40 protein-coding genes (1 of these 40 running past the window's edge) are annotated in these 57,671 nt (G+C 58.9%); 16 read left to right on the top strand and 24 right to left on the bottom strand.

What is annotated here, in order from left to right; translation table 11 throughout:
- The 3 genes in view from HNR46_RS14870 to HNR46_RS14860 are tightly spaced (at most 17 nt apart) and all read right to left on the bottom strand, a layout consistent with a single transcriptional unit that may run on beyond the window.
- On the bottom strand, window positions 1-176 hold the 5' portion of the coding sequence (locus HNR46_RS14870) for a MotA/TolQ/ExbB proton channel family protein (protein ID WP_184020182.1). 379 nt of this gene lie to the left of the window's left edge; 176 of the gene's 555 nt are visible here — the first part of the coding sequence; its start codon is at window positions 174-176; the stop codon falls past the left edge of the window.
- Window positions 173-1,507, bottom strand: a complete 1,335-nt coding sequence (locus HNR46_RS14865; protein WP_221285193.1) for a MotA/TolQ/ExbB proton channel family protein — start codon at window positions 1,505-1,507, stop codon at window positions 173-175. The genes HNR46_RS14870 and HNR46_RS14865 overlap by 4 nt, the downstream gene beginning before the upstream one ends.
- 17 nt (window positions 1,508-1,524) lie before the next feature.
- Window positions 1,525-2,262 carry a DUF3450 family protein gene (locus HNR46_RS14860; protein ID WP_184020178.1) on the bottom strand — a complete coding sequence of 246 codons (738 nt, stop codon included), beginning with the start codon at window positions 2,260-2,262 and terminating at the stop codon, window positions 1,525-1,527.
- Between the two features lie 237 nt (window positions 2,263-2,499).
- Between HNR46_RS14860 and HNR46_RS14855 the strand changes: the two genes are divergently transcribed.
- Both HNR46_RS14855 and HNR46_RS14850 read left to right on the top strand, forming a co-directional pair.
- Window positions 2,500-3,732, top strand: a complete 1,233-nt coding sequence (locus HNR46_RS14855) for a thymidine phosphorylase (protein WP_184020176.1) — start codon at window positions 2,500-2,502, stop codon at window positions 3,730-3,732.
- Window positions 3,729-4,511: a hypothetical protein gene (locus HNR46_RS14850; protein WP_184020174.1), complete on the top strand. Its 783-nt coding sequence runs from the start codon at window positions 3,729-3,731 to the stop codon at window positions 4,509-4,511. Before HNR46_RS14855 ends, HNR46_RS14850 begins: the two co-directional genes overlap by 4 nt.
- Window positions 4,512-4,527: 16 nt before the next feature.
- On the opposite strand, the gene HNR46_RS14845 is transcribed toward HNR46_RS14850, so the two are convergent.
- The gene (locus tag HNR46_RS14845; RefSeq protein WP_184020172.1) at window positions 4,528-5,217 is read right to left on the bottom strand and encodes a spermidine synthase family protein; all 690 of its coding nucleotides are present in this window, start codon (window positions 5,215-5,217) and stop codon (window positions 4,528-4,530) included.
- A gap of 234 nt (window positions 5,218-5,451) precedes the next feature.
- On the opposite strand from HNR46_RS14845, the gene HNR46_RS14840 reads away from it, so the two are divergent.
- Window positions 5,452-6,081 (top strand): hypothetical protein, encoded by a 630-nt coding sequence (locus HNR46_RS14840; RefSeq protein WP_184020170.1) that lies wholly within the window; start codon window positions 5,452-5,454, stop codon window positions 6,079-6,081.
- A gap of 106 nt (window positions 6,082-6,187) precedes the next feature.
- Here the strand turns inward: HNR46_RS14840 and HNR46_RS14835 are convergent, their stop codons facing one another.
- On the bottom strand, window positions 6,188-6,436 hold the full coding sequence (locus HNR46_RS14835; RefSeq protein WP_184020168.1) for a hypothetical protein: 249 nt from the start codon (window positions 6,434-6,436) through the stop codon (window positions 6,188-6,190).
- 215 nt (window positions 6,437-6,651) lie between these two features.
- On the opposite strand from HNR46_RS14835, the gene HNR46_RS14830 reads away from it, so the two are divergent.
- Window positions 6,652-7,392: a dienelactone hydrolase family protein gene (locus HNR46_RS14830; protein ID WP_221285192.1), complete on the top strand. Its 741-nt coding sequence runs from the start codon at window positions 6,652-6,654 to the stop codon at window positions 7,390-7,392.
- A gap of 10 nt (window positions 7,393-7,402) precedes the next feature.
- On the opposite strand, the gene HNR46_RS14825 is transcribed toward HNR46_RS14830, so the two are convergent.
- Window positions 7,403-11,557, bottom strand: a complete 4,155-nt coding sequence (locus HNR46_RS14825; RefSeq protein WP_184020166.1) for a PQQ-like beta-propeller repeat protein — start codon at window positions 11,555-11,557, stop codon at window positions 7,403-7,405.
- A gap of 159 nt (window positions 11,558-11,716) precedes the next feature.
- Complete coding sequence (locus HNR46_RS14820) at window positions 11,717-12,592, bottom strand: retropepsin-like aspartic protease (protein ID WP_184020164.1); 876 nt, start codon at window positions 12,590-12,592, stop codon at window positions 11,717-11,719.
- A gap of 208 nt (window positions 12,593-12,800) precedes the next feature.
- Between HNR46_RS14820 and HNR46_RS14815 the strand changes: the two genes are divergently transcribed.
- On the top strand, window positions 12,801-14,753 hold the full coding sequence (locus HNR46_RS14815) for a glycoside hydrolase family 32 protein (RefSeq protein ID WP_184020163.1): 1,953 nt from the start codon (window positions 12,801-12,803) through the stop codon (window positions 14,751-14,753).
- Between the two features lie 196 nt (window positions 14,754-14,949).
- Window positions 14,950-16,944, top strand: coding sequence for a family 43 glycosylhydrolase (locus HNR46_RS20660; protein ID WP_221285191.1), 1,995 nt, complete (start codon window positions 14,950-14,952; stop codon window positions 16,942-16,944).
- A 60-nt stretch (window positions 16,945-17,004) separates the two neighbouring features.
- Here the strand turns inward: HNR46_RS20660 and HNR46_RS14800 are convergent, their stop codons facing one another.
- Both HNR46_RS14800 and HNR46_RS14795 read right to left on the bottom strand, forming a co-directional pair.
- Window positions 17,005-17,769 (bottom strand): PEP-CTERM sorting domain-containing protein, encoded by a 765-nt coding sequence (locus tag HNR46_RS14800; protein WP_184020161.1) that lies wholly within the window; start codon window positions 17,767-17,769, stop codon window positions 17,005-17,007.
- A gap of 100 nt (window positions 17,770-17,869) precedes the next feature.
- Window positions 17,870-21,280 (bottom strand): sulfatase-like hydrolase/transferase, encoded by a 3,411-nt coding sequence (locus HNR46_RS14795; protein WP_184020159.1) that lies wholly within the window; start codon window positions 21,278-21,280, stop codon window positions 17,870-17,872.
- A gap of 208 nt (window positions 21,281-21,488) precedes the next feature.
- Here HNR46_RS14795 and HNR46_RS14790 point away from each other — a divergent pair, with 208 nt between their 5' ends.
- On the top strand, window positions 21,489-23,576 hold the full coding sequence (locus tag HNR46_RS14790) for an autotransporter outer membrane beta-barrel domain-containing protein (RefSeq protein WP_184020156.1): 2,088 nt from the start codon (window positions 21,489-21,491) through the stop codon (window positions 23,574-23,576).
- Window positions 23,577-23,612: 36 nt separating this feature from the next.
- Window positions 23,613-24,695 (top strand): glycoside hydrolase family 43 protein, encoded by a 1,083-nt coding sequence (locus HNR46_RS14785; protein WP_246418118.1) that lies wholly within the window; start codon window positions 23,613-23,615, stop codon window positions 24,693-24,695.
- Between the two features lie 36 nt (window positions 24,696-24,731).
- On the opposite strand, the gene HNR46_RS14780 is transcribed toward HNR46_RS14785, so the two are convergent.
- Window positions 24,732-25,592: an alpha/beta hydrolase gene (locus HNR46_RS14780; protein ID WP_184020154.1), complete on the bottom strand. Its 861-nt coding sequence runs from the start codon at window positions 25,590-25,592 to the stop codon at window positions 24,732-24,734.
- 205 nt (window positions 25,593-25,797) lie between these two features.
- Entirely contained in the window at window positions 25,798-26,637 is an 840-nt protein-coding gene (locus tag HNR46_RS14775; RefSeq protein ID WP_281375590.1) for a PP2C family protein-serine/threonine phosphatase, read from the bottom strand.
- Between HNR46_RS14775 and HNR46_RS14770 the strand changes: the two genes are divergently transcribed.
- Window positions 26,606-27,613 (top strand): LytTR family transcriptional regulator DNA-binding domain-containing protein, encoded by a 1,008-nt coding sequence (locus HNR46_RS14770; protein WP_343076050.1) that lies wholly within the window; start codon window positions 26,606-26,608, stop codon window positions 27,611-27,613. The two genes, HNR46_RS14775 and HNR46_RS14770, sit on opposite strands and share 32 nt — an antisense overlap.
- A 186-nt stretch (window positions 27,614-27,799) precedes the next feature.
- Entirely contained in the window at window positions 27,800-32,752 is a 4,953-nt protein-coding gene (locus tag HNR46_RS14765) for a choice-of-anchor Q domain-containing protein (RefSeq protein ID WP_184020148.1), read from the top strand.
- On the opposite strand, the gene HNR46_RS14760 is transcribed toward HNR46_RS14765, so the two are convergent.
- The 5 genes from HNR46_RS14760 to HNR46_RS14740 form a co-directional block, all read right to left on the bottom strand.
- Window positions 32,746-33,771 (bottom strand): DUF3500 domain-containing protein, encoded by a 1,026-nt coding sequence (locus HNR46_RS14760; RefSeq protein ID WP_184020146.1) that lies wholly within the window; start codon window positions 33,769-33,771, stop codon window positions 32,746-32,748. The genes HNR46_RS14765 and HNR46_RS14760 overlap by 7 nt on opposite strands.
- A 231-nt stretch (window positions 33,772-34,002) precedes the next feature.
- Complete coding sequence (locus tag HNR46_RS14755; protein ID WP_184020144.1) at window positions 34,003-34,845, bottom strand: hypothetical protein; 843 nt, start codon at window positions 34,843-34,845, stop codon at window positions 34,003-34,005.
- Between the two features lie 152 nt (window positions 34,846-34,997).
- Window positions 34,998-36,485, bottom strand: coding sequence for a methyltransferase (locus tag HNR46_RS14750; protein ID WP_184020142.1), 1,488 nt, complete (start codon window positions 36,483-36,485; stop codon window positions 34,998-35,000).
- Between the two features lie 8 nt (window positions 36,486-36,493).
- Complete coding sequence (locus tag HNR46_RS14745; RefSeq protein ID WP_184020140.1) at window positions 36,494-37,336, bottom strand: type VI secretion system tube protein Hcp; 843 nt, start codon at window positions 37,334-37,336, stop codon at window positions 36,494-36,496.
- A 4-nt stretch (window positions 37,337-37,340) separates the two neighbouring features.
- Window positions 37,341-37,904 (bottom strand): Hcp family type VI secretion system effector, encoded by a 564-nt coding sequence (locus tag HNR46_RS14740; RefSeq protein ID WP_184020138.1) that lies wholly within the window; start codon window positions 37,902-37,904, stop codon window positions 37,341-37,343.
- Between the two features lie 280 nt (window positions 37,905-38,184).
- Here HNR46_RS14740 and HNR46_RS14735 point away from each other — a divergent pair, with 280 nt between their 5' ends.
- The gene (locus HNR46_RS14735) at window positions 38,185-38,619 is read left to right on the top strand and encodes a hypothetical protein (protein ID WP_184020136.1); all 435 of its coding nucleotides are present in this window, start codon (window positions 38,185-38,187) and stop codon (window positions 38,617-38,619) included.
- Between the two features lie 78 nt (window positions 38,620-38,697).
- Here the strand turns inward: HNR46_RS14735 and HNR46_RS14730 are convergent, their stop codons facing one another.
- Both HNR46_RS14730 and HNR46_RS14725 read right to left on the bottom strand, forming a co-directional pair.
- Window positions 38,698-40,629, bottom strand: a complete 1,932-nt coding sequence (locus tag HNR46_RS14730) for a TIM44-like domain-containing protein (RefSeq protein WP_184020134.1) — start codon at window positions 40,627-40,629, stop codon at window positions 38,698-38,700.
- 104 nt (window positions 40,630-40,733) lie between these two features.
- Window positions 40,734-43,358, bottom strand: a complete 2,625-nt coding sequence (locus HNR46_RS14725; RefSeq protein WP_184020132.1) for an FG-GAP repeat domain-containing protein — start codon at window positions 43,356-43,358, stop codon at window positions 40,734-40,736.
- A gap of 210 nt (window positions 43,359-43,568) precedes the next feature.
- Between HNR46_RS14725 and HNR46_RS14720 the strand changes: the two genes are divergently transcribed.
- Both HNR46_RS14720 and HNR46_RS14715 read left to right on the top strand, forming a co-directional pair.
- The gene (locus tag HNR46_RS14720) at window positions 43,569-45,266 is read left to right on the top strand and encodes an MFS transporter (RefSeq protein WP_184020130.1); all 1,698 of its coding nucleotides are present in this window, start codon (window positions 43,569-43,571) and stop codon (window positions 45,264-45,266) included.
- Window positions 45,267-45,494: 228 nt separating this feature from the next.
- Entirely contained in the window at window positions 45,495-47,213 is a 1,719-nt protein-coding gene (locus HNR46_RS14715; RefSeq protein WP_184020128.1) for a hypothetical protein, read from the top strand.
- 80 nt (window positions 47,214-47,293) lie between these two features.
- On the opposite strand, the gene HNR46_RS14710 is transcribed toward HNR46_RS14715, so the two are convergent.
- Together HNR46_RS14710 and HNR46_RS14705 are read right to left on the bottom strand one after the other, a co-directional pair.
- Window positions 47,294-48,970 carry a M56 family metallopeptidase gene (locus HNR46_RS14710; RefSeq protein ID WP_184020126.1) on the bottom strand — a complete coding sequence of 559 codons (1,677 nt, stop codon included), beginning with the start codon at window positions 48,968-48,970 and terminating at the stop codon, window positions 47,294-47,296.
- Between the two features lie 9 nt (window positions 48,971-48,979).
- The gene (locus tag HNR46_RS14705; RefSeq protein ID WP_221285190.1) at window positions 48,980-49,384 is read right to left on the bottom strand and encodes a BlaI/MecI/CopY family transcriptional regulator; all 405 of its coding nucleotides are present in this window, start codon (window positions 49,382-49,384) and stop codon (window positions 48,980-48,982) included.
- 401 nt (window positions 49,385-49,785) lie between these two features.
- Here HNR46_RS14705 and HNR46_RS14700 point away from each other — a divergent pair, with 401 nt between their 5' ends.
- The 3 genes from HNR46_RS14700 (at window position 49,786) to HNR46_RS14690 (ending at window position 54,480) form a co-directional block, all read left to right on the top strand.
- Window positions 49,786-50,916, top strand: a complete 1,131-nt coding sequence (locus tag HNR46_RS14700; RefSeq protein WP_221285189.1) for a metallophosphoesterase — start codon at window positions 49,786-49,788, stop codon at window positions 50,914-50,916.
- Window positions 50,917-50,947: 31 nt separating this feature from the next.
- Window positions 50,948-52,507 (top strand): sulfatase family protein, encoded by a 1,560-nt coding sequence (locus HNR46_RS14695; RefSeq protein WP_184020122.1) that lies wholly within the window; start codon window positions 50,948-50,950, stop codon window positions 52,505-52,507.
- A gap of 224 nt (window positions 52,508-52,731) precedes the next feature.
- Entirely contained in the window at window positions 52,732-54,480 is a 1,749-nt protein-coding gene (locus HNR46_RS14690) for a right-handed parallel beta-helix repeat-containing protein (RefSeq protein ID WP_184020120.1), read from the top strand.
- Between the two features lie 108 nt (window positions 54,481-54,588).
- Here HNR46_RS14690 and HNR46_RS14685 read toward each other — a convergent pair whose 3' ends face one another.
- The 4 genes from HNR46_RS14685 to HNR46_RS14670 form a co-directional block, all read right to left on the bottom strand.
- Window positions 54,589-55,512, bottom strand: coding sequence for a PEP-CTERM sorting domain-containing protein (locus tag HNR46_RS14685; protein ID WP_184020118.1), 924 nt, complete (start codon window positions 55,510-55,512; stop codon window positions 54,589-54,591).
- 143 nt (window positions 55,513-55,655) lie between these two features.
- Window positions 55,656-56,555: a dioxygenase family protein gene (locus HNR46_RS14680; RefSeq protein ID WP_184020116.1), complete on the bottom strand. Its 900-nt coding sequence runs from the start codon at window positions 56,553-56,555 to the stop codon at window positions 55,656-55,658.
- Window positions 56,556-56,753: 198 nt separating this feature from the next.
- Window positions 56,754-57,110, bottom strand: coding sequence for a DUF2200 domain-containing protein (locus HNR46_RS14675; protein WP_184020114.1), 357 nt, complete (start codon window positions 57,108-57,110; stop codon window positions 56,754-56,756).
- A gap of 200 nt (window positions 57,111-57,310) precedes the next feature.
- Window positions 57,311-57,610: a hypothetical protein gene (locus tag HNR46_RS14670; RefSeq protein ID WP_184020112.1), complete on the bottom strand. Its 300-nt coding sequence runs from the start codon at window positions 57,608-57,610 to the stop codon at window positions 57,311-57,313.
- Between the last annotated feature and the right edge of the window lie 61 nt (window positions 57,611-57,671).

Below are 57,671 nucleotides of genomic sequence, written 5' to 3'. Positions count from 1 at the left end.
AAATCCCCCGCCACCGCCATCGGCTTCTTCCACGCCCCGGCATCCACTCGAAGCCGTAGCTTCCGACCGTGCCGCCAAACGACGTAGACCAACGAGTAAATCATCACCGCCAATCCGAGCAGCGCCCACAGAGTGAGCCCGCCTTCATTCAGAGTCGTGAGGATTGCGTTCTTCATTTGGCCCGTTGCGCGTTCACAAACGTCAGCCCCAGCCGCTCAGTCGATTGCACGATCCCTTGGCTTCGCCGCGACAGAAAAGCGTGCAAAATCAGCGCTGGAATCGCCACCACCAGCCCGAACAGCGTGGTGATCAACGCCTCAGAAATCCCGCCTGCCAAAGGTTTCGGATCTCCCGAACCAAACACCGTGATCAAATTGAAAGTCCGGATCATCCCGGAAACCGTGCCCAGCAATCCCAGCAAGGGGGCCGTGGCCGCCGTCACGGCGATCACCGGCAACAACGCCGTTGCCTTGCTCTGCACTCCCATCAACTGCTCATAGAGAGTCTCTTCCACGACATCGGCCGTATTCCCGGAAAGCTCCACCAGGCGAGCCATCACCGCAGCTGCAGGATGCTTCGGCTTGCCCGCCAACTCGGCCGCCTTGCCGCGATCTCCCACCCTCAAGGCAGCGAGAATCGCCGTGACCCAAGCCTCCCCGGGCTCTCGGTAGGCCGAAAACTGCACCACCTTCAGAATTCCCAGCACCAGGCTGATCAGCGCCAAAATCAAAATCGGCCACACCCACAATCCCCCCTTGCGCACCAAATCCACCGGCCCACCTCCGACTTCCTCCAAAGCACGGGCTTTGCCACCCGTCACGTCCAGCCCCAACTCGGCCTCGGCGCCACGGAACAACGGACCCACCTCGTCCCTGCCTGAAAGCTTGGGAAGACTTTCTCCACGCTCCCAAAGAACGGGCCCACCCTGGCCGCCCCCTTCAAACCAAGCCAACGGACCTGCAGCGGCAAAAGTGCCTTCCAACACTTCACCCTCCGCAGTCGCCGCACGACCCGCTGCCGTGGAACCTCCCATGAGAGCCTCAAGCCGATCCAACGAGGCATCCAGCACTCCGAGCCGTTCCGTCAATGCCATCGAAACATCCTCCGCATCCCGCGCCAGCAATTCGGCATCGACCGCCAAACTCGGTTCTCCCGGTCCCGACAAAGTCGCCACCTTCAACGCCTGATCCTTCAACAAGCCCGCCAAAAATCCAGCATCCTGCCCGCGCACCGTGCGCTCCCGCTCCAGTTGCCGCATGGCTCGCTCCCGATCCTCGACCGCCGTCCGCGCAATGCGCACCAAGCGACGCTTTTCCGCCAACTCCTGCTCGACCGTTTCGAACTCGCCCGCCAAGGCCGGCTTTTCCTTCGAGATCTCCGAGCGCACCGTTTCCAACTGCTCCAGAGCCGTCGCCAGATCCTTTTTCGCCGTCGCCAGAGCATCGGGCACCGTCACCTGCGCCATCGCCGGCATCACCAGCAGAGCCGCCCAGCTCATCCATTTCATGAAATTCATCGCCATGCTCACGATTCGATTTTCACCGGCAGTTCCACCAACTCCGGCGGCCGCTTGCGGTCCAACTCGTCGAAGGCCTTCAAAACTTCCTTGGCAATCTCCGGCCGGCTCTCCCATTTCCATCCCCCATTTGCCGGAATCCCAATCCCTGCATGACCACTACGGTCCGCGTAGTAAGCCCTCGCCAATCCAAGATAAAGCACCTCGACTTCACGCCCATCGCGCACCTCCTGACCTCGGGTGATGCGGCGATTGAATTGCTCTGCCTTCGTCACCAATCCCAAGATGGCCTGAATCCCATCACGGGGTTCATCCCCGGGTTGCCACTCTTTCAATGCGGCCAACTCCAGCATCGCGTCCTCTGCCAGAGGTTTCGGAAACCGTGCCGCCAAAGCCAATGCGCGCTCCCGATTGCGAGCCACCGCCTCTCCCGCCTCGCGACGAGCCGCCTTCAGGCGGGAAATCCCCTCCTCCGCCTCCGTCTTGAGCTCGTCATCTCCACCGGCCGAGGTCCCCGACTTCTCCAACTCCTCGTTCAGCAGTTCCAATTCCCGGCGATGCAAGCCCAACAGCTCACTCATCTCCGCCTTCTGCGTCTCCCAACCGCTCCGCTCAGCAGATGCCTGGGTCTTCACATCCACCACCTTGGCGATCGTTTCCCGCAGCTCCACCACCTGGGCATCCGGCACTTTCTCCTGCGCCAACAAGGGAAGAACTCCCACCGAAAGGGCGATCCAGCTTCGCATGGCGGCTTGGTAAGCCCTCCCCGCCCTCAGCACAACGCCGGATCCCGGATCACTCTCCTTCCCTCCTCCCCGTCTCCACGGAGATTTCCCTGCGTTTCTGTTGCGAATGCGTCTCATTTAGGGGGCGCCGTCTTGTCCGATCGACCGCCCCGGGTCAACTCTGAACTCCATGGGACTCCCAAGACGGCGGTCCTGGTACTTGTGCCGATCCTCCCGCCACCTCAGAGTTCAAGTCACATGCACATTCCCACCTTGATCTCGCGGAAGCGCGATGGCGGAGAGTTGTCCGCGGATGAAATTCGGCACCTGATCGATGGCTACGTTCGCGGCGAAGTGGCGGACTACCAAATGTCCGCATGGGCGATGGCGGTTTTCTTCCGTGGCATGAATCCTGTGGAGACCGCAGCCCTCACCCAGGCGATGCGGGAAAGTGGAGATCGCTTCGAACACCCCGCCGGATTGCCCGTCGTCGACAAGCACTCGACCGGCGGAATTGGCGACAAAGTTTCCCTCCCCTTGGCTCCCCTCCTCGCTTGTGCCGGCACCCGCGTCCCGATGGTTTCGGGTCGAGGCCTCGGCATCACCGGCGGCACCCTCGACAAATTGGAATCGATGCCCGGCTTCCGCACCGGGCTCACTCTGGACGAAGCCCAGCGCCAACTCGCCACCCTCGGCGTCGTCATGATGGGTCAAACCGATCGCTTTTGTCCCGCCGATCGCAAGCTCTACGCCCTTCGTGATGTCACCGGCACCGTCCCCTCGATCCCTTTGATCACCGCATCCATCATGTCAAAGAAGCTTGCCGAATCGCTCGACCGGCTCGTCCTCGACGTGAAATTTGGCTCGGGAGCCTTCATGAAAACGGAAGCGGACGCCCGCATCCTGGCCGATGCCATGATCGCCGTCGGCGCGGAGATGAATGTCGAAGTGAAGGCCCTCCTCAACCCCATGGCCGAGCCACTGGGCCGAGCCGTCGGAAACGCCCTCGAAGTCATCGAGTCTCTCGCTTGCCTCGAAGGCGGTGGGCCGAGCGATCTGCGCGACCTCGTACTCGATCTTGCCGAAGCCATCGCCCCCATCTCTCGAGAAGAACTGGCCCAACTCCTCGACAACGGCAGCGCCCGCGCCAAATTCGACGACCTCGTCGCCGCCCAAGGAGGCGATCCCGCGACCCTCCCGAGGCTCGCGGAAATCCACCTCGCCCCGATCATTCGGGAGGTTCCTGCGCCGGATACCGGCACCGTCGTCGGACTCGACGCCGGGTTCATCGGCCAAGCCGCCCTACAACTCGGGGCCGGACGCACCCGGGCCGAAGATGGTGTCGATTTCGCCGTCGGCTTCGACCAGCTCGTCAAAACTGGCGAGCGACTTCACCAAGGCGATCCCGTGTGCCGCATTCACGCCCGCCACCCTTCCGACTTCGACATGGCCGAAGCCCTCGTCCTCCAAGCCCTTCGCATCGCTCCATGAAGCCCGGAAAAATCATCGGATTTGCCATCCTCGCCGGCTTTCTCGGAATCTTTGCCTGGAGCTTCACCCGGGAGCCCAAACGACCCGCCACCCAGAGGCTCAAAAAAGTCGATGCCGAAATTGCCAAGATCGAATCCCATTCCCGAGATCGACTCGACGCCGACTTGGTGCGCCAACTGGCCGCAGAACACCTCGGCGATCGCCGCTTCCGCTTCGGAGTCGTGATGGAAGCCGCCTCCGGCAAAAAAGTCCTCCCTCTCCGCCCTGGCAATCCCGTCCACGACCAAGTCTGCGATGCCCTTCGTAAGGCCCTCGATCACGCCTCTGAAGTGCTCAGCCAACCGGACTCGCCGGTCCGCGGTCTCCGCCGAATCAACGAAGCCTCGCGCTACTTCGAAAACCTCCTGCTGGAAACCCTCGATGCCCAACCGGAACTCAGCGTCGGCATCCCTCCCACCACAGAGGGTCGGCACCAACGGAGCGGCTACCCGGATCTCCGCATCGAACACCTGCCGTCGCACACCGTTTTCTACCTCGATCCCAAGCTGGTCGAACAGGGCTCATGGTCCAGCACCCTTCGCACCTTTTACTTCGAGCCCACCGGGGGAACTCTTAAGATCACCGAAGACGCCGTCCATCTCCTCGCCGGGATTCCTCACGACGGCCAAGACGGCTCATGGACCTTTGGGAAAGCCAAGATCATCGACCTCTCCACCATCACCCTGCGACTCAAGCCCGAGTTTCAGGCCTCCAATGCCGATCTGTATTCCGAGGATTAGAGTTTCGCTCCCACCCTCATCGATTGCGGGCCACGTAAATGCAATGTCGCGGCTTCTTGGCCTTTTCGTGAGCCTTCACCGGGATCGCCTCCACCTGAAATCCTGCCCGAACCAGCTTCCGTTCGAACTCCGGCGTCGGATGCGCCATCCAATACGCCGCACACGCGTTCGCTTTCAAAACCTCCCGGACCTTGGCAAAAAAAGAAGGCGAATAGAGTCGGGAATTCCCCTCAGTGATCAACATGTCCGGCCCGTCATCGATATCCACGAGCAGCGCATCCAGAGAACCTTTGCCATACTTCCCAAGGCACTCGAAGAGGTCGCCCTGGTGAATGCGAGTGCGGCCATCCTCAAGGATCGGCCCGTTGTGCTCCGCCAAAAACGTTCGATTCCAAGCAATGATTTCCGGCATCAACTCGGCGACCTCCACCGTCGCGGGGTGACCCACCACCTCCAGGGCCCGCTTCAAGGTGAATCCCATCCCCAGCCCCCCAATCAGCACCTTCGGATGCGCTGGGCGTCTCGGATGCCCCTCCGCCAATCCCTCGCATCCCCAATCGGCTAACAGCTGCTCGGAATACGTCATTCGCGTGCTCATCAACTCCCGACCGTCGTTCTTGAGGTAGTACATGCCATCATGCTGATGCAGGGAAAACACCGTTCCATCGGCAAGCCTTGCCTCAGCGAGATTGATGTAGGGCTTCACGACCGCGACCATCCCCGGATTCCGGCGAGGAGCAAGACCGGACATTGCCGCCAATCCCCCTCATGCCTCGGCGCCCCGGCTCACGGCCCTTCACCGCCCAACCTCTTATGCCCTTGCCAAACAGAGAGTTGCAAACCAGCATCCGTTTCCGTCTGAACGACTTACTTCGCCTTCCCACAGGACCCCCGAACCAGCGGAATCCTCACACATCCTCTCCCCTCTCCCCTCTCCCCCATGGACCTCCCCCCTGGTCGTTGGGCTCGCGATCTGCAGCCTGAAACGCCTCCTTCCCCCGAGCCGAAGCCTTACCGACTGACGGCCCATCTCCCCCATCGACTCAACCCGTCGCAACTCCGCTCTCGCTATGTGACGCCCATCGACGAAGCCCTCTCCCAGCAGCACCTCGGCAAAACGGCCGGAGGCGGCACTTCGCGATCCATCACCGGAGAAATCGAGTCGGTCGATTTGGAGATCGAAATCCACGACCTGACCCACGGGATCCCAGTTCTGATTTCGACCCTCGAAAGGCAAGGCGCACCCAAAGGCTCAATCTTGCATTTTCAGGACAAGACCTCTCTCCAAGAATTCCCCTTCGGCCACATCGAAGGCATCGGACTCTACCTCGACGACCTCAAGCTCAGCGGCAGGGTCTATCAAAAATATCCTCTCTCCGATGTGATCGATCAACTCGCAGAATCCCTCGCAGGTCACGGCGAACTCCAAGGCCATTGGCGGGGGGACACCCAGACCGCACTCTATTTTTACGGCAACCATGCCGAGGCAATGACCTCACGGCTGCAGCAGATCATCCCAACCCATCCGCGCTGCCAAGGTGCCCGGATCGTGCGGATCACGCCTGAGTGACTTTCCCAAGACTTCGCAGAATCCACCGAAAAGTCGGGCGAGCCCTCACAAAGTCATCCTCTCATTCATTCCCGACGGGTTCGGGGCACTTCCACTCTCGAAAGCCTCACCACACCGGCGCCCACTCCACTGCGTCTTCCTTCACCCGCGCGGCGCAAAAGATCGCCTGTCGCGATGAACTTCCCGAGCCATGTTGGGCGTCGTCCGCGAAGCTCCCCCCCCTCCCGAACACTGGGAAGAACCATGCCGTCGCAAACAACCGTGGGTCGCCATCATCGACGATGCCATCGCGGGATTCCTGGAGGTGGACCCAGATCCTCAACGGCAGGCAATCATGGCGGCCTTGGTGAGACATGCCAAAATCCTCGCAGGAGCCTCCGGACTTCCGCGATGGTTCGTGGAGGCTTCAAACAAGCCCCCCCATTCTTCGAAACCCAAGGATCCTTGGTGATCCGTGAACGCGAGCGGGTGATCGGTTCCGAAACACTCCGCAACTTCGAGACGAAGCGATGGCTTCCTCCCCATCCATCGCCGCATTGCAGCCCCGCTGGGGATCGCTAGGCTCCCGGCATGGCCACCGTCCAGCAATCCACTCTCGATCTCCCCACCCTCCGGGGTGACATGCGAGTCCATCGTTTTGCCCCCACCACAGCTGGCCCCTGGCCCGCCATCATCTTCTTTTCGGAGATCTTTCAAATGACCGGGCCGATCCAGCGCATGGCCACCGCCCTCTCCGGAGAAGGCTACCTGGTCGTCGTCCCCGAGGTTTATCACGAATTTGAGAAACCCGGCACCGTGCTCGCCTACGACCAAGCCGGCTCGGACCGCGGCAATGAACTCAAATACACCAAGGAGATCGCCTCCTACGACGAAGACGTCGCCGTCCTCGCCGAACACCTATCCCAGGATCCCGAATGCACGGGAGCCATCGGCAGTTTCGGAGTCTGCCTCGGCGGGCATCTCGCCCTGCGAGCTGGCTACCACCCACAAGTGCAAGCCGTCGCATCGTTCTATCCCACCGATGTGCATACCGCTACCCTCGGAGCGGGAAAGTCCGACGACACCCTCGCTCGCCTCCAGGAATTGAAAGTGCCCCTCCTCTTTGTCTTTGGGCGACAAGACCCCCACATTCCTCTCGCGGGTCGAGATCTGCTCCGTGATCGCTTGAACGAGATGGAGGCCGATTTCGAATGGCATGAGTTCAATGCGGCGCACGCCTTCCTGCGCGACGAAGGTCCGCGCTACAATCCAGCTCTTGCTCGAGTGGCCCAAGCCCTTCTGCTCCGTTTCTTCACCGAAGCCCTTCGCTGAACTGCCTCAACTATTCAGGAAGAGACAACCGATAGAACGCCTTCGGTTCCGGAGCGGGGAGTTCCAACCGCAGGGTTTCCGTTTTGGAATCACGGGGTTCCGTGAAAACCGACACATCGTCCCGGTCCTCCCACGCCTCCAACAGATGGGATGAACCGACCCCGGGAACTTCATCGCCGGACATCAACGATCGAGGCAGCCGATAGCGAACCCATGGATCACCGGTGATATCGTCCAGGAAACGCTCAAAACCGATCACCTCGAAATCCGGCTTCCCAGGGTCCGTCCCAAGAAAGAACTCCGTACCCGCCGGGAACGCGTCGCCATCCCCATTGAAGCTGCCATCCATCTGATACCACTCCATGAATGAAGCCCGATCCGTGATGAGCGAACGGGGTAAGAATTCCAAAGACTTGAATTCGAAGGGTTCGATCGCATTCGGCCACATGCTAAAGTCCTGATGGGTCGCGGCATACGCCCCAGGAGTGATCACGGGCCGCGATGAAGTCGACTCCGTGATATTGAGCAACCCCAAGCCTGCAAAGTGACCTTGATTCGTCGCCATCGTGTACTGGCTGACGGCCCGAATGCGCGGAAACACAAATACCGTTCCTGCGTCGTCTCCCGATGAACCAGCTGACGCCAGATGGAATCGGGTGCGACCCTCCCACGGCAACATCGCAACCATCAAAGCCGTGGGAGTCACCGAATCCTCCCCGCCAGCACCGCTCGGCCAAGGGTGAAACGAACGGCTCGATCCGACCACAAGCAACCCATCGGTTGTGACTTCGATTTCATGAAACCGATCCGTCGAGGGTCCCGCGTGAATCACAAACCGGGACACATCCAGATTCTCGCTCACCATCGCGGTAAAGCCCGATTCACCATCGGCCTCGGCGCCCGAAATTCCGCCACTGTTGTAAAGACCCACGTTTCCACAAATCCACAAGTTCCCATCGATCCACGTCATCCCCCGTACTGTATCGTAGGGAGTCTCCCCGCGGTGGAATAGCTCACCCGACGCCTCATTGCAGCCCACCAGCACCGAATCCACCCACTCTCCGTCCGGTGTCAGCTTGGTAAGAACCAGCGACGGACTCTCCGATCCCACACCGCGCATCGAGTTTCCTCCCACATAAACGCAGCCATCGGGCCCCTCAGAAATCGACGCATAGCCGACACCATATCGGAACCCTTGCAGATTGCCCCAAAGATAATCGCCCGAATCCCCATCAATCTTCATCACCCAACCATTCGAAGTGATATTGGTCAGGAAGTTCGTGGCTCCGAGATCCATGGTCGAAGAGGCGGCCACCAGAACGTCTCCATCCTTCGTCATTCCCATCGCCCCAGCCGTATCTGTCTCAAGCGCATAAGTCCGGCTCCACAGAGGTTCCCCGCTTGCATTCAACTTCACCACCGCCGTCTGAAGGGTCAAATCCGGCGGTCCGTAAACCTGCCCCGCCACAAAGTACTCCGCTCCTTCCGCGCCCTCACGCGTAGCGATCCCTACGGTCCGAAACCACAAAATCCCACTGGGAACCCCCACCTCCTTCTTCCAAATCACTTCCCCCGTGCCATCGAAGTGAACGAGCCTGAAAGCACCGGATGAAGAAGTCACCGCCGTGAATCCGCCGTCCGCATCCGCCACCGCATCATAGGGAAGAAACGTTCCCCCGGCATTCACAGCCCATTTCAATTCTCCTTCGGGCGAGAGGCGCGCCAAAATGCTTTCAACCGGGGAACCTCCCCCCACCAGCCAGTCGTCCGTCCCATGCAAGGGCTGGGCGAAACAGCGACTCAAGGGCACCCCATTGGAATCCGGCAGCAAGCTTCTCATCCACCGCGTCTTCGGGTTCCCCAATGGCCGAAAGCCTGGCTGGGAATTCAGCGACTTTGCCCCCGCATTCGACACCAAAGGGCCTCCTGACCCCACGTCAAACAATGGCCAGCTCGCCAGATCATGCTCCGCATCCACCAAATCCACCCACCCTGCCAAGTTCAGCTCGATCCCGGCAAACGCCGTCAAGTGAGCCTCTGCCGACCACCATGGATCGTCCAACGGCGCCACTCGGAAATCCCCCTGTGCCCGGATGCCCAAGGTAGGGCCTGTCATCACCCCACCTCCACCGGCACCCATCAACCCTGCAATCTCGCAATCGATCCATGCCGAAGCCTCCGCCCCCAGTGCCTCGTAAAGGCCTGGATCCGAAACATGCAGAGGAATCGGCTCAAACTCGTTTTCATAAAAAGCCTCTCCATCCCGGTACCCAGCCGTCAGATCAATATCGAGCCCCGCCGTCAATGGAACCGACAAACTAGTGGGCGCCGAAATCTCTGCCCCCGCCTCCAGAGTCAATCGTGGCTCGAAACGAAAGCCCGCCGGCAGTGTGATCGAGAACAACGGAAGATCCAGTAAGGTCGCCGTCTTGGAAACCCATGGTTCCGACTCGTTGCTCGCACCTTCCTCCGTTTCTAACAAGAGATTGCAATCCGCCTGATAGCGCGTCCGAACAGAAAGCTCATGAACCACCGCATCGCGCATGTCCAAAGTGAGATCGATGCTCTGCGGACGAAATCCAAACGAACCAGAAACCCGAATCCCCTCCCCGAGACGGATATCATTGAAATGAAAGGGCACAGGCGATGGAAATTTACCAAGCGCCCCCTCATGGGCGCCTTGCCTCGTCTCCGGAACCTCGGTCACAGCGATGCCTGCGGGATGTGCCTCAGGCACATTCGGGCACACCATTCGACCATCGATCATCAGATCCAAAAGGGAAAACCGGTAGGGCAGCACCTCTGTGAAAAACTCCACCCGAAATCCAGTCGGCTCGAGTCGGACGTCCTTCACCAACACGGGGAGAATCCGATCCACATTTTGCACCCATTGAATGATATCATCTTCTAATAACTGCTTCTCGATCGACACCTGCAAAGGCGCTTTGAAGAAGGGTTCCCACTCCACCACCGCGGTCCCTGAGCCGAAGAGGGGGGCAAACGATAGGACATCTCCGGAACTCGTGAAGTCCTCAGGCTCCGCCAAAGCATGTTTTGGCAAATCCGCCTCGACGAGTGGTCGCACCGGAAATCGAAACACCGCCGACTCCTCCCCGGAGACCTGCAAACGGGTCCCATCAAGGAGCTGCGAACGAAACGTCTCCAGATCTTCGTCGGCCACGATCACCACCGCTTCGTTCCCCACCTCTGGGCTCCCGGTCTCCCCAGCATCGAGAGCAAAAACACCGAACGAAACCTCCGTCTCCACCTCGGGAGAAGGGGCCTCCACCACCTCCAAGCGGATCTCAGGCCACGACGTGTTTCCCCGATTCTCTACTTCGGCAGAGATCACCAATGCAGTCGAACCATCCCCACGAGAAGTTTCACTGAGCACCTGAATCCCCTTCAGATCGAGAAGTCCTTCGCCAGAGTGGCTCGTATGCATATCAGGATGCGAATATCGACCTTCCACGGGCAACGGGGCCTCCTCCGACTCATTTCCCACCGCCAACTCCACAAACACGTGCTCCCCCACCTCGGATCGCGTTGTGGACTCCCCGAGGTTCAATTCCAACTTGTAGATCCCCGGCACGAGGGTTCCGGTAAAACCAGATCCATGCGGCGACGACTCGGAGTAAATCTCACCTCCGCCACTCAGGCTCCGCAAAGTCATCAAGAAGTCCGCTTCCAAGGTCGCCTCGAACAACAACTGAACCGGCATCGCCTCGTCCATGACCTCAAATTGAAAACTCAATCCCGCCGTCGCCGTCGTGGTCACCGTTCCGGATACTGAGTTCGCCAAGGCTTGGCGCTCGAAATCGATGACAGTCGAAGCCACGTAGCGCAGAAAATCCCCCTCGTCGCGCACTGGAAACTGTCTCGCCTCCGAAGCGCCCGAGATCTTCCACATCTCCAGAGAATCCAGTGAGAGAGCAAGGTCCCGCACGCCAGCCTGCCACTCCCCCATCTCATCTTTCGCATCTTCGACCACCTCTCCGGTGCTCGCCGAAAACACCGCCTCCAGATCGGCATAAGCATGAAAATCCGTTGGAGTCACCTCCCCCCAACTGATCTGCGGAACACTCGCTACGACAGCGCCAACCAGCAAATGGCGCCATCGACCGATACAACCCAATTGAGAGATGAAGCCGGCAATCAAAGACATGACCCTGTGAAACACGCAGGGAAACGCTTGGAGGTTCAATCAAAACCGGCCCTGTCTTCGCGCAACATTCCGATACCGAACCCGAATCATCCCGCACCGCCTCCCTCCTACTCGCCATGAGTCAGGGCCAGCATAACGGACGGATCGATCGACGCACCTTCACTCCTCCTTGACCGGAAGGTAGCGCATCTTCCTCTCGGAGAATGCGAGTTCCCAGTGAAACTTTCTCAACCATGGCAGCCCCACCGATCCCAATTCCCTTCCTACCACCACTTCCGTACCTCGCAAATCCCGGTCCATCAGCCGCCCCTTGAGAAACACTCCGACCTTCAATGACACTTTCCCACCGACGGTGTGAGATTCGATCGCCGTCTCTAAAGGATGGATCACCCCCTCTTTGACCCACTGTTCGAAAACTTCATCGGGGAGCGTGAGACTCAAGTTGCTTCCAGAATCGACGATCATCTCCAACCCCCTCCCCAGAATCACCGTCTGAAACACCGGGGTGTCCCGATCCCTCAACAGTTCCAGCTCCTCCGAGCTGTCAGCGAGCTCCCAATCCCCTGAATGCGCACGCAAACTCTTCTTCTCCGGATCGAACACCAGCTTCGCCTGCGCCAATTGCGCATCCATCCCAAGCAGTCCGATCACATCGTCACCGAGAGCCCCTTGAGGCAAGTCGACGAATGCACACAGAGGCCGAGCGATCGTCAACCGATCGATTTCTATCGTCGGCCCCCGGCCCGTCGCTACCGCGAAGGAGGCTCCTCCAGGGGCCCGACCTCGTCCCTCGACATCACTCTTTTCCCGTTCATAGGCCTTCTCCAAAGCGATCAAACTCGCACCCGTATCGAGGAGCAACTGCCGCGTGGCTCCCTCAACCTTGCAATCGATCAAGATGGGGCTCGGCTCCGGAGAAAGCGCCTGCTCGAAAAGATTCTCTCCCCAACAAAGCGACACCGGCCCATTTCCCACCAGAAAAGCAGCCAATATCGCAACCCACCGAGCTCGGGAGCAATCCACCAACGCAAACATCCATCGAAACTACCCGACCCGATCCAAATGGGTCAAACACGCCTCACCCTGTCGACTCGCTAGACATCTCGATCTCCCCCGCGGGTGCGAGATGGTTTTGAGTACCCCGATCGATCGCGGGCACTGGCATATCCCCGCCTCGCGGCAGCGGTCCGCAGCTCGGAAAGATCCCTGCAACATCCCTAGTCACCCTCACGTAGCCGCCGGGATGCACGCAACTCGGCTCGCCCTCATCTCCGGCTTTCTCGCCGTCCTCTTACCCGTTCAGGGAGAGGATCTCCTCCTCGGAGACTTCGAGCTCCCATCTTACGCTCCCTGGACGCCTCAAGGCGAAGCTTTTTCGGCCGGACCTGCCAACAGCACCGAGTGGTCCCGTTTGGAAATCGTCGGAGCTGTAGGCCATGGAATTGCCTGCAGCGAAAATGCTGGGGCTCCCACGGGCACTGGAACCGATGCCCCCCAAGGTCGATTGACCTCTCCCGAGTTTCTAATCGAACGCTCCTACATTGCCTTTCGGATCGCGGGGGGAGATTATGAACGGCATTGTTGCTTCAATCTGCTCGTGGACGGCAAAGTCGTCAAAAGTGCCACGGGGCGAAACTCCGACGAACTGCGCGCTGAGAGTTGGGATGTCTCCGCCTGGTCGGGCAAGCACGCCCGCCTTGAGATCGTCGACGAAGCCAGTGGGAGTTGGGGACACCTGTTGATCGACCAAGTCGTGCAAACCGATCACCCCGAGGCCGTCCCCGTCGTGACCGTCCCCGTCTATCAGGAATCGCTCCGGCCTTTGTTTCATTTCACAGCGCGGCAATGGACCATGGACCGCCTCGAACCAGGGATGCGGCAGGAAGGTTGGATCAATGACCTGAACGGCATGATCCACTATCAGGGGGAGTATCACCTCTTCGCCCAACGCTGGCACAAATGCTGGCTCCACGCTATCAGCACGGATGGGGTCCACTGGCGTGAGCTCGAACCCGCGTTTGGTGAAAAGATCCTCGATGCGGGCCGTCAATCCGGACATTGCGTCATCGACCAAGCTAATACTTCGGGACTTGGCAAACCCGGAGGAGAACCTCCGATGGTGGCATTCTGGACCCACGCCGACAACCTACGCCACGGAATCAGTTACAGTCTTGATCGTGGAAGAAGCTGGCAAGACTACCCCGGCAATCCGATCCTCGAGTTTCCGGAACGAGATCCAAAGGTCTTCTGGCACGAAGCCTCCGGCCATTGGGTGATGGTGATGTACGGCTCTGGCCAGTATCATCTCTTTACCTCCCCGGATCTCCTTCATTGGAAAAACGAAAACCATCCGATTCCCGATGCCTTTGAGTGTCCCGACTTCTTCCCACTCCAGGTCGATGATCGCGACGAGGAAAAGTGGGTGCTGATCCATGCGGACGGGCGTTATTCGGTCGGCCAATTCGACGGGACACGTTTCATCGAAGAAACTCCCCGCCGCTTGAGTGACCTTGGCGGAGAGTCGTTTTATGCGACTCAGACATTTGAAAACCCCGACTCGAATGACGGACGCCGCATTCAAATGGCGTGGATGCGCTGGGTTCACGAACCCAAGTTATTCCCCGAAATGCCCTTTCAGCAGCAGATCAGCTTCCCCTGCGAGCTCAGCCTGCGAAGCACTCAAGATGGATTAAGGTTGTTCCGCCGCCCCATCGCCGAAATCGCCCATCTGGAAGGAACCCCGAAAACTTGGTCCAAGCGTCCACTCCGGATTCATGAAATTCTTCCTCTCGCCGACTCAGGCGAAGCCTATCGGCTGCAAGCACGATGGGAGCGACTTCCGGAAAAGGCCTGTCTGGATTTCCGCATTCGAGGGGCCTCGGTGCGTATCACTCCACACACGGTGAAGATCTCCGACCCTCTCGGATTGCAGCCGCCCGTCGAGGCGGAGTTGTTGGACGAAGCCCAGACGTTGGAGATCCTTCTCGATCGGCGATCAATTGAAGTCTTTGTGAACGACGGCGCTCTCTCCTGCACCCGCAACTTCATTCCCACCGAAGCCTCCCTCCAAATTCGGGTCGAAGGCGCGCCATCCATGCTCGATTCTGTGCGGCTATCGCCACTGAAATCGATTTGGCCATCGCCCATGCCTGCGAAAAACTCCGCCGAGCCCGTGGATTCAGCTCCCGGATTTTGATCCGCAGAGGATTTCACAAGAAACGATCCCCCTCATGGGGTAAGCGACAGATTTTGGTCTGGCCCGCACGTAGAGATTTCGCCAAACACCGACAATCTCTGAGCCACTGGCCATCGCCGCCCGCGGGTGATGAAGGGGGGCATTCCGCCCTTTTTCAACGGTCGAACCGGTTGGCTCTTAAAACCTATCCCCAACCATGAAAGGACCTGTTACCCTGCATCGCCCTACCCTGCTGCTCTCCTTGATCGCATCGCTGATCCACCCCTCGATCGCCGAGGACGCCCGCAGCTGGACCAATCCACTCGTCGAACAAAGAGCGGATCCACACGTCTTTCTCCACTCCGATGGCTACTACTACATGGTCGCCACCGTGCCGGAATATGACCGCATCGAATTGCGCCGCGCAAAGACCCTCGATGGCCTTTCCAAAGCCGATGCCAAGGTCATTTGGCGGAAGCACTCCAAGGGAGACATGGGCGCCCACATCTGGGCACCAGAGATCCATGCCATCGGCGACCACTGGTACATTTACTTCACCTCAGCACCCGCCGAGAACATCTGGGAAATCCGCCCATGGGTCTTGGAATGCGACAGCGCCAATCCGCTCACCGGAGCTTGGAAGGAAAAAGGCCGCATCCCCCTCAAATGGGAATCCTTCGCTCTCGATGCCACCACCTTTGCTCACCACGGAAAGCGCTACTTCGTTTGGACGCAACGCGGGGAAAAACCCTACGACGGCACCAATATCTACATCTCCTTGATGGAAAGCCCAACGCGTCTCGCCGGTGACCCGGTCATGCTGACCTACCCCGACTACGCGTGGGAAACTCGAGGCCACCGTGTCAACGAGGCTCCTGCTGTTCTGATCCGCCACGGCAAGGTATTTCTCACCTACTCGGCAAGTGCCACCGATGCCAACTACTGCCTGGGTATGTTGACCGCCGACGAGGACGCCGACCTCCTCGATCCCAAATCTTGGACCAAATCGCGCCAACCCGTGCTAGAGAGCGATCCCGGAACCAAACAATTCGGAACCGGACACAACAGCTTCACCACGACACCCGATGGTCAAACCGACATCCTCGTCTACCACTCCCGGAACTACGAGGTGATCCAGGGCGATCCCCTTCACAACCCGGACCGTGCCACGCGCGCTCAGGCCATTCGCTGGACCCCTGAAGGCCAGCCCATCTTCGGGCCTCCAGTGGCCGACGGCCCCTACACCATTCCATCGGACCTGACCGCTTCGGCCACCAGCTCCGAAAAGGCCGCCAACCCGATCATCACGGAAGTCTTCACGGCCGATCCCGCACCCATGGTCTTCCAAGATCGAGTGTATCTTTACGTCGGCCAGGACGATGGAGACGGACGAGGCTACCACATGCCTCGATGGCGCGTCTATTCCACCGACAACATGGTCGAATGGAAAGACGAAGGCTCACCTCTGCAACCTTCGGACTTTTCCTGGTCCACTGGTGGGCCCACCTCGTGGGCTGGCCACACCATCGAAAAGGACGGAAAATTCTATTGGTACATCACGGTCGACCACCGCGACGTGCACGGCAAAGCCATCGGTGTCGCCGTCGCCGATTCTCCGACCGGCCCGTTCAAAGACGCTCGTGGCACGGCTCTCATCACCAACGACATGACGAAAGCCACGGGGATCAGCTGGGATGACATCGATCCTGCTGCATTCATCGACGACGACGGCCAGGCATGGCTCTTCTGGGGAAACCAGAAATGCTACTACGCCAAGCTGAAATCCAACATGACTGAGCTCGACGGGGAAATTCATGTCGTCCCCGATTCGGAAGTGGGAGGCCGCTTCACCGAAGCTCCTTGGGTCCACAAACGCAACGGCATCTACTACCTCAGCTATGCGACCGGGTTCCCGGAAAAAACGGCCTATTCCGTCGCCAAAAGCATCACTGGTCCTTGGGTTCCCAAGGGCCTCGTGGCAGAAGGAGCGCAAAACAGCAACACCATCCACCAAGGCATCATCACCTTCAAAGGGAAGGATTACTTCTTCTACCATAGTGGCATGCTCCAATTCGACCAAGGAGCCGGAAAAGGCCACAATGGCGGCGGCAGCTTCCATCGATCGGTCTGTGTCGATGAACTCCACTACAACGCGGATGGTTCCATGCAAATCGTGACGCAGACCACCGAAGGCGTCGACCGCACCCACTGAGATCTCCACCAAGGAGAAAGCGGGTGAACCCAAAGGTTCACCCGCTTTTTTGTATCAACCTCAAGCCCTCCGTCGCCGGAGGAGCCCAAAGAATCCCAATCCTCCCAAGAGAGTCACTGACGGTTCAGGAACGGCAAAAGTTTCCAAAGTCAGACCGTCGATGCGAAATCCACCGACATCACCGGAAACGATCGCGGCCAGGGCCCCAGATCCACCACCGGTTAGATAAAGATTCAGGCTGGAGACGTCGAAGCTGCCTGCCGAGAGCGACTGCTCCACCGGTATGAATGTCAACGAATCGCGAGTCAGCAGATTCACCACCGTGAAACTCTCGTTCACAGGATCCGTCCCCACCCGGCCGACATTCTGAATATTGATGCTCAAGATTCGCACCCCCACACTGGGATCGATGCCGGTCAGCTCATCCAAAGCGATCGTGACGCCTTCATGATTGCTCGCATTCGCTCCGATTCCTCCACTGTTAGGGTCAACTTGCACCCCCATGTAGCCATTGTCGTCTCGGTCAAAGTACCCTTCCTCCAACTCGTCGCCAAGAGTCGAGGTCAGCGTGCTGAGATTTTTCGCGGCATCAAAGGTCACTCCAATCGTTCCACCAAACGCACCGGCTTCGGTGATGGATCCCGAAAGCGCAAACCACGGACTCCCGGTGGTCACCGCTCCGGAACCGTCGATATTGATATTCAAAGAGATTTCCGACATGCCGTCGCCGTTATTGATCGAATCGATCACTACCGCGCCCGATGCGGCTGATACCAGCAGCGCCGGGACAAGGACGGGAACAAGGGGAGTCAGTGGGTTTTTCATGGGTTGGATTTTGGGGTCAATTGCAGGGGATTCTGCATCACAAGCAGAGTCACTTCGGGTGCATGTCCGCCCGTCAGCAAACGTTCCAATAATCTGAGGGCTACTGTCTCACTCTCACCTGATAGAATCGCTGGGGCTGGGTCATCGACACCGGAACCTCAATGTCACCACCCTCCGACGACTGCACCGTGGAAAGGTAGGTCCAATCTGAGAGGTCTTCGGAATCCCACAGTTCGTAGAACAGAAACGGCTCGGACTGCAGACGCAGGCGACCTCCGTTCCCTTCTTGGTGGAATGACGACTCAGGAGACGGAGTTTCCTCGCGTGACTTCCCTCCATTCACCAGACGCTCCGCCCACCGGGAAAGCCACTCCACCAGAGCCTCGCTTCCTCGTTCTTCCAGGAGATTGTGCTCCTCCAGTCGATCGGTTTCCAGATTGTAGAGCTCCAGAGGCACGGCACTTCCCGTACCCGCATTTGCCTGATTCAACAATGGCGGCCCAAACAGAATCTTCCAGTAACCTTCCGCCGGAGGGTCGAGTGGGAGCGTCCCGTGAAATTGAAGAGCCAGCCAGTTCTTGCCTTCCTGCTCATTGGTAAAGATGGGCGGGCGGGGCTTGGCTTCCCGATTGAGAATCACATCGGCCCGGGAAAAGCCATCCACCGCTGCGTCTCCGCCATCCTGAGGTGCTGGCAATGGAGAACCGAGGATCTCCGCCACGGACGGAAACACATCCTGCAAACCGATCAAATCATCTCGGGTGAGGCCACCATTCCCTTCCAAGCCATCGCCGACACCGCCATTCTTCCAATAGGCCATCATGGGCACGCGATGCCCGCCCTCATAGATCCTCGCTTTAAACGCACGCAAGTTTCCAACGGCCCGGTTGTCATTGATTTCTGCACCATTGTCGCTGGCAAAGATCAGCAGGGTATTGTCCAACAACGGATGCCCGGGATTGCGAGGATCTTCGGTCGACTCCAAATAGTCCATCAATCGTCCGAGCAGCACATCGTTGAGATACACGAAGTCACGTCGCACATCCCCCGTCGTGCTCCCATCTTTCCAGCGACTCTCCCCCTGCACCGGAATGCCATCCACCGCCACATCGGGTGTATACACCTGATGGTTCGAATGTGAGGCATAGTAGAGAAAGAAGGGACGCTCACGCGCCGCCTGATGACCAACGTGCGTTTGCATGAAATCCCGCGCCCGATCCCACATCACCTGCCCCATGTGATCCCAATCATAAGATCCATCCAGTTCCTTGCCGCGCCCGGTGGCGCCCACCGGACGACGATTTTCGATCCACCCCGGCCCCACATCTTGGGCCGGACCATTGCCGTCCTGACCATCGGGTCCGGAGGTGAGGTGAGAACGCGAAAACCCGAAGAAATCGTCGAAGCCATGGTCCACGGGGGTATCACGCATCGGCACACCAAAACTCGCATCCGCCCAGCCCTCCGCTGGCGCGCCCCCGTCCTGGCGGTACTCCAAGCCAAGGTGCCACTTTCCGACCATCGCCGTCGCATAACCTTGGCTCCGCAAAAAGCCCGGTAAAGTGGGGCGCTCCATCTCAATCAGCGGCGGCTTCACCGATCCCATAAGCACCCCGTTCAGAAGCCCCGCCCGCCAGGCGTAACGGCCGGTCATCAGAGCATAGCGAGTCGGAGTGCAGCGGTTCTGGGCATGAGCATCCGTGAACCGCACTCCTAGGTCCGCCAATCGCTCCATAGCTGGCGTCGAAACCTGCCCTGAGTCCGGCAGTCCTGACCAATCCTGATAAACACTGGTGTCACCCATGCCCATGTCATCCGCCAGAAACACAATGATATTCGGTGCACTCGCCGCCGGAATTGAAGAATCTCCCCGGGTGATCACACGGAGTTCATCCAGAGGATCGCCGTCACCCGAAAGGTGGAAGGTCACGGCGAGGGTGAAGCCATCGGGGCTGATCGTAAACTCATCCACCGATTCATCCTCGGCACTCCGGCGTGCGAGATCGGTCGACTCAAACTGCATGCCTTCCAAACCAAAGGTCGCATCTGACTGAGCGAATCGGTTGGCGAATCCCGCCACAGGCTCACTGCCCGTCCGATGGACAAGCCCAAGGATCGGCGCATCGAAAGTCACCGTGGCACTGACCACCGTATCGGGCGCCTCTCCCGGAAGGTCTGCGTGGAAGAGATAGCTGTTCAGAGCCGTGCCCACAGGCAGCGAGCCGGAATCTTCCTCAGTTCCCACCACCGTCGCCGCACCATGGACTCGATGATCCACCTCCATGCCACTTTCCAATACCACTCCCAGTCGCTCCGGGATCAACTGCAGGTGACTGAGGCTTTCTGAATCTCCACTCTGCACGGAAACCGGAGGCTCGTTCAGAATGGCAACATCGCCCGTGGCATAACGGATGCCATCCCTTCCTACGGGGCCACTCGGAGTAGCTGGCTCGTCGTCCACCCAAACTTTCAATTCTGCCGATCGAGATCCCTGCTCATTCGTCGCCACCAAGGAATAGGTGGTGGTCTCGGTTGGAGACAGCATCAGCATTCCCGTGGCATCCACCACCACCCCACCCGGCTCCAACGTCACGGAATCGGCCCCGAACACATCCCACGACAAACGCACCGACTGCCCTTGGGAAAGTGCCCGATCGTTCGCCACAAACGAACCGATCACCGGCGGCAAATCGCCCAGCCCTTCCTGAACAATGAAATTAAGGCCATCGATTCGAAACCCTCCTGTCTCGCCCGAAATGAGGGCAGCCACCGGTCCCGGATCGCCGACTCCACGCACCAAATCAAGACCACTCACATCGAAATCTCCTTCGCTTCCCTCCGTCGGAACCACCTCCATTGCCTGCCGGGTCTGCAAATTGACGATCGTGAACGCCTCCGTGCCGACGGGATCCGTACCACTTCGCCCGACATTGCGAATGTTCAATCGGGTAATACGAACCGCCATTCCTTCCGGCAGCCCCTGAAACTCGTCGACACGAATCGCGATGCCTTCCCGGTTCTCCGCATCCGCGCCGATGCCTCCCCCATTCGGATTGCCTTGAACGCCGATCAAGCCATTGCCGTCGCGGTCGATCGCCCCGTCCTTCAGCTCATCGCCCCACGTGGAGGGGTCGATGCTCACATTCTTCATCGCGTCAAACTTCCACCTCACGCCAGACCCAAAAGCAGCCGCTTCACTGAGCTGCCCCGTCACCTCCCACAAAGTCGTGCCACTGGCTCCATTTCCCGAAGCATCGATCTCCGCCAAGATCCCCACCTCAGAATCCCCGCTTCCCGTGCCAGTCGAACGCACAAGAATTTCTGCATCGGCTGGACAAAGGACGAAACTGCACGCCAAGGCGGCACCAAAAGATCGGTGACGATAGGTCATGAAAAAAGGGGTCTGGGTTTTGAGGCTGGGTTTCCGGGTTTCCCGGTTTTCGACGACGTCGACAAAGGCCCACCGAAGGGAGAAGCGACGCATCATCACTGCATGTCCCCTCTCGGGCATCCGTTCGCCGAAAACCGATTTTTTCCCCAACTCGCTCTTTCTTTCGCTCTGATTTCGAAGTTTCGCAGAAAAGGAACGGCGCCATGCCTCTCCCACGCGCCTGGGAAGAATCGTTTCTCGGCCCTCTCTTGGATGATGGCGATGCCATCCACGCAGATTCCCGTGCTGTTCCCATGGAGGGTCGGCTTGGCACCTGCTTGCGGCGCGGATGCTTTGGACTCGCCCCGTCGGCTTTGGCACCCTTCTCATTGGCCTGTTTCATGCCTCTTTCGCCACGGCCACGGATCATTACTGGAACGTCGAATCCGCGGAATTTGCCGAGGCTGCACGTTGGACCGGCGATGGAACCCTTCCCGGTCGAAATGATGCCGCCATCGTCAACAACGGCGGCACCGTACTCATCACGGGCACTCCCTCTTCGTGGACGCTTTCTGACCTCCGCGCAGGAGATGCCGCCCAAACCCTAGGGACCTTTCACCTCTCTGGAGGCCGCATCTCCTCACTCGGTGAATTGCGCCTGGGCTGCGGAGCCAACGCCACCGGTCATTTTCTGATCGATGGTGGCTCCATCACCCAATACGATCGCGTCACCATCGGTGGCCGCGAAGCATCCCAATCCCAAGCTGGCCATGGCTTCCTCACTCTAACTGGAGGCTCCTTCTCCCATCGCGGAGATGCATTCACCGTTGGCTCACACACCGACTCTGCCTCCGCCCATGGTTTTGGCCGCATCGAACACTCCGGCGGCACCTTGGAGGCGAATGGCGAATTCTACCTCGGAAACGGCAGTGCCGGAGCAGGCACCCTGGCTGCCGAGTATCGATTGGCCGGGGACGGTGTGGTGAAAGCAACCGACTGGTGGGTCATTGGCCGCAACGGTGCGACAGGACACCTGTCGATGACCGGCGGCAGCCTGACCAAAACCGGAACCACCACCGCTTTGATCCTCGGAATCGGAGAAACCGGATTCGGCTCCCTCGAACAATCCGGCGGTTCCCTCACCAGTTTGAACAGTCCGGTCTGGTTCGGCGAGAAAGGAGGCACGGGCTCCTGGCGCCTTTCAGACGAGGCCCACGCCACCGTCGGAAAGATCTACCTATCTCAAGGAGCACGCTCCACGGGGACGCTCGTCCTTGATGGCGGCACGCTGGAGGTGATCCACTTCGATGGTGCCTTGTCGGACCCTGCAAGCCCTGCCCAATCCACTCTTCACCTCAATGGCGGGCGATTGGTTGCTTTGGAAAATGACCCCAACTTTCTGCCTGCAAGTCTCTCTTCCGTGCCGATAGGCCCCGCGGGAGCCCTCATCGATTCCGCAGGGCATGACATCACCGTGGAGGCCCCCTTATCCACCCCGCCAGGGTCCATCGATGGCGGTCTCACCAAACTCGGCGACGGAGCACTGATTCTTCGTGGATCCCATCACTACCACGGCCCCACACTTGTGAAAGAAGGATCCCTCGTCTTGTCGGGAACTCTCGGTGAGGCTCCGCCACCCCCTCCCCTTCTCCACCCCTCCATCGGCACTCTCACCTGCGGTCCGCTCACCCTTGCCTCTTCCGCCGAATTAGCGATCGACCTCGATCCGATCAGCGGGACCTCCGACCTCATCCAGGTCGATGGCGCTGCCGATCTCGGAGGAGCACGACTTTCACTTCACCTTCTTCAAGCGGGCCCCTTTCTCCCTGGCTCACAATTCACCCTACTTGAGGCCACTCACTTCATTCAGGGCGACCTCGCCAACGCCTCCAGCGGAAGCCGCATCGAAGTCGATGGCCATGCCTTCCTGATTCGCTACCACAACTCTCGAAGTCTTACCCTTACCATTCCTGCTGGAGAACTAGGTCTCCAGTATGCCGAGTGGGCCGCCTCTCATCTCCCCGACATCACTCGCCGCGATCCCCTTGACGATCCCGATGGCGATGGCCTTGAAAATCTCTTGGAGTTCGCCCTCTGCCAGGATCCGCAATCCACCGAATCCACCACCCTCACGAGCCGCTTCGACACCGTCGAGCAGGCCTATCATATCACGCTTCCCGTCCGGGGAAACATCCTCTTCACGGGCGGGACTCCCTTGGTTTCCGAAGTCGTTGATGGCTTCATGTATCAAATCGAGGGATCCTCACTTCCCGGGGGCCCACCGGATCTGGAGGTGACGGAAGTTTCCCAGCCATTGTCCGACTTTCTCCCCGAACTTCCCGAGGGTTGGATCTACCGATCCTTCCGCCTCGGAGACCCAGAGCACCCACCTTCCCGCGGATTCCTTCGCATCCGCACAGAAATCGCCACCTCCTGAAAGGCATCATCGCCTCCCCTTTCCGAAATCGACAAGATGAAGCGACGCACAACCCTTCTGATCCTCGCCATGACGCTGTCCAGCCACGCCACCCCCTCCTCCCATGTCGATGTCAGCGAAGGAGCAACGTTGGCCGGAAATGGGTCCATTGATGGCACCCTCACCGTTCATGGAACCCTCGCTCCCGGACCATCGGCCGACTCTGCGTTCTCCGGCAATCCCATCCTTCCCGGTTGGACTGCCGATCCCGAGGGGATCATCTTCGGAGACCGCTACTGGATCTACCCGACTTACTCTGCACCCTACGAAGAGCAGCTTCACTTCGACGCCTACTCCTCCTCCGACCTTGTCACTTGGACCCCACATCCGCGTGTCCTCGAGACGAAACACATCTCGTGGGCCCATCGCGCCCTATGGGCACCCTCCATCATTGAAAAGGATCAACGCTACTACCTCATCTTCAGTGCAAACGACATTCAGAACGATGCCCAATTGGGCGGCATCGGTGTCGCCGTCGCCGATTGCCCCGAAGGTCCCTTCCAAGACCTCATCGGTCGTCCACTCGTGGATCAATTTCACCATGGCGCTCAACCCATCGACGCGTTCGTCTTCAGGGATGAGGACGGCAGCCACTACCTCATCTATGGAGGTTGGGGACACTGCAACATCACACGTCTTTCCGATGACTTCAAAAGAGTGCTGCCGATGGAAGAAGGCGGAGAAACCTTTGTCTCCATCACTCCTGAAGGCTATGTCGAGGGTCCCTTCATGTTCCGCCGCGGCGGAAAATACTATTTCATGTGGTCAGAAGGAGGCTGGACCGGACCCAACTATCGGGTCGCCTACGCCATATCCGATGCCATCACCGGTCCGTGGACCCGGCTGGACACCATTCTCCAACAGGATGCCTCGGTGGCCACTGGGGCCGGTCACCATTCCGTGATCCACTCGCCGAATTCCGATCGATATTTCATCGTCTATCACCGCCGTCCCCTCGGCGAGACCGACGGCAATCACCGAGTCACCTGCATCGATGAAATGCATTTCGACGAGGAGGGCCACATCCTCCCCGTCACCCTCACTTTCAAAGGCGTGCAGGCAGCCCCTCTTCAGCCCTGACCTCCACATCGAAGTCGGATTCCTGGGCCGATGTCCTCAAAGGTCCTCGGTGATCGCATCCTCACGAGGTAACTCCCTTTTGAGCAACCACCGCAGAGCCTTCTCCTGAACGGACGGCGGAGCCAGCTGATGCCCCCCCTCGAAGGCATGCACGCTGATTTCGCACCCTACGGACTGCAATCGATCCGCATCGTCATCGAGCCACTGCTTCGCCCCCACATCTTTATCGCCATTCATCATCGCCACGCGCATCGATGGATAGGGCAGGCCTCGATATTTCGGTCCTCCCAGCCATCCCCCAGCCGCCAGAATCCCTGCCCAAGGCCGATCCACCTGAGCCGCATAGTGATACGCTCTCCATGCTCCTCCTGACATCCCGCCCATGTAAACCTGCTGAGGATCATGCGCCACCGCACTCTCGACCTGTGGAAGCACCTCACGGAATCGCGCCAAAAGGGCCGCTTCTTCCTCCGGATCATCATCCGTATTTTGAAAGCTTTCGAAAGACACCAAAGTGATCTCCAATTTCGCCGCGGCCTCCAAATAGCGATAGATCGAACGACGTCCATCGCCCCCTGGATGAAAGAGCATCAATAGGGGGCGGGCTTCCGCGGCCTCTGCATCCTCCGGCTGATAGACAGCATAAACGGTGGGATAGTCACCGTGAGTTTCATGCTCCGTCACCGTTCCCCCTACTTCCGCGAGCAGCGCGCGGGCCTCTTCATCCTTCTCCACCCATTGCAAAACCCAGGCGCGGTCGAGGGTCGAGAGATCGCGATTCTTGAGCTCAAACTCCTCGCGATTCGGTCGACGCAGCGTCACCTCCTGATTCGCTTCATCATACGCCACAATCTCAGCCTCCACTTCCGTGCCCGACGCCAAAGTCCATGTGCGCATTTGGTCGTTTGCCCATAAGGTCGAGAAGCCAACCATCGCCAACGTCGCTCCCAGGACATGACCAGAAATTCTCATATCGAGATCATCCCGCCATCGCCCCATTCGCCAAGGCCTTTTGCCTGTCATCTTGGCCTCTCCTGGATCTCTCTCAGAAGAATCGGAACGAGGCGAGGACGCATCAAAACCGAGTCCTCGAACGTCCCTTTCACCTCCCGCCGACCTCAGCTTCACCTCGACACCGGCGGATGACAAGGACGGTTCGGTCATCTTGAGCGGGTGCATTCTCTGAAAATTCCTCAACACAGCGGACACAAGCAGTTGCAAGTGCCTGAGCCGATTCCATCTCTTTTCTGAGGAGATTCTTGGCCCCTTCTAATCCCCAACAAGAGCCCTCGCCATTTCGCGCCTCAAAAAATCCATCCGACAGCGCCAGAAACACGTCGCCTTCATCAAACAAGGTCACTTCCGGAACGTAATCCGCAGGCATGCGCATCAACCCCAATGGGGGACGCTGTGCATGCATGACTTCAACTTTCTTGCTCTTTTCCCGCCATAACAGCAGTGGTGCCTGCCCAAAACTAATCCAACGAAACAAACACCTTTGACGATCCAATCTCCCCATCAACAAAGTCATAAAATGACCGTCCGGCAAATCGTCGCATAGCTGTTCATTCATCGACTCGACCAACACCCTGTGATGGACTCCCAGACGAATCGATGCTCTTAAAATTGCGCGCAGCTCGGTCGCGATCAGAGCAGGGGCCATCCCATGCCCCATCGCATCCCCTAGGAGGAGCACCAGATGATTCACCTCCTCAGCGGGACAAATCCGATATCCGGGCGTCACGACCCGCGGTTCCACGGGGATCGCATCAAAGAAGTCCCCGTTATTCCACGACGCTGGCGCCGTCTGCCCCGCCACCTCAAATCCTGGCACTTTGGGGATCTTGCGCGGATGGCTCGCCTCCTGAACCAGCTTCGACCACTCCAACTCGCGCCGCAACCCAGGAGGAATGCTCTCCAGATCCAGATGTCCTGACTCCATCGTAGGCAGCTTACGGGAAAGGCCCTTGGGAACTCAAGCGTTGAGCTCGCGCGTTGACCTTCCTCCCGCCTTCCCTCAAACCCCTCTCCGACCACACTTGGGGTCCCGAACCATGGGAAATCGAGATGACAAACGATTCTGGTACCGTTGTGCCCACCTCCTCATGCGGCTCCCTCCGGATCAAGCGATTCCGAGAATTCTCAGATCCTTGGGCCGAGCCCACCGCGCGGATCGAGCGTGGCTACTTCGCTACAATCGAGGCTTCACCCATTTTTGGAACGCCTACGAATGGACCCGTGGTGATGCCACTGCCCACGTGGAAGAACTGCAGGGCATTCCCGTCGAGATGGCAGCCTGGCTGCATGAGAGACTCCTGCTCGACCAACCTGTCCAAATTTCCGACGTCGCTCAGATGCCCCGCCGAGCTCGCGCTCTCCAGGCTGAATTTCGGCGCCAGGGCATTACCTCTCTACTTTCGGTTCCTATCTTCCACCGCGGCCGTCTGGCATTTCAGATCGGCTACGACGCCACTCAAAGGTCTGAAAGTTGGAGCGATCCCGAGATCGATCAACTCCGCCAAGTCGGACGACTGCTCGCATTGCTATTGCTTTCCGATCCTACCCGCGATGCCGACCCGGCCCCTCCAGTGTCTCAGGTCCATCTTCATCAAGCCTCGCGCCACCACTCCCTGCCTCTTGAGGAGATCACCCACATCACCGCCCTCGGCGACTACAGCCGAGTCCATTTTCTCGATGGTCGAGACCTCTCCGATGCGCGCAGCCTGAGACAGTGGGAATCAGAGCTCACACCGGTGCGCTTTCTGAGAATCAATCGGTCCACCATCGTCAACCTCCTTTGCCTGGAATCCCTCGACCGCAAAGGCGGCGCGTGGAAACTCTCCCTCCGCGGCCTTGCCTCCTCCCTCTCTGTCGGCCGCCCCTTTCGGGCTGCCCTTCGGCAGCGCCTCGACTTCTAGCGCCGCATCCAACGGGCAAATGTCGCTCATCGGATAATCATGTCGTTCATCGGCACCCGATTGTCCCCGGCTCTGCCCGACATCTAATCGCTGCCCACCGACACCATCGGCCTCCGACTCGATGCCTCTTTCACCGCATCCCTCAGAGTCATTCGAAATGGACGGTGTGCACCCGATTGCCCCAACATGCCCGCACCCACTGCCCAGCTGCTCGTCCCCTTCCTCATCACGGCCACCCTGCATGCCGTTCCGGTCACCTACGTCGCCAAGACGTTCACCCCCGATCCCTCCTCGCCCTCTGCCGTTGTGTGGAATCAGGGTCAACCGAATGAAGTGTCCGGATTGAGCCTGGGCACTCAGGCATTCACTTCGATCCAACATGCCGTAGATGCCACCGATCCAGGTGGCCTCGTTTACCTTGCAGCCGGTGAATACGCCGAAGGGGCGGAGATCCTCATCGAGAAAAGCCTGTCCGTCATCGGATCCGGTGCTTCAGAAACCCTCCTCACCGGAAGCAGCAACGGAGACTCCATCTGGCAAAGCGGAGAACACCGACTGCTGCGAATCCAGGGAAAAACCCATCACATTGAACTCCACGGTCTCACCCTCCACCACGGCACGGATCCCGCCAGCAATCAATCCAGCGGAGCGGGCGGTGGTGGTATCCTCCTCGATGACGCCGAACTGGTCCTCCACCACTGCGTCATCCGTAACAATGTCACCACGCATGGAGGCGGCGGTCTTCACATTCGCCGCGGGCACCTTACCGTCATCGCTTCCAGCATCTCCGACAACCTTGCTCATGGCGACTACGGCGGTGGGATTTACCTCGATCTCGGAGGCTCCCTCACCGTCGACCGCTCGACCCTCCATGGCAACTCCGGCGTTCGCGGAGGTGGCATCTACAATGAGTCGGGAGCCCTCTGCATCAGCCGCTCGACGGTTCACGGCAACCGAGCCCAATCCCTGGGTGCCGGCATCTACACCGGTTACGGTCCCGTCGAAGTCCTAGAGTCCACCATCACCGGCAACTCAGTCACCTCCACCATCGTTCTGGGCAGCCTCTATGGGGGCGGCATCGCCTCGCCACGCCAGGCAGCTCCGTATCAATCAAAAACCCAAGTCTATCATACCGCTCCCTCTCTCACCCTGCGAAACTCCATTGTCGCGGGAAACTCCGCCGCCACGGAAAGCCCCGACCTCGCCCAGGAAGAAGCCCTCATCTTCCAAGGCACCAACTTCATAGGCGATCTGGAAGGCAGTGGTCTCACCCCTGAAATTCCGGGACTCCTCACCTTTGAGCCGGGAGAATCCCTTGCCGATCTGCTCGAAACCGACGGGGAAGGACAACCCCTCCTCGCCAATCACGGCGGCCCCACACTCACCGTTGCCCTCGCGTCCCATAGTCGCGCCCGCAATGCCGGTACGAACACTGTCGTACCACCATCCCTGATCAGCACGGACCAACGAGGCTCTGGATACCCACGCTCCCTCGAAAGCGCGATCGACCTCGGAGCCATCGAATCCGGCGCCCCCGTCATCGAATTCGCTTATCCCCATCAGCTGCCCCCCTCTCTTGGCACAGCCGCCAACGGCTCCCTCTCCATCGCCTTCAATCAGGATATCTCACCTGGCAGCGGCTCCCTAAGGATTCATGATGTCCACTCTGGAGCCCTGCTCGACACCATCCCCGCCAGCCAGATCCGACAAGATGGCCCGGTATGGACCTTTTTCCCTCAGATCGATCCCGGCACCACCTTCCGATTGGAGATTCCTGCCGGCATCGTCATCAACTCACTCGGGCAATCCTTTTCGGCCACGGGTGCTGGCGCTCCAGTCTTCACCTTTTCGCCGACCACCGTCTATGTCGCTCCTGCCAGCGACTTTCTCCCCCCCCACCCGGCTCCAGGCTCCTCCGTCGTCTGGGCTTCAGCCACGGCCACGGTCCCTCATCTCGTTTTCGGCACCAACGCCTTCTCATCGCTCCAGGACGCGATCGATTCTGTCGCCCTCGGAGGCACCATCCTCCTCGCGGAGGGCACCTACGATGAAGGGGCGGAAATGACCATCTGTCGCAGCGTGACGCTTCAAGGCGAGGGAGCCGATCGCACGCTCCTCACAGGAAATTCCAATGGCGACCTAACCCCTCATCCGGGCGAGCACCGGGTGTTGAAAATTTCCGGCTCCGCCACCCAGGTTTCCCTTCATGATCTTGCCATCGTCCAGGGACTCTCGGCAGCCACCACTCGTGATCTCTCGTCTGGCGCCGCCATCGACAGTACCGCGGAAGCCCTCGCCCTCTTCAATTGCCGCATCGCAGACCATCTCTCCATCGGCGTGAGCGATGCCGCCGTGCGGAAATACGGAGGGGATGTTCACGGAGGAGCCATCGCGTGCCGGGGTGGTTCGTTCTACGCCGAAAACTGCGAATTCTCTGGGAACCGCGCCTGGGGAGGCTCATCCCTCACCTCCGTAGGTGGGGATGCCCATGGCGGAGCTCTCGCCATCTACGATGGATCCCTCCAATTGTCTCATTGCCGATTCACGAACAATGCCGCGAGAGGCGGCACCGGCTCGACCAACTCCACCACCCTCGGCCGCTCAGCATGGGGCGGTGCATTAGTCGCGACTGGGCCGGCTCATATCACCGACTCCGTCTTCTCTGAAAACATCGCTCAAGGAGGAGACGGATCCATTCACCTCAAGACCGATGGTGGTGCCTACGCAGGCAGTGGTGCCTGTTGCTTCACCCATCGCGATTCGGTCATCATCGAGCGCTCCGATTTCGCCAATAATTCCGCCACCGCTGGTTTGATGAGCGGCGGCCATGTCTATGGCGGAGCGATTGAAGCCGACGTCCTCCGTCTCGTCGACAGCACCGTTCGCGACAATGCTGTCCATGCCCACTCGGAAGAAAGCGGCAGCGAATCCATCGCCGGGGGAGGCATCTTTGCTCAGGAGCTAGAGCTCATCCAATCGACCATTTCCGGCAACTCGGCCCATGGAGGAATCGTCTTCACCTCCTGGGTCTTTGGAGGCGGTGTTGTGGCTTCCCAGAAACTCCACCTCGACCAAACCACCATCACCGGAAACTCCGCCCACCGCGGCACGCTCCATCCCGACGGCACCCTGTTCCCCTTCTATCTCCACCTTGAAGCCACGGAAGGAGGGGTTTCGACCTCACAGGCAACACAAATCACCCTCCGCAACAGCATCATCGCTGGCAATACGGCTTCGTCTACCCAGCAGGAAGTAGGCGGCGTCATCGTGCCCGTTGACGACATCGTCCACGACCTCAAAGCCGGAACCAACCCTATCCAGTTCTTTGGCACCAACTTCCTTGGAGACGCCTCCGATTGTGGACAGGAGACCTCCGCAACGCTGCTTAGCTTTGAGTCGACCTCTTCCAGCCTGAGTGACCTTCTCGACCCGGTGATCGCCGATCTCGGCGGCCCTGCGCCCACTCATGCTCTTCTACCCGAAAGCCCGGCCGTCGACTCCGCAACACAAGGAACCGCGTGGGAATTCGATCAACGAGGACAAGCTCGCGACCAAGGCCGCGGGCGCGATCTCGGCGCCTTCGAACTTTCCCCTCAGTATCTCACCGTCACCACCGCCAACGATGAAAATGATGCCCATCCCAGCGATGGAAATGGATGGAGCTTGCGCGAAGCCATCACCGCCGCCAACGCCCAACCGGGCCTCAGCATCATCGATTTCGACCTCGATGGCACTCTTCCCATCACCTCCGCGCTGCCGTCTCTCACCGGAAAGGTGGACATCGTCGGACCCGGCGCCGACCAACTGGAGATCACTCGCGACAGCAGCTCCGGTTTCCGTATCCTTGACGTGGGCACCACTGCAAACGTTCACCTCCGTGGCCTCACCCTTTCCAACGGAAATCCCCGTGCCAACGGCGGAGGCATCGCCAACGCTGGCACCCTGCGGGTCGATCAATGCACCATCGCAGGCAATGCCAACCGCTCCAACGGGCTCGCGCTGAGCTATGGCGGCGGTATCTTCAATCAGGGCCATCTCACAATCACCCAATCGGCCATCCTCAACAATGTCTCAGCCTTCGCAGGGGGCGGCATCAGCAATCATGACGGCTATTTGAAGATCGAAAACACCCTCATCGACGGCAACAGCATTCAGAGCTTCGGAACCCAATGGGGGGGCGGCATTCAAAATGACAGTGGAACCGTGAACCTCACCCACGTGACCCTCACGCAAAACTCCGCCACCACTGGCGCGAACCTCCTCACCTATCTTGGAACGGTGACCCTCAGTCGTTCGATCGTTGCCCTCCCGGTAGGTGGCGCCAATCTCGAATACAGCGACACCACCGATCTCATTTCCTCTGGCTTCAACCTTTGCGACGATTCCTCGCTCTACCGTATCTTCACCACCGATCTCACTCTTACCGATGCACGACTGGGCCCGGTGGGCATGCACGGGGGCCCCACCCCAAGTCGCATCCTCTTGGCCGATAGCCCTGCGATCGATGCAGGGGACCTCTGGGCGAGCAGCCCACTGATCCTCGATCAGCGAGGTTATCCCCGCATTCACGGATCCCAGCCGGATATCGGTGCCACCGAGTACTTTCCCGACCTTGTTTCTCCTTCCCCCGAAATGGACTTCGCAGCCGGGTTCGCAACCGGCATCTCCCTTGAGGCCCTTTTCGCAGGCGTCACGGGTGGATCAGGCAGCCCACTTTCCTTGGTCTCTGTGTCCGATCCTTCCGATTCAAGAAGTACGATTTTTCTCGTTGATGGCTATCTTATCTACCAGCCGGCACCAGGCCAGTCGACCGGGGAAACCCTCACTTTTGTATTCACGGATGGAGTCCGGGAATACACGGCAAGCCTCCTCGTCTCACCGGGTGCCCAGCCCCCTCCGAATCCCACGTCCAGCCTGACCCGCAACTCGCAATCCGCCACGCTCTCCGTTGCGGCTGCGCCCTTTCAATTCTATCAACTGGAAAGCAGCGACGACCTCGCTCCAAGCTCTTGGAGTCGGGTGGGCGAAGCCCGGTTGAGCCTTCCCGGACAGACTCTCCAGTTCTCCGATTTCGGGCCCCTGCCCTCTCGCCGCTTTTATCGGATCATCCTCGCCAATGGGCCACGGGGATCTCAATGATTTCCGTGGTCGACCTCATGCTGCCGATAATGATCGCGCAGCATGTCGCGCCCAAAATCCCCATCAAAGCTTCGCCAGACCGTGTGCACATGGTTGGCATCATTCTGGGTGTTCGCCGCTTCCATGATGAACGTCGGTCCCTGCACCCGATAATACCAGGGCTTCCCGTCTTCAGTTCCACCCGCCCATCCAAAGTGGATCTTCTCGACACCCGCCGCCTCGATCTTCTTCCAATCCGCCTCTGCCCAGATTGCTCGGTGACGTCCGGTATAAACCTGAATCAACGCGATCAACGCCTCCTTTGCTGCCGGGCTCATGTCCTCAACGGCAATACCCACGAGCTTCGTGGCGTCCGCCTTGCGCTGCTCGCCGGTGAGAATCTCCGCAGGGGCTTCCGTGCTGAAAACCACTTCATCCCGACCTTCCTTCAGCAACAGAGTGACCAAAGCCTTCGCCCGCTCCTCCTCCGCTCGCAGGACCTTCAATCCCTGATGCTCACCCAGACGGACCTCCCCGGGGTTCGAACCGATGAACGAAGGCGTCACCACGAGGGTTTCTCCCCCGACGATGGTGTAGTTTAACGAAAGGTGATGCCCCTCAAACTTCCACCCCCATCCGCTCGCAGCTCCGGGGTCTCCAAACAGAGAAAGGTAGTATTTCCCGGGATCGCGGTATTCGGGTCGACCCTCCAAATCACGGAGCACCCCTTCAAGAACCCTCACTTGATCGGCCTTCAGTCTCCCTTCTTCACTCAATGCCGTATCCAGCAGAGCCATCGCGGCTTCCCGCTGCTCAGGCTCCATCCGATCCAATGGCAATCCGCTTCGCTCCCGTGGCGTGTACCGGAAGTCTTCACGTGCATCACTTTGGAAGGGAAATACCGCATCCTTCCGCTGAGCCTCCGTCAATAACTTCATCAAGGCCTCGGCGGCTGACTGCATCCCAGCGGTCGCAGGTGCCTCCGCGGCTGCCAATGGCAGCGACCAAAGAAGTGAAAACAGAAAGGTGGGCATTTTCATGGCAATCTCCGCCATACGCCCCGGAGCGCGAAGATCTCACAATCCTCGACAAAATCTCCTCACTCCCATCTCCCGCACTTGCTGAAACATCCTACAAGAATGCCTCCAAACCATCCCCTGACTCAGCTCGAGATCACAAAGCGCCTTCGGCTCCTCGAAAACCCCCCTCTGCCCCACAAAAACGCCGACCCCGGCCATGCTGAGGCAAGAGGGGTCGGCGAATAAATCACCCTACTCGACAGACAAATAGATGCGGAAATCCATCGCTTCGGTGGAGGGATTCGTCACATCCACCCGCTGCAGGTCGTCGCGATCGAACGTCAACGTCATGGCCTTGTCCAAGCCCTCTTCTACCGAAGCCTTGCCGACATCGATCATGCCGTCGCGCGTGTCCTCAATGAAGCTCAGCTTCATCTTCTGACCCTTCTTTCCCTGAATCTGATAGACCTTGGATTCCCCGCCGTTGAGGTGCAAATCCCACACCACCGAAGGACTGTCCGCCGTCAGCGCAATGATTTCCCCCTCAACGGCATCGCCGCCTACCCACTTCAGCAGGGCATCGGCTGCTTGCTTGGAGCCCTTCAAATCAAAGGTGCGGCTGTAGTCACGGATCGTCACATGCAAAGCCTTGGCTTCCACCAAGGTGGCAAGGAAATCTGTGTTCTCATCCACGTCGATCCGAACCATCGCATCCTGGCCATTGGTGAGGCCGTCATGCAGACTCGCCGCCGCAGGCAAGGCAGGCGTGTCGCCGCCTCCGACACCTGAGAAGGAGTAGCTGGCCAGCGCACTCGAAGCATTTTCGGGGAATGCAGGAAAAACCTTGTTGTCGAAGAACATGAACGTCGAAACCTTGTCTCCAAGGAAATATCGGAAAAGCGTTCCATCATCGTTGCTTCGCTCCATCATCGCGTGGACGGTCTTCCCATCCTGCGAGAAAGTGGTGATCGTCCACCCACCGGCTTCGCCTCGGGAGACTTCTTGATAGGCCGCAGGAGGCTCCTCTTGAGCCATCGCCGATAGCGACATAAGGCTGAGCGAGATACCGACAATATAGGGGACTGGGGACTTCATGTTTGGGGTGGATTTGATCGGCACTGCGAGAATGGAGAACTCGCCCATTCCCAGGTGGGGATACCCGGAAATGGCCCTTTCCCCAGTGCGCATGCGTCTTCTAGACACCCCCATTCAAATCCGGCAAGTGGGAACCTAGTCTTCGTAGTACTTCACCGACTTTTCTCGGTGGGCACCTCCAACAAACCATACCTCAACAACTGGCGAACCAACTCCGAAACTTCCTCTTCAAGCCCCGGTTGACGGGCAAAATCAGCTCTCTGCCGGAGCTCAGCCACCATCTCTCCACCCGTTCGCCCCTGACCAAAAAGCTCCAGCAGACGCATCAAATTTTCATCGATTTGACCATCATACGCCAGCTTCCCCGGGCTGGTGAGGCGGATCGTCCTGCGTTGCCAATGCGCTCCCTGCAGCTGCATCTGCATTTCAGCATGGATTCCTGCCGCTGGACGAAATGCCAAATCGAGCAGGTTCTCCGATACCTGACGTAGCCAACTTCGATTGTCGAAGATTCGCCTCAACTCCTCACCTGCGCCCATCTGAATCCCCCCGGCGGCTCTTGAATCCGTCTCGCTCCATTCTTCTCCCTGCTCGCACGCTTGGAGCACGACGAATCCACTGCTGATGCGATGAATGCCGCGCTCCCGATAGAATTTCATCCAGCGCTCAAACTCCACACCCAATGCCGCACCGCGAAACCGAGGATCCCCGCGCAGCCACCGCCTTGCATACTCGCCAGGTCCGGCACAGTCGCTTTGGAACAGCCATCGCCTCACTCCGTCCTCTGGGATCACTTGAAGAGGCCTCTCCCGCCAATCGTCATCGTTCGAGTGACACCAGTGGATCAAAGCCACAGCCAGCCCCCCGGTTTCCAAATGATCGTTCAAGGACCGCAGCGCCCGCAGACAGATCCCTTCCTCTCCCTCAGGCGCCTCTCGGAACATCAGGCTACCGCCCGGCGATTGCACATAGGGCAAATTGGCGGCAATGCGGTCATACTTCCGCCCCTTCAAACCGGCGAAAAGATCGCTCTTCACCCATTCGATGCCATCGACGCCTGCCAGCCTGGCATTGAACTTCGCGAGGTCCAAAGCACGGGCATTGAGATCACTCGCGGTAACCTGCCATCCCTCATGGCAAAACCTCCCCGAAAGCCAACCAACGCCACATCCCAATTCAAGAAAGCGCCCTCGGCCTCTGCCCGAAATCAAGGCTGCCAGCAGCCGACTTGAAGGGCCTACACCCATCACATAGTCGCCCTCCCCATGGTGCTGACGCGAAAGAAAATCGCTCACCACCCACCCCTCCGCTTGAGGGGACAACTGAAACCGCGCCGCAACTTTCCCGCCCTTCGCTTCCAACAAGCCCAGTTCACATAACGAACTCAGCTCCACACCCAACAAACGCAAGGCTGGGTCCACCTCCACCTCCTGAGCCAGCAGAAACAAACGGATCGCCGTGCCGAGGGGGTCCCCGTCCTCAAACTCGTGCTCCACCAGTCCAGCGTCGCTCTGAATCGATGCCACCGAGCCAAACCCCAATGCTTCGAGATGCGACGCCATGAAACCAGCCTTCGCCAGAGACTGCCGCAAGGGCCGCGGGTCCCACCCATCCAGATCGCCGAAGACTCGCTCGTCCATCTCGCCTCTCATGGCAGCCGCTCCACCTTGAAAAATCCAAGGCTCGCCTGACGCATCACTTCCTTTTGAGTCGACTCCGCCTCGCCAACAACTTGTTGCAACTCCACAAACGGAGTCAGCAAATCGGGCGACCACAAAATGCGATAGCTCACTCCCTCCTGGCTGTTCCAGCGCAGCCGCCACTGCTCCGGCGCTTCCGGATCGATCTCAATCTCCACCTTGAAAAAGGAACTCCCGGATGTGGGGTCGGTGCCGGCCAAAAATTCACTCAAATTGGATTGGCCATCATGGTCGAGATCCAGAGCGCCATCATCACTCTCCAGGTCCAAACCGTATTCCAATTCCCAGGCATCCGCCATCCCGTCGTCGTCTCCATCTTGAGAAATCCCATCCAGAGAGACCTCCACTTCATCCTTCGAATCGGCCCGATATCGATAAGTGAGACGGGTCACCGCAAACGCCACTTCTTCCGAAAAGGCATCGTCGCCCATCGCGGAAGGTCTCACCGCCGTAACAAAAACGCCATCCATCTCCAAGCGACAGAAAACACTCTTCTCATCGTCGGGAAGCATCCACTCCAGCACAGCGCCATCAAATCGCCGACCCGTCAAGCAAGCCTCGAGCAGCAAGGGAGAGCTGCGATCGATCGCCTTTTGAAGGGAAAAGGAAGTCTCTTTTCCTCCGCCATCCGGCCCTTTCAAAACATATCCCGTGATCTCGATCCAATCCTCGTGCCCCACATCCGTGGCTTCCCCAGGAAGATCCTCCGCCAACTGCAAATACTGAGCCTCCGCGAATCCCGCGGAAACCATCCACCCAATCAACGGGGCAATGACGCCGATCCGGCTCACGATCTTATTTCACAGCGGTGAAGTCGAAGGTCGCTTCCGACGTCGGAGACGCAGAAACCTCGCCTGTCTTGAGATCGATGGCGTAGTAAGTCACCTCAATCTTCGCGTAATTCAGACTGACCTCCTCAGTGGGCACGGCATCTTCCGACTGCCCCTGGGAGACCGAAGAAATCAAAACATCCTCCAATACGATTCGGTAATACGCCTTTCGCGAGGACAAGTTGGCCGGCACAAAATCGAACGCAATCTGTCCAATGCGATCCCCCTGCAGGCACTTCAGGAACAAGGGTGGAGACGCCTTATCGACGACCTTCGAAATCACCAAACTACTCTGAGAAGGTCTCCCATCCGAAGTCAGTCCCGTGCTCGTGAAAGTCACCGGCCGGGCCACCGCAAAAGAGACGCTGCTCAGCTCCACCCACTTCTGGTGCTCTGAGTCCGTCGCCTCTCCCTCCACGCCATCGATCTTCATGTAGGCATCAATCGCCGCTTGCGAAGAGCTTCCCATGAGAAGCACCGTTGGCGCGACCAGAGCAAGCGAGCCAGAGAGGGACGAGGGCCGTTTCATCGTAGAGGTCAGGTTGGGTGAAACCTGAAAACTAGCGGGACCCGTCGAGCACGTCAAGAACCTGAGATCGCCCCCGAAGCTCTCCTTCCTCCCATCGTCCCATCGCACGCGCCAGGAATTTGGTCTTTTCTCCCCTCCGGATTCCATGCAACCTCGCGTTCGGGTCGACGGACGGCCCTCTCGCGAAAGCACTTTGCATCCGCTATCCAACCGCAGGCCCCGTGCTTGCATACCTCCCACCCTAGCCTTGAGCGAGCAGGCCGGTTTCCAAGGTATGCATATGAAATCTGATTCCTCGGCCGAGTCTTCGGCATCGCCTCGTCGCTCGATTCTCGCACTCGCCAAACGGCTCCACCGAGAGGCTCTCCACGGCCCCCCCGCGGCAGCCCTTCCCGTGTTGCGACGGCTTCTGCAATCCGGTGTCATCCGTCACCTCAGTTTGCCGGAATTTTTCCATCAACGGACTCTGGTCCGCCGCAAGCACCTCCTCGAAATGCTCGCCCTGGAAGCGGGTCACTCCCACTGGACGGACTATCGCAAGGTTCTCGAATGCCACCACACGGCGGGCGACGATCATTTCGACCTCCTCGCGCCAGGCATGAGCTCTCTCAATTCTTGGTTCGCCACTTTTGAGGAAGCGCAGGCCTTTGCCCAATGGCATGGGGGACGCTGCGCCCGCCACGGCCGTCAGGGTGTCGTGTTTCCATCGACCTGATCCGCGACTCAAAGGACGTCCCTTCAAGCGAGCCCCACCACGAGGGACGGTCGCCTGGCTTCCGTCCCTCTTCTCTCGTCATCCTCGACGGGAAGACGCGCGATCCCGAATTTGACTTCTGCTTTCCTGATACAGCTTCGCTCTCGCCTGACGGATCAACATCTGAATGTCATACGAGGAGAATTGGAGGCGCTTCCCAAGGAGCTGCAGCGCCTGGGTTTCCTCTGCCGAAATCCGCCCATCCGCCAAAGCCATCTCGGCCATTTCCATGAGCCACTCTCGTGCTTCGCCCGGCTCTTTCGGTCCTTCCAATTGCAGCGACCGACTTTTTCCTGCCTCAATCAACGATTCCACCTCACGCGTCGAAAGTCCGGCCCGCTTCGCATAGGCCTCAAGAATCTTCATTTCCTTCGCATCGATCTCACCATCCGCCAGCATCACTTCCACCAGCCATGCCGCTAACGCGAGTCCCCCGCGGTGGCTGGGAGTCAAAACCTTGGACTGTTCCACCAAAGATTGAATCCAAGGGTCATAGAGTCCCCCACGATATTCCAACACCCAGTCCCAACTGCCGTCCTGGATCACTTGACCGCAATACTCGCATGCCTCCGCGGCACTGCTCGAGACACTCCCGCCACAGCTCGGACAATGGCTCGAGAGCAAACCCTGCTCCAAAGGAGTCCTCACATCCCCCTTTCTCGTCAGGACCAGAATCTCCGTCTGAATCCACTTTTCACCGTCCCGGACGCGTTGACCTGAGGGCTTCTGATAAAATCGGGCACCGCTCCACCGAACCTTCACAAGAGCACGATCCCACGCATCCCCCGGATACAACCCCACCGTCTCCACAGCACCCACCGCCACCTCCCCAGGATAGGCCCTCCCTTTCGAATCAGACACCGCAAAGGTCTTCTCCAGTTTGCTCACGAAGTCATCCGACGCCATCTTCCGGATAGGGCCACTCTTTCCCGCCCGATACGCGGCCATCATCCGCCAAAACACCACACTCGCCTTATCCTCCAAAGCTTGCACCGAAAAACCAGGATCCTTTTTCAACAGCGCCCGCTGACCCGGAACTTGCCCTCCATCCCGGATTTGCCACTCCGAAGCTTGAGTAATCTCCGACAAGACCCAGTCGTAGGCACCACTCTTCACCCGCGATTCGCAACTTTCACACTGCGCGGACTCATTCAGCACCAGCGGACTTCCGCAATTGGGGCATCGTCCTTCGATCAGCCCTCCACCCTTCAAGGTTTTCGCATTCGGGCGCCGAATGAACGACCAGTATTCCGAGAATGCCTCCTCCATCGACGATCCCGACAAGCGCCTCCCTGTGCGCAAATCGACCCGAAAATCTCTCGCCGAAGCGTCCACTCTCACCGTCACCTCATCGTAAACCTGATCAGACTCAACCTGAACCAATTGCATCCGTCGAACCTGCAGATTCTCCATGTGATCCCGCCATCCATCCTCTTTCTGCTCCGCAATCTGAAGTGAGAATCGCTCGTCCACTCCATCGGAAATGAACGCCTGGACATCACCCAAATCCTGCCCACACCAAGCGGTCTGGATCTTCAAGAAAGCCCGATTCACCCGTTCCAGAAATGCCCCCTCATCAAAGCCAGGATCGCGTTGTTCCAACTGCGCCAAGGCCTCCTGACGACGCCGATGCGATTGGATCGCCGCACCCTTGCGGATCACTTGCCCCTGCCGGTAGGCCTCTCCTTTCTGAACCCCTTTCCAACCCGAGGTATAAAATAGCCAAACAACAATCCCCAACAAAGGCACCCCAAACCAGGGCTTTTCGATGCACAACCGTAGCAACCAAAAGATCAACCATCCGAGATCTCCGTCGCCGCCACTGCCACCGCCCCCTCCGCTGAATCCTCCTCCACCAAAGCCTCCGCCCCCTCCACCGCCAAAGCCCCCTCCGCCACCCGCACGGGCCTGCAGCTCACCGAGCCCCACCCCAGCTGCCAAAATCAGGACCATCCACGAACGCGCTCTCATGCAGTGCCCGGAGCAAAACCCGAGACGCCCCTGGAGGCCAGCCCCACTCCCGTCAATTTCACCCGATGGAACCTAAGCCGTCTTCCCCCTCCCATCCTGCTTCCTTAAGGCTCCGTGTAATCCACAGACACCGTCCCAAAATACGCCTCGCTTCCCTCAGGAACCCAATAAGTGTAAGTCGCCAACTCATAGTCGTCATCGACTCCCTGCGTCGTTACCTCCACCCCATTCGGCTCAACAAACGATGACAAGCGAGGACTCGCAAGCAACGCATAGTCGAGATTGGGCGCATTCTTCCGGCGAATGACTCTTGCCTGCAAGGCCAGTCGCTCCCCCACCTTCTCCACACGCAACACCGGCAATCCCTGAGTCGAATGCACCGTGCCCGATCTCAGATGAGCATCCGCCACAGCCGGATTCAAATTGAACGCCATCTCCAATGAATTCGGCAACCCATCCCCATCCGGATCGCGGTCCGCACCTTGGTCCTCCCCGGTTAGACCAAACAACCCCGCATACGACTCAGCGTCCACTCCCGCCTGCGGCAAACTCCACAGCCCATGCTCACCATCGCGGCTCGCAAGCAACACGTCCACCGCTCCATCCCCCGTGAAATCGGCCGCCGCCAAACCCCATGTCGACCGCGCCGGAAGACTTTGAGTCAAAACAAACTGTCCACTTCCATCGTTCTGATAGATCCAATCGACGGCCTTGCCATTGAGGCCATTGCCGATCCAAAGGTCCGGCGCGTCGTCCCCATTCGCATCAACCCATGCCAGAGCCTGAGTCTGCCCATTGCCAATCGAGGCGCCGCTGGCCGAGAAAACTCCATCACCGTCGTTGAGGTAGATCACACTCGCAGCACCACGGTTTCCACACACCAAATCCGGATCCCCATCGTCGTCCACATCACCCGCAAGCAGTGCCGTCGTCCGTGACGCCCCCAACGCTTGACCCGACGTCACAAAGCCCCCGGATCCGTCATTCAACCAAACCTCATTCGGTGCATTGTTGACCGCCAGGGCTGCATCCAAATCCCCATCGTCATCGACGTCCACCAGCACCAGATCAAAGCAATAACTGCTCCCCAATTCATCCATCCGGGTAAAGGACCCTCCCCCGCCATTGAGGTAGACGTGATTCTGTCCACTATAAATCCCATACATTTGGGTGGCAGCCACAATATCGAGATCCAGGTCCCCATCGACATCGGCCGTGACAAGCGCCTCGGTGGGCCCGCTCGACTCCAAGACCGCCACCTGCTGGAATCCCCCCGCACCGTCATTTCTCCAAAGCCGGGTCTGACAATCGGCCAAGGCAGAATACTCAATCGTTCCAACCACCAGATCCGGATCGTCATCGCCGTCGAAATCTCCAAACGCCAGAGATCCGACGCTGTTACCAAAGCCGTTGGGTAGCGCCGCCCCCCATTCCGTCAGCTCCCCGGTTCCATCATTGAAGAGAATCCGCACATTGCCACCCACCGCTCCCATCGCCGCGTCGAGATCTCCGTCGCCGTCCACATCCGCGTAGGCCACGCTGGTGATCGCTCCCCCACCCAATCTCTGGCCACTATCCCCGATGTAGATCGGCGCCGCTGCGCCCAGCCACACCTCAGAAGGATCCAGGTTCCCACTCAACAGCAAATCCGGCCGGGCGTCCCCATTCAGCGAACCGCTCACCAAACTGATAATTCTCCCGTACCCCAGAGCACGACCACTGTCGCTGAACTGGCCGGATCCGTCATTGATCCACACCTTGTTCGGCTGGGTGCTATTGGTGCCCTCCACCGCGTCAAGGTCCCCATCACCATCCAAATCCACCAATTCGACGTCGAAGGAATACTCCGTCCCAATCCTCTGGCCACTGTCCGTAAAAACTCCGTGACCATCATTCAGCCAGACCTCCGCCCCCTCCGACGGGACCGCATTCTGGCCATTGGCAAACCAGATGTCCAAATCTTCATCTCCGTCCAGATCGCCCAACTCCACCCCGAAAGTCCCAGCATACCCAAAGGCATTGGAACTTTCGGTGAACGCTCCATTTCCATCGTTCAGCCAAACGGCATTCGTTCCATTGCTTGCGAACACCAAATCCAGATCCTCATCCCCATCCACGTCGCCAGCATCCACCTGCCGCGTGAACAACATCCCCAGACTCTGACCACTGTCGGTGAAGACCCCGTCGCCATCATTCAGGAAAATCCGATTCGCGCTCGTCGAACTGTCCGTCGGCACCACCGCATCCAAATCCTCGTCCCCATCGACATCCACCAACTTCACGTCGCTCCATTCCGCGACGCTGCCGATGCTCTGTCCGCTGTTTGAAAAGACGCCATTCCCGTCATTCAACCAAACCTCGCAGGAGTTCAGATAGCGCGCAAAGAACACATCAAGGTCCCCATCGTCATCCACATCTCCAAACGCGGCTTCCGCCGCACTCGGCAACGCTTCTGCCCCTTCCGCTTGAGTCAACACGCCGTTCCCATTGTTGAGCAGCAGAATCGATCCATCGGTATCCGCAGTCAGAATCGCATCCACGTCCCCATCGCCATCCACATCCCCTAAGGCAGCTCCTTGCCCTGTCGTGCCATCATAGGGAATCTCCCAAATCGGCTCGAAATCCGCCGCCCGCAATTCTCGCGGCACAAAGCCGACCGACAATAAAATCAGGCATAAAGACAACGGATGCGAAGCACACGTCAGGGGTGTCAAATGAGCAGTCAACATGCGAACCAAGCAGGGTTTCAGGCTTCCTTGAAATCGGGCGAATTCGTGAATCCCCCATCAACCATGACCTCCTCGAACAGGATCATTCAAGGCATGCAAAAGAGATGGAGACCCTACCCCTAGGGGACTCCTCCAACTTCGGGCAAGCACCAATGCCTCTAACAACGGATCCGTTGCCCCTTAGGCACCTCGCATCTTGCACGCTTTCCCATGCAGCTTGGCACCGCCCCTAGGGCTCGCAGGATTTCCCGAACCTTCCAGCCTCCGGAAAAACGCGCTATCACTCAATCAGCCACCACCCGCGGTCTCGATGCTGCACCCTCTGGCATCGTACCTGCAGGCGCGACGACGATGTTTGGGTTTCTGCCAACAGAACAACTGACGGATGACGATCGCGAAAAAGGCCTCAAAGTCTTCACCTGGGAATGCCTCGGTTCCCACGCCATGACCATTCTCGTGACCGGTGCTTTTCTTCCCGGCATGGCTCTCGCCCTTCAGGCGAACAACTTCATCATCGGCCTCCTCGCCAGCTTCGCGCCGATCGCTCAAATGGCACAGATTCCCGCCATCTTGCTGATCGAGAAAGTCCGACGACGCAAGCTCGTCAGCGTTGTCGCCGCCCTTGCATCCCGACTCTTTTTGGTCGCCGCCGCCCTCGTTCCCTTTCTTGCACCGGACGGTTCCAAGGTTGGCTTGTTCACCACCTTCATGATTCTTTTCTTCATCGGGGGGGCTTTTGCCGGGTGCTCCACCGCCTCCCTGATCAAAGACCTGCTGCCCGAAAAATCCCGCGGTTCGATCCTCGCTTCCCGCCTCTCTGCCGCCACGGCTCTCGGGGCTCTCCTCAGCCTCGGCGGAGGATTTGGCATCGCCCCTCTCTCCCAAATGCTAGGGGGAGATGCCCCCGCCTATGCCGTCGTCTTTTTGGCGGCCTCCCTCTTTGGACTCGTGGCGGCAGTCGCCGTCGGCTTCATGCCTGAACCCCGCATGACTCCCAGCGAACCCGGCACTCGCTGGCTCACACGACTCATCACTCCAGTCCAAGATCCGAACTTCCGCCGCCTCCTCATCTTTTCCGCGTCGTGGAGTTTCACCGTGATCATGTCCGGAGCCTTTTTCGCCGTCTACATTCTCAAACGCATCGGGCTCCCCATGAGCGGCGTCATCCTCCTCGCCATGCTCAGCCAAGTCACCAACATCTATTTCTTCCGCGTTTGGGGCCGCATCGCCGACCGCTTCAGCAACAAGAGCGTGCTCGCCGTGACTGTACCTCTGTTCATCGTCTTGCTGATCCTCTACCCCTTCACCACGATGCCGGAACGTTACGCCCTCACGGTTCCCCTCCTGGTCTTGATTCACTTCATCGGCGGCATCTCCACAGCAGGGTTCAATCTTTGTTCGGCCAACATCGCCTTACGGCTCGCCCCGCACGGCAACGCCACCTCTTACCTCGGCACCAATGCCTTTTGCGCCGGCCTCGCGGCCGCCATCGCGCCCATCGTCGGTGGTGCCTTGGGCAGTTATTTTGCCACCAAGGAGATCAGCCTCGACCTCTTTTACCGGCACGATTTTTCCCAAACCGATTCGGCTCTTAATTTTTCCGCTGTCAGCTTCCGTGGCATCGACTTTGTCTTTTTTGCCGCTGCCCTCACTGGCCTCTATGCTTGGCACCGCCTGTCACTCATCGACGAAGAAGGCACCATCAGTGAATCCGCCGTCCGCGATCAGGTCTTTGCGTCGGTTCGCAGCAGCATCTTCACCAGTTCCGGCCTCAACATGGGCATGCGCCGCATGACGGCCTTTCCCTATGAGATGCTCAAGAAAACCAGCCGCGGCGCCAGCTCGAGCCTGTCCCGCGCTGCGCGCGCCATGAACCTCAAAAAGGACCGTCCACCCCAGCGTCCTTGAAAAGCTCGAGGCGGCCACGCTCTCCTCCCAACACCCATCTCAATGCCCATCCCGATCCCCCCGTGGATCGACGCCTTTTCGAATCGGTCCCTTTCCGGGACCGGTTCTCGCCGGCCCTCGAATCGCAAAAATCCATTTTTTGCGAACGGCTGGCCCCGACAGGACATGCAACCGATGGCAGGCACCCAACCCAGCCCAAACCCAGGCGTGCCAGCATGATCCAAACCCATGAAATCCATCCTTCCGATTGCCTTCCTCATTCCCTTTTCCGCCCAAGCCCAACTGATCTTTTCCGATACCTTTGACCTCAGCGAAGGAAGCTCCAACACCACAGGCTTCGGAACCGACGGGGTCAACTCCTCATTGGAATCGCGCCTCAGTGGTCAAGCCAGCGTAGACGTCTCGCTCTCCTACTACGCCAGCGGAGCGGCGAAAGCCGATACCGCCTACTCGATCGACGACAATGCGCTCCGCATCGACCCAGCCCCCAACATCGGATCCATCACCCTCACCGCCGATGGCTTCACCGCCTTCGACTTTGGCGACGATCTCCGGGGCAAAATCTACGAGATCAACCTCACGATCGACAACGACACGGTCGACACCATCAATCGCCGTTGCTCGTTCTCGCTTGCCACGGCACCTGCGCAAACGGTGGACGCCGTACCGTTCGGAATCCAGCTCGCCGCAAATGCCAATCAAGCCAGCGCGGAAATCTTCAAACGCATCGATGCCAGTTCGAATCCCAATGGAGGAGATGTCAACCAATCCATCGCCGCCGATCTCCCTTACGGCGAACCCGTCGAATTGCGGCTCGTTTTTCAAGATGTCGACACCACCATCGGGCAACTGTCGACCTACGAGATCTACCTGAATGACGGAACGACTCCCATCGACAGTGGAAACTTCGGGATTTCACTCACCTCCCGCTACCTCGTCTTCGACATCGCACCCAATTCCGGGCCGATCCATTTCGACAACCTCTCTGTCACCGTCACCGGAGACGCCCCCGAACCTCCGGTGATCACGGACGATCGCTTCCTCTATTTCGTGGGCGACGACGGAGAAATCTACGGCTTCAGCGGAATTCAAAGCGGTGAGGTTCCGGTCGCAGATGTGGCCAACTTCCGCGGCGGGTTCCACGAGGCCAGCCAATTCGGCTATCGGGAGTACCAGGCATTCACCTGCGACCCCACCTCTGGCATCGTTTACGGCATCAATCTCTACGGAGACGTGGTCACTTGGCCCACCGTCGCCGATTGGTTGAGCAACACCGCCGCCGATATTCCGACGGAGGGCGATCCCCGTTACGAAGCCTTCGATGCGAACTCCATTCACGGGGCCTCCTATGATCCCCATACCGGCGGCTTCTATGTGGTCTACGAAGGGGATGCCACGATCGATGGCGACATCGGCGAGTATGCCACCGTCAGCGACTTCATCACGAACAGCAATGCCACCATCACCACCTCGACCTACGGGGGCAACCTCCTGAACTTCTACTACTGGGGCGAAGACGCCCCCGGCAATCGACTGGAGCCACACAATCTTGCCGGCGCGAACTACTTCCAAGCCTCTGGAGGGGGCCAACTTGAGGGCTTCCAAACCCTCGCGGAATATGCTGCCAATCCGGAAAATCGAACCTTTCAGAAACCCGGATTCTGCACGGGCTGCATCGCGGCATTCGCCCTCCCCATGCCCATCATTCCCGATCTGCATTTCAGACTGACCGCATTGCAGCGCGACGGTGCCGGATCCACCACTCATGCGACACTGGAGTTTGATCCTCAACCGTCCACCACCTACTCCATTTCAGCGTCCCCCGATCTGATGTCTCCCTTCACACCCGTTCCCGGATTCGAAGATGTCGCCAACTCTCCCATCATCATTCCCGTCCCTTCTGGATTTGAAACCCGTGGGTTCTTCAGAATCACGGAAAACCCCTAACGTCCCTCCCCAACCGATAAAAGGCGAGCCGCTTCGGCCCGCCTTTTTGAAGGTTTGTCGGAGAGCGCGTGGACAAGCTCTCAATGTCGAGTGATCCAGATCTCCTTTTCTCCGGCGGTCAGCAGAGTCTGGGTCGCATCGGCATAGTATTTCAGAGCTTCCAACACCGAGATCTTTCTGAAACGCAGTTCCGGAAGCATCTGGTGCTCGTCGACTTTCTGAGGATCGATTCGGATGACGAATGCCGGCTCACCCGCGGAGGCCTCGCGAACTTGCTGATTGAGCTGATTCACAGCCTCAACAAGCGCGGCCCCCACCAGCTCGATCTCGGGAACGACGATCGCCTTGGCAGCAGAAATCATCTCCGCATCCGCTGTCCGCGGCGCCTTCGGCATCGACTCCGCTTCCCGCGGGCTCAACACGATTCCCGTGTCGCCCACCTCAATGCGCAAGCCGTTGGATTCCGCCACCACTTCCAGCGCTTTCCGCAGGGAAACACGATCGCTCTCGAAAGTGACTCGCTTGGGCTGGAATCCTCGAGGAGCTCGGATCATCAAGCTCACCTCTTTGGGCAACTCAGCCTTGGCGATTTCAGCCGCCTTCCGCAGAGCAGTTCGCAGATCATCCACGGCCTCCTCCAGCGCGCAATCCTTCCAGTGCAACTCTGGAAGGATCACCGCATCCAGGCACTTCTCCAAGGCCACCTGCGATGGATCCAGCTCTCCAACCGCCATCGGAGTCCGTGGAGTATCCCGAGGGCCTCTCTCTCGCGTTTGAGTGGCCCCCAGCAGCGTGAGACATCCCATGCAGGTCACGCCCACCGCGGCCCAGGCAGGGTGACTTCTGCGCGGACAGGCAATCTCTCGAATCCGCTCTTTCAGGGCCGAACGGCTCTCGAAGATTCCCACCAATCCCGGGCATCGTCTCACGGGACCCATCGACGCATGCAAGGTCAACAACGCATGCCCATAGTCCGATCGACGATCGTCTCCACTCAGAGCCAGCACCTGTGCGTCGCACGCCGCCTCCCGATCCACCCGCATCCGGGAAAACGCCAACCACACCACCGGATTGAACCAGTGCATCGCTTGGATCACCCAACTGAGCGCATTCAGAGGCAGGTCGAAACGCTTCAGATGCATCAGCTCATGCAGCAGAATCAAACGCGCCTGACCTTCCCCCAAGCTCCCAGGAAAACCCGCCGGCAACAACAGCACCGGCCGGAAAACACCCGTCACCGCGGGACTCTCCACACCGCGCGAGACCATCACTTCCGGGGCCTTCGCCAGACCTACTTCTTTCACGGCTTCATCCACCCATCTCGACAAACTCTCGCAAGTCGGAACCTTCGCAGCACGCATGCGACCCAGCACTCTCCGGTGCGCCAAAATGCTGAACCCCAGAAGTCCACCACAGCCACCGAGCCAGATCATCGCCAGCGGATTCCACTGCCAATTCGACTTCATCTTCGTCTCCGGAGTGAAAACGACTTCCGCCCCGGCAACCTTCTCCACCAACGGAGTTGCAACCTCCCGTCCCGTCATCCCCTGCACTTCGCCGGGGAGGACTCCGAATGGAACCTTGGGCAGGACGGGCAAGGCCAAAACCAACATCAAGGGAAGCCAGAGAGCATGTCTCCAAGCTGCCGGCAAACCGCGCCGCAACAGCCACTGCATCCCGAAGATCGCAAGAGCTACCAACGTGCCCCGTACCGAAGTGGCCACCAGCCACTCAGAAAGGTCTTCAAGCCATTTCATGATCGTCAATTAGGAAAGGTTCGAGTCGGTGGCTTCATCGAGGAGCTTCTTCAACTCCTCGACCTCTTCTGGGCTCAGTCGTGCCTGGCTCGCAAAGTGCACCAACAAAGGTTGGGTCGCACCCTTGAAAATCCTCTCCATGAAGGATTCACTTTCCGCTTCCACGCACTCCTCGCGGGCCACGGCAGGACCATACAGCTTCGGCGATTGGCTTTCGTCTTCCACCTTCAATGCCCCCTTTTCAACCAATCGCGTGATCAAGGTGCGCACTGTATTCTCGGCCCAGTCGGTCTGCTTTTTCAATTGCTTCGCCACCGCGGGTGCCGATCGCGGAGAATCCTCCCACAGCACTTCCATCACGGCCCATTCGGATTCGGATATCTTGGGTGCCTCCATACTTGGACAAAAGTCCATCTCATGCGGAATCGCTTGTCCACTACATTCGTAGGGATCAAGCCCAATATGAAGCGCAGAGCGCGATGGGGTCGCCGATTCCCTCCCTCGCGAGAGGCGGGACAACAGGATAGGGTGGTACGTTTTCATCACTTTAGCGATTCATCCAATAACAGGGATGTTCTTGATCATTTCGGCCTTGGAACCTCCATGATCTCCTCGCGACTTCTGCGCCAGCATGGACCGATTTCCTTAGCTTCCAACACGCCACTACAAACGTAATGATTTGTCCACTACATTTGTAGCGACGAATAACCGATTCACCCCACCACCCATTGCGAACTCCTTCTTTCCATCGCTCTCAACCGATAGATTTTCAGCCACTTTACGTAGTCATTCCCGTTCAACCCATGCTGCATTCCTTGTCTCGATTTTTGCTTCCGGCCTTGCTGACCTGCTCCCTTGTCGCGGCTCCCCGGGAGAGCCATCCACCCACCGATCAGCGGCACTTTCATCCGCCGGATGTCGCGCTTGAGGATCCTCCCCGTCTTGAGAACCCCGACTCGTTTTCCCTCATCGTCCTCGGTGATCCGCAAAGCTACACCAAGTTCGATCTCAATCAGCCCATCTTCGAGTTGATGACCGCTTGGGCGGCCGCCCAGAAGGATCAGCTCAGAGTCAAAACAGTCCTTTGTACCGGCGACTTAGTAGAGCAAAATGACCTGCTCACCACCCATGGTGGCACTCTCTACGAAGGAGGCCGTAATGGCAATCAAACCAGCCAACAGCAATGGGCGAATGTCTCTCGTGCCTTCTGCCGACTCGACGCGGTCTATCCCTACATCTTAGCCACCGGCAACCATGACTACGGTTACGAAAATGCCGAGAACCGCCAGTCACGGTTTTCCCAGTACTTCACCCCTGCCCGGAATGCACTCTGGAACGAAACCCTCGTTGCCACCACTTCCAATGCCTTGGGGACGGCCTCCCTCGAGAACGCTGCCTACCAGTTTCACGATCCGAATTGGGGCAGTCTTCTGATCGTCTCATTGGAATTTGCGCCACGCGATGAAGTGCTCGATTGGGCATCCCGATTGATTTCATCCGATCGATTTGAACATCATCGGGTCATCCTCCTCACCCACTCTTTCCTCGACACGTCCGGTGCCATCATCGAGTCGGCCCCCTATGCCGTTGCCCCCGCCAATCAGGGAGTTCAAGTCTGGGAACGCCTCGTGCGCCCGTCCCACAACATCGGCCTCGTGATCTGCGGGCACTCCGGCGACCCACAAACCATGTCGGTCTCCCGCACCGAACGCAACGCCGACGGCCAGGATGTCCACCTGATGATGTTCAATCCTCAGGCCATCTCTGGCTGGAATGGCAACGGCGGAGATGGGTGGCTGCGCCTGCTGGAGTTTCAGCCAGATGGCCAAACCGTCAAAGCCCGGACCTATTCGCCCCTCTTCGCCGCTTCCCAAACCACCGAAGCATTCTCCTGGAAGCACGACGCCGCCCACGAATTCACCCTCACCCTCGCCCCGGCACCATGAGCTTCCCTGCGCAACTCCACGAATTCTTGCCATGAAAAGGCTCCTCTTTCACCCTTCTGCCTGTCTCTGCTTCCTTCTCATCGCCTTCGGTTCTTCTCGACTCGCGGCAGCTGCGGATCGCCCCAATATTCTGGTGATGATCAGCGACGATCAGTCGTTTCCTCATACCTCCGCGTATGGCTCCAAAATGGTGGCGACTCCCCACTTTGATCGCATCTCCGCCGAGGGCATGCTTTTCACTCAGGCCTTCTGCGCCTCCCCTGGTTGCAGTCCCTCCCGCGCCGCCTTTCTCACCGGTCGGCACATCTGGCAAATCGAGCACGCCGGCACCCACGACTCATCCTTTGGCAAACGCTACCGCACCTTCGTCGATCTCCTGGAAGAGTCCGGCTACCACGCTGGCTATGTGGGAAAAGGCTGGGGACCCGGGAACTGGAAGGCCGACGGCCGTACTCAGAACCCCGCCGGCCCCAGTTATGGCGGTCATCAGCGTCCCTATGCCAAGGCCTTTGCCCGCTTCCTCAAAGAACGTCCCGCAGGCGCCCCATTCGTTTTCTGGTTCGGTTCTTCCGACCCTCATCGCAGCTACGAGAAAGGCAGTGGACTCAGATCCGGAAAAACTCTCGACCAGGCCGAAGTGCCTCCCTTCCTCCCCGACACCCCGGAAATCCGAAGCGACCTTCTTGACTACGCCTTTGAAATCGAGCGCTTCGACCGGGACTGCGGCGAGATCCTCGAGTTGCTACGAGCATCGGGTGAATACGATCGCACCCTCATCATCATCACCAGCGACAATGGCATGCCCTTCCCCTACTCCAAAGCCAATTGCAACGAGTTCGGGCTGCACATGCCCCTCGCCATCTCATGGCCGGATCACGCGCCTGCAGGCAGGAAATCCGATCGACTTGTCAGCCAGATCGATCTCACCGCCACCCTTTGTGAGGCCACCGGCATGCATCCCCCCTCCGATCTTCCGCATTCTGGCCACAGCTTCCTTCCCCTTCTTCAGGGCATCGACTCCTCCGCCGGTCCTTCCGTTATTTTCGCAGGTCGTGAGCGCCATTCGTCATCCCGCTTTCACTCGCTTGGCTTCCCGCAGCGTTGCCTCCGAACCCCGACGCATCTCTATATCCGCAATTTCAAACCCGAACGCTGGCCTGCAGGACCTGGGCAAACATTCACCGCCGGCCCCCAATCCCCCCTCAGCGAGGCCCACGCGGGCTACCACGATATCGACGCCTCGCCGTCACTCGACGAACTCATCGCCCACCGCGACGATCCCGGGGTCGCCTCCTTCTTCCATCTCGCCGTGGATCACCGCCCCTCCGAAGAACTTTACGATATCGTCACGGATCCTGGCTGCCTTCACAACCTCGCCGGAGTGCCGGCCCACGATGCCCTGAGAACGCAGCTCGCTCACCAACTTGAGACTTACCTGAAGGAAACCTCCGATCCTCGAGTGCTTGGCATGGGAGACATTTTCGAAACCTATCCGCGCTACTCGCCGATCCGTTGGTTTCCTGAGCCGGCCTGGGCTCACGACCACCCCGAATCCGTGCCCCCAACCCCATGGCGCCCCGAGGCCCCGTGAGATCGGTGGGTCTCGTTCCCTAAATCCGCCCACTGAGCGGACCCGGCCACCTTCCTCCATCGAGGTCCTAACGGCCGGTCACTGCCAGTCTGCCTAGGCGCCAAAGAGGTCGGAGAAATTTCGCAGTTTCACCTCGGATTCGGACCCTTTCTTGAATCCGAAGCCAAATTGCCCTAGGCATGCCAGAACCAGCACGAGCCGTGCGCTTCACCCCACCTAGGCCCATGCATGTTCTCATTCGTTCCATCGCCGCCGCCTGCACCCTCTCATCCGCTCTGGCCACGATTTGGCACGTCGATGCCTCGAATCGCATCGCCTCACCCAACGGAAAGACCTGGAAGGAAGCATTTCCCGACCTTCAAAAAGCCCTTCTCGAAACCGTACCCGGAGACACCATCCGCATCGCGGAGGGAACCTATTTCCCCGGAACCTCCCCTGAAAAAACCTTCCTCCTTGCCGGCGAAATTCTCCTCGAAGGCGGCTATCCTGCCGGCGGCGGAACACGCGATTCCGAACAGCACAAAACCGTCTTTTCAGGCGACTACTCGGGATCCATTCCTGACAACAATGGCGACGGATTGCCCGACGGGAAGCCCTATGGCGGTGCCTCATTCTACACCGACCGACTGGTCACTGTGGAGCCCGCTCCCGGAACCACCATCCTCGACGGCATCTGGTTCGTCGCAGCCTGCCCCGACGGCACCGGCAGCCTCACCCCCTTGGGTGGAGCAATCTGTTGCAAATCCGGCGGCGCCCTCGAAGTCCGCGATTGTCGCTTCCTCAATCATAGTGCCGAAGGTCATAGCAGTAGCAGCCTCGGGATGGTCGTCTGCTACCTCCAGGGGGAAAACGACCCCTCAGATGTCATCTTCGAACGCTGCCTTTTCAGTAGCAATGGCAACGACAATCAGCCTTACGGCAGCGGGACCGCCGGCTACTTCGAGACCCCCTCAGTGCGGCTGGTCGATTGTGAATTCTACGACAATCTTGGTACTTTCGGAGCCGCACTCTACATCCGTGGAAACGTGTCAGAGGGCTCTCCACCTCGCACCACCCTCGCTCGCTGCCAATTTCGCGGCAATGACGCCCAGAATGCAGGAGCTGCGGTCTATTTCCAAGGATCCTGTGATCTCGAAATCGTGAACTCCCTTTTCTGGGGAAACCATTCCGGCCAACATGGATTCCCCTATGTGCATAGTGGTGCCATCTACCTCGGCTGCGACGGGCCCGCCCGCTTCACCCACAATACTTTCGCCTACAACACCACGGGGGGAGACATCCATCAGTCACCCTCGCTTGGCGCGGCAGTGGGGCTCTCCTCCCAAGGCCAACCCACCCTTTTCCAAGGAAACCTCTTCTACGAAAACATCGCCGCAAATGGTTTCCAGCCCTTTCATGGCTCGGTGGGACTTCTCACAGGAAACCACCGAGTCCCTCAATTCATCGCCAACCACGTCACCCAGGAAATCCTCGAAGACGCGGACCCAGACCTGCCTAATCACGGCTACTTCCAATCGGACCCTTTTCATCCCGTCGAATTTGTGCTCCCGGCAACGCTGCAAACCACCACCGTGCAGGGGAAGACGCGATATGAACCCCTGACGGCGGGGGATCCCCATCTCACCTATCCCTCCGCCCTGTCCACCCTTTGGAAAGCCAACCTTCTCAACGACGAATGGGAAAACATCGACGCTTCCGGGAACCTCCGCGTCCTCGGATACGGACCCGACCCCGGGGCCTTCGAACCGGCACCCCCTGCTGGAACCCTACGCATCACCGAGGTCGAGATCGTCGGAAATCGCTTTCTCATCTATTTCGATAGCGATCGCCCGGTGTTCTACGAATGGGGATACGAACTCGACGCGCTCGGACCTTATCCCAACTCCAATCAACCCACCATCTTCCGAGGATCACCCGTCGATGCCTCCGGGTCATTTCCTCGCCGGTTTTTCCGGCTTCGACATGTCGACTGAATCCCGTGCACAGGCCGCCGGACCCATTCAACGTGCCAATGGATTAGCCTCCACACAGGCCAACCTCAAGACCCGTTCCAAGGATCAGTTGGCACCGAAATCATCCTCCTACTCAGGATTGACCTCGTTCTTCAGTGCCTTCCCTTCGAATGCGGAAAACTCCCGATCCGGCTTTTGAGCGCGAAGTTCCTCAAACGCCAAGCGTTGAAATGTTTTCGTGAGATCCGCCGGAAAGCCCATTTCCATGGCCACGGTCTCAGCCCCTCCGAACGACCTCACATCGAGACCAGAAACATCTCCGAACATCACCAAAGCTTCCAAATAACTGCCGTAGATGCTCGCATGATAGTGGTCCCACGCCCACAGCCCGACCTCGCCAAACGAAATCCCGTCGTAAGGATTGTCGTCCGCCACGCCCGCCGCAAAGGCACGATTCCATGCTTCTCCCACCGGAATGACTCCCTTCACCCAAGGGTCGTTCCCTGCCGCGATCGCCTCACAGCCAGCACGCAGATCGATCGCCATTTGGCCCACAGCCGTTCCCTTCCAACGGCCCTCCCCCCGATAGATCTGATCTGCCCGAGACCAGGTCGCTACGAGCCGCAAATCCACCTCAGGATTCTGCTTCACCCACAGATCCACCAGCCCCCCTGCGACACCAATCAGCAAAGTAGCGTCCCCGGGATTTTGTCGATCCAGCAAGCTATGACTCTGCACACACACCACATCCCAACGTTGATCCAACAACTCCGACTTCTCCCGTAGATGCCGATCAAGATTCGCCCCGGGAATCGTCTCATGGAAAACCTCCCAATCCAGCCCGGCCTCCTGCGAAAGCACTTTCACCATCGCCGGCACCCCTCCCCAATGGTTTCCATTGAGATCCACCACTCCCTCGGGCCGGTAGAACTTCGCAGGAGACCCGGCGCCAAAAGTGAACGAATTCCCCACAAAGAGGACCCGCTCCGCCGCCGGAGCCATCCCGAAAACGGAGCCGAACAGCAAAGCGGAAAGGATCAACTTGCGAACCATGCCCCAACCTTCGCGAAGGCGGCGCAACAACAAGCCGGAAGTTCCGGCACCAACCGCAACGTTCCGGCTTCTCAGCGAGGATGGCTCGCCAAGCCCAGCGGGCCTTTGGGCTCGGTGAGACGCCCAATCGCCGGCGTGGACACTCAATCCTCCTTGCTGGGCAAGGGACGAGGCGGAGTGCCCTCGCCTTGAGCTGGACGGGGCGGAACCCCACCCGGCCCTCCATGCCCGCTCCTCCCACCAGACGGTGGGCCCCCACCCGGAGGGCCCGACGGCGCGGCTGGGGTTTCGGAGATCGCCACCTCAATGCTGGCCTGATATCCCTTTTGAGAATCCCCCACAATGGTCAGCATCTCAGTCTCGGTCCCGTCGCTGAAGACATTGTCATTTTCATTGCTCAACACGCGAGTCAGGCTCTTCCCGTAAACATCGACATCGTGGTAGGGACTTTCCTCTCCGTCCGTCAGCGATTCCGGAAAAGCCAACTGCGAAGTCGCCAAAAGCTTGCCATCGAGCCCGTCCACCGTGCCGATCTTCGCATCGGGTGCATACACCTCAAAGTGGATGTGGGTCGCTCGGCCATCATAGCGACCTGGGAAAATCGTTTGGAACCGTACCACGCCTTCTTCATCGGTGGCTTGCACCCCGCGCAGGAAATGATGGTCCTCATGATCGCCACCCGCCATCATCCCACTGTATTGGCTGTAGGCGCCCTGCGCCGTGCAATGCCAGATGTAGACGAAGCATCCCGCCCATGCCTCGCAGTCCCGATCCAGATTGCGAACCTTCAGGCTCAACTCGAAGGGCACTCCCACCTGAGGGTTCTTCCCATCGAAGTCCGAGCGAATGTCCCGACGCAGCACCCGGGGATCCGTAAGCACATTCTTGATCGCTCCACCACTGGAGTTGCTTCCGTCGGCCGGAAAGGGACCCGCCGTCTCCTGCGCCACTTGTTGGCAACTCCCTCCCACCCTCTCCAGGCCCCCTCCCACGGCAGAGATGGTCGTCACTAGGGACATGCCCAGCACATGACGCCGGGTCATCCCATGCGAATAAGGGGTCGGCCCGTTCACCGAACGTGGCGACTGAGAATCGGAGGAGAGGGGGGAGCTTGCATTCATCACCTCCCTTAAAGCCTTCATTTTACCAGAAGTTGCGCAGGCACTCAGAGAATTCTTGAAAGGACGCAAACCCTTGATGGCCATTCCCATTTTTCTCATTCGCCTTCCGGACTCCCCGGTTCAGGCCTCCTTCCGCAAAATCTTTTCCATCGCCTTCCCCTTGGCGAGTTCGTCGACCAATTTATCGAGATAGCGAATCTCCCTCATCAGCGGATCCTCCACTTCTTCCACTCGGACTCCGCAGACCACTCCTCGAATCCACTGCCGAGCAGGATTCAATTGGGGCGCTCGGGCAAAAAAATCGTCGAATCGAGTTCCTTGGGCGAGTTCCTCCTCCAACTCATCCTGTTGCCATCCTGTGAGCCATCGAAGAATCTCATCCAGCTCTTGCTTGCTCCTCCCCTTCCTCTCCACCTTCGCAAGGTAGAGAGGATACACGCTCGCAAAAGGTGTGGATTCAATCCGGTGTCCCGCCATTCCCCTTTCTCCTTCAAACTCCCCTTCAAAGCAACTCTTCGAGGCAAGGGCAACGCACCAGAGACTTCGATCGCCTCGTTCCACGAATCCACTTCAGGCCCCGTGTCTCCACCGCCAGGTGACGCTTGATGCCGCAAACTTGCTTCCCTGCGTCGTCGCCTTTCTCTTCGGTCGGATTGGTATTTTTGTCGCTCTAGGGATCACTGGGGATCCATCATCAGAACGAGGGCTAGCACTTCTTTTCCAGCAAACGTCCGGTCGCCTTCTACCAGCTCTTTCAGGACCAGCTCCAGATCGGCGAGGCCGGTGGATTCGTCAATGGGATCCGGCCAGAGGTAAGCGGCACCACCTGTGGTTTTTAACCCCCAATGCCGGAGAGAGCGGAATTGCCTTCGTCGGCGGCGCTGCTCACGCCAAACCAGATGGGCTCGTTTGGCGCGCGGGCATCCGTCGCCGATCCGTTCAGCTTGGAGCGTCCCCCTGAAGAGTTGGACAGACAATAAGGAGCTCGAGGAGCGACGGACAAAGGTCCCCTATCAGACGAAGTCGGGGACTTTGTTC

Origin of the sequence: Haloferula luteola (assembly GCF_014201715.1) — a bacterium.
GTDB classification, from domain to species: Bacteria; Verrucomicrobiota; Verrucomicrobiia; order Verrucomicrobiales; family Akkermansiaceae; genus Haloferula; species Haloferula luteola.
Note: the sequence above shows the minus strand (reverse complement) of the source record. Positions and strands in the feature narration are given on the sequence as shown.

Excerpts from the sequence above, each read along its gene's own strand:
- HNR46_RS14865 (WP_221285193.1), bottom strand. The coding sequence starts at position 1,507 with ATGAAATGGATGAGCTGGGCGGCTCTGCTGGTGATGCCGGCGATGGCG.
- HNR46_RS14860 (WP_184020178.1), bottom strand. The coding sequence starts at position 2,262 with ATGCGAAGCTGGATCGCCCTTTCGGTGGGAGTTCTTCCCTTGTTGGCG.
- HNR46_RS14855 (WP_184020176.1), top strand. The coding sequence starts at position 2,500 with ATGCACATTCCCACCTTGATCTCGCGGAAGCGCGATGGCGGAGAGTTG.
- HNR46_RS14850 (WP_184020174.1), top strand. The coding sequence starts at position 3,729 with ATGAAGCCCGGAAAAATCATCGGATTTGCCATCCTCGCCGGCTTTCTC.
- HNR46_RS14840 (WP_184020170.1), top strand. The coding sequence starts at position 5,452 with ATGGACCTCCCCCCTGGTCGTTGGGCTCGCGATCTGCAGCCTGAAACG.
- HNR46_RS14835 (WP_184020168.1), bottom strand. The coding sequence starts at position 6,436 with ATGTCTCACCAAGGCCGCCATGATTGCCTGCCGTTGAGGATCTGGGTC.
- HNR46_RS14830 (WP_221285192.1), top strand. The coding sequence starts at position 6,652 with ATGGCCACCGTCCAGCAATCCACTCTCGATCTCCCCACCCTCCGGGGT.
- HNR46_RS14825 (WP_184020166.1), bottom strand. The coding sequence starts at position 11,557 with ATGTCTTTGATTGCCGGCTTCATCTCTCAATTGGGTTGTATCGGTCGA.
- HNR46_RS14820 (WP_184020164.1), bottom strand. The coding sequence starts at position 12,592 with ATGTTTGCGTTGGTGGATTGCTCCCGAGCTCGGTGGGTTGCGATATTG.
- HNR46_RS14815 (WP_184020163.1), top strand. The coding sequence starts at position 12,801 with ATGCACGCAACTCGGCTCGCCCTCATCTCCGGCTTTCTCGCCGTCCTC.
- HNR46_RS20660 (WP_221285191.1), top strand. The coding sequence starts at position 14,950 with ATGAAAGGACCTGTTACCCTGCATCGCCCTACCCTGCTGCTCTCCTTG.
- HNR46_RS14800 (WP_184020161.1), bottom strand. The coding sequence starts at position 17,769 with ATGAAAAACCCACTGACTCCCCTTGTTCCCGTCCTTGTCCCGGCGCTG.
- HNR46_RS14795 (WP_184020159.1), bottom strand. The coding sequence starts at position 21,280 with ATGCCCGAGAGGGGACATGCAGTGATGATGCGTCGCTTCTCCCTTCGG.
- HNR46_RS14790 (WP_184020156.1), top strand. The coding sequence starts at position 21,489 with ATGCTTTGGACTCGCCCCGTCGGCTTTGGCACCCTTCTCATTGGCCTG.
- HNR46_RS14785 (WP_246418118.1), top strand. The coding sequence starts at position 23,613 with ATGAAGCGACGCACAACCCTTCTGATCCTCGCCATGACGCTGTCCAGC.
- HNR46_RS14780 (WP_184020154.1), bottom strand. The coding sequence starts at position 25,592 with ATGCGCACATGGACTTTGGCGTCGGGCACGGAAGTGGAGGCTGAGATT.
- HNR46_RS14770 (WP_343076050.1), top strand. The coding sequence starts at position 26,606 with ATGCTCTCCAGATCCAGATGTCCTGACTCCATCGTAGGCAGCTTACGG.
- HNR46_RS14775 (WP_281375590.1), bottom strand. The coding sequence starts at position 26,637 with ATGGAGTCAGGACATCTGGATCTGGAGAGCATTCCTCCTGGGTTGCGG.
- HNR46_RS14765 (WP_184020148.1), top strand. The coding sequence starts at position 27,800 with ATGCCCGCACCCACTGCCCAGCTGCTCGTCCCCTTCCTCATCACGGCC.
- HNR46_RS14760 (WP_184020146.1), bottom strand. The coding sequence starts at position 33,771 with ATGAAAATGCCCACCTTTCTGTTTTCACTTCTTTGGTCGCTGCCATTG.
- HNR46_RS14755 (WP_184020144.1), bottom strand. The coding sequence starts at position 34,845 with ATGAAGTCCCCAGTCCCCTATATTGTCGGTATCTCGCTCAGCCTTATG.
- HNR46_RS14750 (WP_184020142.1), bottom strand. The coding sequence starts at position 36,485 with ATGGACGAGCGAGTCTTCGGCGATCTGGATGGGTGGGACCCGCGGCCC.
- HNR46_RS14740 (WP_184020138.1), bottom strand. The coding sequence starts at position 37,904 with ATGAAACGGCCCTCGTCCCTCTCTGGCTCGCTTGCTCTGGTCGCGCCA.
- HNR46_RS14735 (WP_184020136.1), top strand. The coding sequence starts at position 38,185 with ATGAAATCTGATTCCTCGGCCGAGTCTTCGGCATCGCCTCGTCGCTCG.
- HNR46_RS14730 (WP_184020134.1), bottom strand. The coding sequence starts at position 40,629 with ATGAGAGCGCGTTCGTGGATGGTCCTGATTTTGGCAGCTGGGGTGGGG.
- HNR46_RS14725 (WP_184020132.1), bottom strand. The coding sequence starts at position 43,358 with ATGTTGACTGCTCATTTGACACCCCTGACGTGTGCTTCGCATCCGTTG.
- HNR46_RS14720 (WP_184020130.1), top strand. The coding sequence starts at position 43,569 with ATGCAGCTTGGCACCGCCCCTAGGGCTCGCAGGATTTCCCGAACCTTC.
- HNR46_RS14715 (WP_184020128.1), top strand. The coding sequence starts at position 45,495 with ATGAAATCCATCCTTCCGATTGCCTTCCTCATTCCCTTTTCCGCCCAA.
- HNR46_RS14710 (WP_184020126.1), bottom strand. The coding sequence starts at position 48,970 with ATGAAATGGCTTGAAGACCTTTCTGAGTGGCTGGTGGCCACTTCGGTA.
- HNR46_RS14705 (WP_221285190.1), bottom strand. The coding sequence starts at position 49,384 with ATGGACTTTTGTCCAAGTATGGAGGCACCCAAGATATCCGAATCCGAA.
- HNR46_RS14695 (WP_184020122.1), top strand. The coding sequence starts at position 50,948 with ATGAAAAGGCTCCTCTTTCACCCTTCTGCCTGTCTCTGCTTCCTTCTC.
- HNR46_RS14690 (WP_184020120.1), top strand. The coding sequence starts at position 52,732 with ATGCATGTTCTCATTCGTTCCATCGCCGCCGCCTGCACCCTCTCATCC.
- HNR46_RS14685 (WP_184020118.1), bottom strand. The coding sequence starts at position 55,512 with ATGGTTCGCAAGTTGATCCTTTCCGCTTTGCTGTTCGGCTCCGTTTTC.
- HNR46_RS14680 (WP_184020116.1), bottom strand. The coding sequence starts at position 56,555 with ATGACCCGGCGTCATGTGCTGGGCATGTCCCTAGTGACGACCATCTCT.
- HNR46_RS14675 (WP_184020114.1), bottom strand. The coding sequence starts at position 57,110 with ATGGCGGGACACCGGATTGAATCCACACCTTTTGCGAGCGTGTATCCT.